This is a genomic window from Luxibacter massiliensis (assembly GCF_900604355.1).
Classification (GTDB): domain Bacteria; phylum Bacillota; class Clostridia; order Lachnospirales; family Lachnospiraceae; genus Luxibacter; species Luxibacter massiliensis.
Genome location: NZ_UWOE01000001.1, coordinates 169,074 through 226,744, shown reverse-complemented (window position 1 = coordinate 226,744; position 57,671 = coordinate 169,074). Strand labels below are relative to the sequence as shown.

Below are 57,671 nucleotides of genomic sequence, written 5' to 3'. Positions count from 1 at the left end.
AAGCTCAAGTCCTGCTTTACGCACTTCATCCTTAAATAAATCCCTCAAAGGTTCAATTATTTCTTTAAAGTCAACATAATCCGGTAAACCACCCACATTATGATGAGATTTAATCACTGCTGATTCTCCTCCCAGGCCGCTCTCCACTACATCCGGATATATAGTTCCCTGTACCAGAAAATCAACGGTCCCTATTTTCCGTGCCTCTTCTTCAAATACCCTGATAAACTCCTCACCAATGATTTTGCGCTTTTCTTCGGGTTCTGCTATACCCGCTAACTTCTGATAAAATCTATCCTGCGCATTGACCCGGATAAAATTTAAATCGTACAATCCATCTGACCCAAATACTGCTTCCACCTCATCGCCTTCATTTTTTCTCAGCAATCCATGATCAACAAATACACAAGTAAGCTGTGCCCCTACTGCCTTTGACAACAGCACTGCTGCCACTGATGAGTCCACCCCACCGGAGAGTGCACAAAGAACCTTCCCTTTCCCCACTTTTTTTCGAATGCTCTGTATCGTTTCCTCAACAAATGCATCCATCTTCCAGTCTCCCGCACAGCCACATATATCTTTCACGAAATTATTAATCATTTTCGTTCCTTCCACTGTGTGGAGCACTTCAGGATGGAACTGTACAGCATATAGGCTGTTGTCTTTATTCTCAGCCGCAGCCACAGGGCAATCAGCAGTAAAAGCCGTAACCTCAAACCCAGGGGCAACCTGCGAAATATAATCAAAATGGCTCATCCAGCAAACTGTAGGAGTATTTACACCTGTGAAAATTTCTGAATCCGCTTTACTAATAGACACTTCGGTTTTTCCATATTCCCGAACCTTTGCCCGCTCCACTTTACCTCCCAGCACATGCATCATAAGCTGTGCACCATAGCACAATCCAAGAACCGGGATTCCCAGCTCAAACAACTCACGGGAATATGTTGGTGAGTCCGTCTCATAACAACTATTAGGCCCTCCCGTCAAAATAATACCCTTGGGGTTTAACTCCTTAATTTTCTCAATATCCATATTATATGAATAGATTTCACAATATACATTACACTCTCTCACACGCCTGGCAACTAACTGATTATACTGCCCTCCAAAATCCAGGACAATCACTAATTCATTTCTCAAAATCTGCCTCCTATCCACGCCCTAATGTCCAACTCAGTTTAAGATTTACTAACATATTATAATGTAGCGCCTGCAGATTTACAAGGTTTTTTCCAATTAGGTACACCACTAAATTAAATTAGGGACGTAGCCTTTGTCCAAAAGGTTACGTCCTCAACTTAACGTATTTTAAATCGTTTTTTTCAATTTCCACTTTCCTCTATGGTACCGCGTCATCATACAAACTGCCCGGAAACACCAATCTATTACCATAGCCACCCATACTCCGAACACTCCCATACCCATATACCGTCCTAGAATATAACTGAATATGATTCGGAATATCCACATTGATGCTATGGAGATAACCATAGTAACCTGGGCATCCCCTGCGGCGCGCAGAGTAGATGGCACGGAGAATGACAATGGCCACACAAGCATACAGCTTATGCTATGGAAATATAGGATTTGCCTGGTCGTCTCTGCTGTCAGATCTGACAGATTGTAAACCCTTAAAATAATCGGAAGAAGTAAAAATATCACTGCATTTGTAAACCAAATCAGTGCGTATGCAACTCCTATCAGCTTCTTTGTATAGTAATGAACCTGCTCATAATCTCCTGCCCCCACGCATTGTGCAATAACAGACGTGATAGCCAGATTCAAAGCCATCCCGGGAAGTATTTGGAACAGGGCAACTGCATTACTTACAGCATTAGCCGCAATCGCATAGGTACCAAATGTTGATACAAGGCTAAGTACTAATATTTTCCCCAATTGAAACATGCTGTTCTCTAGTCCATTCGGCACCCCTATAGCTAGTATCCTGCGGATCATGCGCCAATCCGGACGATAATGAATACTTTTAGCTATATGCAGCTTCCACTTTTGATTGCTGAGCAGAGCTGTAATCAAGACTGCGGCTATAATCCTTGATAAAAGAGTTGGGATCGCCACACCTTCAGTCCCCCAATGTAAACCGTATATAAGCAATGCATTCCCGCCTATATTAATCATATTCATAATAATGGACACCTGCATAGAAATCTTAGAATTCCCCATAGCACGGAATATTGCCGCCCCCGCATTATATAAGGCCATAAAAGGGATAGAAGCAGTAACAATTATCAGATATGTATTTGCATGGGCCATGACATCTGCCTCTATGGCTCCAAAGACCACATGTAAAATGAACCATTTCCCTATATAGATTAAGGCCATAATCCCCACGGCTACTATCGTGATAAACCACACAATCTGATTGGCCGCCTTACAGGCAAAATCATCATTCTTCTGCCCCAGGTACTGCCCCGCAACGACTGCCCCTCCAGTAGCCAGGGCCGCAAAAACGTTAATGAATAATACCATAATGTTGTCTACCAATGAAACGCCGGATACGGCTGCTTCCCCCACACTGGCTATCATAATGGAATCTGCCATACCTACCATTACCGCAAGCAGCTGTTCAATGAGCAGCGGTATAATCAAAGCTCTTAATGCCTTATTATCAAATAAATAAGCACTTTTTCCCTCCATTTTCGCTTTTTGCATAAATCCTTCCTCCAAAATAAAGGGACTGCCGCAAATAAATTATCATCTCAAATAATGTCCGCCCAAGGATTTGAGAATCCATCTATTCTGCACCAGTCTCTTCACCTCCCCTCTCTTGAAATCCCGGTTCCATTTCAAAATCTATTATTGAGCCACACATTCTGAAGGAAAACCTACTTATATTAAGATATGCTCATCCCTCCAAAATATAAAAAGCTCCTCAACGTTATTATACGCTGAGGAGATTAAGGAAACAAGTAATTAACTGCAACTGATTAAAACAATAGCTTCTGCCATTCATGATAGAAATATGCAGATATACTATTTTGGCTATGCCGCCCTATATTTGGAGATCTCTTTTTTGAGATCCTCGCAATCTTCTTCGTAGATTTTTAACTCGATTGGATGGTTAAATCCCAGATTCATTATGCCTAAAATAGATTTTGCATCTACTACAAACCTGCCTCTCTTCATATCCATATCAAAGGGATATTTTGCTACTCTGTTTACAAAATCAAGAACTTCTTCAGGATTGCTGAATGTAATCATTAACTGACTCATTATTACCTCTCCTTCTCAAAATTTCTTTACCTGTCTCCCATTGATATCTGGTTTCTGTCCCCATAGGCTCTCCTGCTGTATTTGATTCTCCCCAACAGGTCCCTATATTTCCAGTCAAACCCTGCACCAAATATCCCAGAATAATCCTTTTTTTGGATTAACGACATCATAGCACAAAATTTTCCATTGACAAGGTAGAAATTTTTGAAAAAGGTAGAATATTTTAATGAGTCTCCTTCCTAAACTCATTCGGGAGCATTCCAACTTCTTCTTTAAATACCTTACTCATATATTTAGGATCTGAATATCCTGCAAGCTCTGCTATCTGATTTAACTTCAAATGAGTATCCAGCAACAGCTCCTTCACCTTCTCTATCCTATATTTACGTATAGTCTCTGAAAATGTAACTCCTGTCTCCTTTTTAAAAAGAGTACTTAGATATTCCTCAGAAACAAAAAGTTTATTTGCAATCTCCTCCAGGGTAATCCCCTGGTCATAATACCGCTTAATCATCTGCTGGGTTTTCTGCACCAGTACATTCATGGGAACTTCCTCTTGCTTTGCCACATTCACATTTAATATTTCAAAGAATTCTTCAAGGCTTCTCCTGATTTGCTCCCAGCTCACAGCCTCTACTATGCTTTGCAGTATATTCTGTATCCGCAGGTCCGCCCCCACCTTTTTTGTCTCATTATAAGCATTCACCACTGCCCAGCTAAAATGTATAACAGATTGTTTTATGTCCGAAGGCAGATGAGGTGCTTCATGATAATAGGCAAATAACATCTTATAGCATTCTCCAATCCCTTCCCGGTCCCCTTTTCTGGCTGCCCGGCATGCTTTGTCCTCCAGTTCAGCAGGATGCTTAAGAGGAACTGTCTTTACTTTCCCCGCATCTTCACTGCAAATCAAAGTTCCTTTTTCAAAAAGGAGATTCCATTCCCTGTCCCCACGTATTTTACGGACTGCCTCTGGCAAGTCCAATATCTTATCCATACTACTCCAGATACATACCACAGGCTCCTTCAGGTTGCTGCATAGCATAGGCACCACTGAATTCTGAAAGTAACTATAATGGGATTCCCCCGGGGATATTCTGTACAATACCATAATCAGCATTTGCCAGCTGTCCGATTCTATAATACAGGAAGCAAATTTCAATGAATGTGCATCTACTTCCTCCAATAACTGCCTGGCATCTGCCTTCTGCTTTTCATAACCATTTCCCAGCCATAGAACAAATACCTCACCTGGGTCCTCCAGTGAAAACCCGTATTTTTCTCTGGTCATCATTTCTAATGTCTTGTTCGGCTTCAGCTGACCATAAAGGCATCCCAGTATAATGCTATCAGCTGTAAATACATATTCTCTACCCTCCTCCTTCTCAAGGACTTCCTCAACTTGCTGGAGAGCACGTTTTAACTCGTGTATTTTTACGGGTTTCAGGAGATAGTTGTCAATATGGAGCTCTATGGCCTGTCTGGCATAATTAAAATCAGAATAAGCGGATAAGATTAAAACTTTGCATTGGTTATTCTCTGCCCTTAATTTCTCCAGCATTGTAAGGCCGTCCATCTTAGGCATACGTATATCCATAATAACAAGGTCAGGCTCTATATTCTTAATCAGTTGGTATCCTTCTTCCCCATCCGCGGCTTTTCCTGCCAGCTCATATTCAGGATTGATTTTATGCAGAATTTTGGCAATCCCCTCTCTGATTGGCGCCTCATCTTCTACAATTACAATTCGCATTTAATATCTCCTTTCTCCGGAATGAACAAATGTACTTTCGTATAACTTCCCAGGGAGCTCTCAAAATAAACTGTCGCCTCATCCCCATAATAAAGTTTAAGCCGTCTCCTTACGTTTATAATCCCCACGTGGCCATCTGGTTGGAAATTCTCATCATTGAGCCTAAGCAGCATCTCTCTCGGGATTCCTTTTCCATTATCTTCTATAATAAAGTGCATCTGCCCACAGCTTAAACGTACAGTAATGTAAATTTTATATTTTCCTATTTTCCCTGGGAAACCATGTTTCATGGCATTTTCCAGAAATGGCTGCAGCAAAAGTTTATGGATTTTATATCCCATGATTTCTTCGGATACGTTTTTTTCAACTATCAAAGGCATCCCCAGCTTCGCACTTTGAAGCAGAATGTAATGGTCAAGCCATCCCATCTCCTGCCTTAGGGTGGTCATACCTCCAGCATTTTTCACAGTATAGCGCAGAATATCTGCCAGGGCCCCCACCAGTTCACTGATATCGTACTGTTCATTCTCAATTGCTTTCCAGTTAATTGTATCTAGTGTATTATACAGGAAGTGCGGATCAATCTGTGCCTCCAGGACTGACAGTTCAGCTGCCCTCTGCTCAGCGGACGCTGTTTTCACCTGCCCCAGCAGACTATCAATATGAAGGACCATTTCATTAAAACCAACCCCTATTTTCCGTATTTCCCTGGGCATACTCTCCGGAACCTCCACACTGGCTGTAAAGTCGCCCTCCTCAACTTTATTCATAGCATCCACCAAACTATCTACTGCAGACAGATATGGTTTAGTAAGCTGAAAAATCAGAAACATCATAACTACACATGACATAACGGCAATAGCAAAGAGAAAAGCCACCTGCCCCCACATGGTATGCCTATATTCCTCCAAAGGCTGCTCATGACATATAGTGAACCCACTCTCCTCATTTATGACAGACGCATAATGATTGGCGTCTGTATTTTTAACCGAATCGAATTTCTTCCCTATGTCATCTGTATCCGGTGAACTTATCACCGTGCCTTGGTCCAAAAGATATACAGAGCCGTCCCCGCCTGGGGTGATTGCATTCTCCACCTGCTCCTGCTCAATACTGATTACTACAGTCCCCAGCTCTTTATGGCCATTTCTGTAATCCGTAATCCGCATCCCTATTTGAAACAAATAAACGCTCCTATTATTTGCAGTCACTGGAACTGTATTTCCCTGGTACAGTTTCTCCCCTTCAAACTCTGGAACCCTGACTTGACTGGCCCATGTACTCCTGGAGGATGAGGAATTTAACCTGTCATAAAAAAGTATTTCTCCGTTGTCCAGAAGCAGTGTGATTCCCGCAGTCCCAGATGTGCGGCTGCATACACGGCTCAGTTTATAAGAAAGGCTGCTCTTAACGCCCAAATCATCCTGTCCGTCTAATATGGCTTTTATATCAGCGGCAAGTATATCGTCTGTGCACATATCATATAGCACTGTACCATATTTATCCAGCACCATATCCAGGCTTCTCCCGGAACTGCGGAGATTACTGTAAACTTGACTATACATATTATCATCCAGGCTGCTCTTCAGACGGAATTGCGAAACAAAAGCAAAAATACATACAGGAACAAGGGCCGCCATTAGAACCCCTAAAGTCAGCCTTCTTCTTAAAGTTCTCACTCTTCTCATAAAGGCGCCCCCTGGATCTGTCCGTACTTTTCAGAATTACACCTTGAAGTTTCTAAAAGACAGCAGTCTTGCACTATATCCGCTCTCTGCCTGTCCAATGCATCTGTTTTTTGATATGTTATTTTCATCTCTTTCCTCTGTATATCCCGATTCCGTAAACTGCTGTAGGCAAAATGCAGTCCGTACAGCATAATAAGGTATACCCAGTTTGTATAATGATTGATATGTCTGGCTGATTGTCCCAATTAGTGGTATGTTTCGGCTAAATTTACAGAACGTAATAGTACTACGTCGATCAAATTTAACCGAAACACACCACCAAGCGGGACTCTCAGGCAGAAACAGTAAATTATTAAACATATGATAATATTATATCACATGTCTAATGCTGATGCAGATATTTTTCCCGGGTAGCCAACCCTCCACGAATATGCCGTTCGGATTTGTTCATGTCCAAAACCTTTCGTGCCGCACCAGCCAGTGCAGGATTAATCTGAAGGAGACGCTCAGTTACATCCTTATGTACAGTACTTTTACTTATCCCAAACTGCTTTGCCGTCTGCCGCACCGTGGCATTATTTTCTATAATATAATCAGCGATCTCCACGGCTCTTTCTTCAATATAATCTTTCAAAAAAATCCCCCTGCGAACATTGTTTTTACAATGTATGCAAAGACTCTACTGCTTATTCCGTTTTCCTATGGCTGCAAATTTTTCTATCTTGAAATGTTTATTTACAATTCCAAAAATAAATACAAACAGAAAAGGCAGATTACATGGATTCTACTTCATAGTAATCTGCCTAATCTTCGTCAAGTTATTCTTAAGTCTAATACCCCGATGCAAGCATACGGGGCATCAAACCTGCAGCGATGCAAGCATCGGGGTATTAGACACTTGCGGCAGTCGCCAAATAGACATGTAAACAAGTCCCCTTGGCTCGTTGCCCGCGGAAATAAACATCAAGCTATCCAAAGCATATCTTGTTGCCCTGAGTCCTCCTCCCTTTAAGGCATGAGTGAAATGGGGCCTTTTAAGTATATATGGATTTAGCTCAAGCGACCACAATCTGATATTGCTTCTTAAAAGTCCCATGTCCGTCCACCCGGTTCATTCCAGGTTTCTCTGAAATATCCCCTTCAAATCCATGGTTATCACACCGGCCGGCCCATGGCTCCAGACAGATAAAGGGGGCGCCTTCCACTGACCATATGCCAAAATTAGGGAATCCCTCACAGCGAAGTCCTACATAAGGCCTTCCGTCTTTATGGCAAATCCAGGCCTCCCCGATCTGTCCATTATCAAAAATCAATGCATCCTTAGAAAACATTTCTTCGCTCAATGGATACATGCCTTTATTCAATTCCAGTTCATATATCCTCTCCACACAGGCAGTCCCAGACTCCGGATTAATTAGTATATACTGAAGTTTCTCTTTCTTCGGAAAAAACAGGCAATAATCCTCTTTCCTTTCCTCTTTTCCTGAAAAACGAAAAGCCGGATGCCCGCCTATTGTAAAATAAACCGGCTCTGCAGTAGGGTTTTTAACCTCCCATTGGATACTAAGTGTTTTTCCTTCTAATATATAAGATATATATAATTCAAAGTCGAACGGATATACTTTCTTTGTCTCCTCGTTTGAACACAGCAAAAAAATCCCCTGGCTTTCATCAGATTTCACACATGTAAATACATGATCTCTGGCAAAACCATGCTGGGAAGATGGATACTCTTTCCCCTGGATATGGATGGTATTTTTATAGTTTTTCCCTACATTTGGAAATAAAATAGGGGAATGTCTTTTCCAAAAAGCCGGATTTCCCTCCCAGAGCACATCAACCGCCTTCTGCTTATCATAAATCTTCACGACCTCTGCACCTTTATCCGCAATTTCCACCAACAGATACTCATTTTCCAGATTCATATCTTTCCTCCTTAATCCCGCCTGCTACTCAACCATAATTTTAATAATTTCCTCGTTTGTCATACGCATGCCCTCTTTTCCAAGGCGGCCTACATTTTGAATTGTATTTTCCACACCTTTTGTAATGATTCCATCCCCACCATAAAACTGCTGCCCCCGGACATACATATTATAACCCAATATTCCTGCATCTACTGAGGAAGCTATCTTCGCTGCACAGGATGCCTTTGCCCCATCGCAGACCATGCCGGACACGATAGCCAGGGCATTGACTACCGTATGGGCAATCTCATTGTAACCCCCGCCGCACAAATAGGCAATGCCGGCCCCTGCCGCTGCTCCTGCGCTGACAGCACCGCAGTAAGCCGACAGACGTCCGATTCCAGTTTTCTGATGAATAGCAACCAAATTCGATAGGGCCAGCGCACGGTACATTTTCTCTTTATCCGCCCCAAGTTCTTTGACATACTCCAGGACAGGCAAAGAGCAAGTCATACCCTGATTTCCACTCCCCGAATTAATGATAACCGGAAGTTCACATCCATTCATCCTGGCATCTGACCCAGCGGCAGCCATAGCCTTTGCCCTGCTCCTCACATCTTTCCCATAAGTATCCAGGATGACCTGCCCTATATTGGCGCCATAATTTCCCTTTAACCCTTCTTCCGCAATGGCTGTGTTATAATCTGCCTGCCTCTGCAGTATTTCTCTAATATCTTCAATATCCACAGTCTGAACAAAGTCCCATATATCCTCCACATTTAGAATGTTTCTGTCAGTCAGGCCTTCCTCGGACTCTCCCTTGACGGGAATATCAAGAAGGATTTCCCCATCCTTATCAATATACACAATATTTGTGTGGTAATTTGCGATTCTTACCTGGACATAAGATTCGCCGGCCGAAACTGTGACAATAATATCGAATGTTATCCCATTATCTATATGTTCAACCCGAATTTCCTTCTCCTCTAGAAACTCCCGCATCTCTTCCACTTCTTCCCGGGTCACTTCTGAAATTACTTCCAGCTCTTTCTCCGGCCTGCCTGCAATAATGCCCGCTACAGCAGCGGCTGGAATCCCTTTTAAATGATCTGTATTAGGCACAATCACACTCTTTACATTTTTAATAATGCTCCCGCTTGCCCCAATATGCACACGTTCCGGCAGACATCCAAGTATTTCCCTTGCCTTGGCCGCCGCATAGGCAAGAGCGATGGGTTCCGTACACCCCATTGCAGGAACCAACTCCTCCTTTAAAATCTGTACATATGCCTGGTATTTCTCATCTGACTTTTTCATCTGGTCTTCTCCTTCCAAAACATACCGGAAATTCTCCGTCTTCCTAATTACAAATGTACACTATTATTACATAAACTTCAAGAACCATACATTTTCCATAATTCCATATCTAATTTTCCATGTCTAAAGGGCACCCCCATAAAGCAGGCTCCAAAGGGGGGGCGGACTGTGTCCGATAAGGTTACACTTATTGAACTGTTAATGTTCAATAAGGTATACCCAAAGGGCACCCCTTAAAGCAGGCCCCAAGGGGGCGGGCGGACTATGTCCGATAAGGTATACCCAAAGGGCACCCCTTAAAGCAGGCCCCAAGGGGGCGGGCGGACTATGTCCGATAAGGTATAAGAATTTTATATATTTCGCTCCTAAAAGAGGGCAGGGACTGCAGCACAACGCACTGCAGTCCCTGCCCCATTAAAGGAAGGTATTTATCTTTAACATTTTGTGAAGTACATAGATATTCCCTGGCCTCCGCCAATACACATGCTAATCATCGCATCTTTCTTATCTGTACGCATCAATTCATATAGTACCTTGACTGCCAGGATTGTCCCAGTAGCCCCAATCGGATGTCCAATAGAGATTCCGCCTCCATATATATTTACTTTTTCAGGATCCAGGCCTAAATCCCTGCTCACCGCATAAGCCTGGCTTGCAAATGCTTCGTTAATCTCAAACATATCAATTTGTGTTAAATCCAAGCCTAACTTGGCAGCCAGCTTTTCACTTGAAAACTTAGGTGAATATCCCATCAGTTCTGCATCAAATCCCGATACTGCATAGCCTTCTATTTTTAGCTTCGGAACAACACCTAATTCCTCAGCTTTCTCCTTTGCCATAACAACAACCGCTGCTGCACCATCATTTAAACTGGAAGAGTTTCCCGCTGTAACTGTTCCATCTTTAACAAAACATGGACGGAGCTTAGCAAGCCTTTCCATGGTCTGCCCATCTCTTGGCCCCTCATCTGTATCAAATACAGTTACATTTCCTTTTCTATCCTTTAATTCCACTGGAAGTATCTCGTCCTTAAATTTTCCATCTTTAATTGCGGCACATGCCCTCTGATGGCTCCGCAGGGCAAACTGATCCTGTTCTTCTCTTGAAACATTATATTTAGTTGCCACATTTTCAGCAGTTACACCATTATGGTTTCCGTCCAACGGCCATGTCAAAATGTCAATCACGCCATCCTCGAATGTTTTATGCCCCATTCTGGCTCCCCAGCGGGCATCCTTCACATAATATGGAAGCTGAGAAATATTCTCTGAGCCTCCTGCCACAACCACATCTGCCTGGCCCGTCTGAATTTCCATCACAGCCTCTGCTATAGACTGGAGGCTGGAACCACATTGGCGGTTTACTGAATACGCAGTAGTCTCCTTTGGCATACCAGCTTTCAAGCTTATTGCCCTGGCAACAAACCCATTTTCGGCTATCTCCCCTACCTGGCCAATAATAACCTCATCCACATCAGACGGCTGGATACCTGCACGGCTTACTGCTTCTTTTACCACCATAGCACCCATATCAATGGCAGAAATATCCTTTAAACTGCCGCCAAAATTTCCTACAGGAAGCCTCACACCACTAACTACAACTACATCTCTCATTTTAATATCTCCTTTCATGTTCAAAGGGGTCTGTCCCTTTTGCAAAAGGGACTGTCCCCTTTGCCCTCCGTTTTCAGAATCTTCTGATTATTTGTCGTACCTATAAAATCCCTGGCCTGTTTTTCTCCCCAGGTGCCCTGCTTTTACCATTGTCTCAAGCAAGGGGCATGGCCTATACTTACTATCATGGAATCCATTGTACAATCCCGTCATAGTGGCCAGCATGACATCAATTCCCACAAAATCTGTCAGCTCCAGCGGTCCCATGGGATGGTTTGCCCCCAGCTTCATAGCTGTATCTACGTCCTCTGGTTTGCATCCTTCCATCACCATAAAGGCCGCCTCATTCTGCATTGGCACCAAAATACGGTTTACAATGAATCCAGGATATTCAGGTGCGTCTACTACTGTTTTTTTTATGCTGACCGCAAAATCTCTTACTTTGTTATATGTATCATCATCTGTAGCGATTCCCCGCACAAGTTCCGCCAGTTTCATAACCGGCGCCGGGTAGAAGAAATGGACGCCCATCACCTTATGAGGCCTCATCGTCACTGCCGCCATTTCCGAAATACTTAAACCCGATGTGTTTGAGACAATCACTGTCTCTTCATCTGCAACTTTATCCAGCTGTTCAAAGACAGATTTTTTCAGCTCAATCTTCTCCGGTACTGCCTCTATTATAATCTCTGCCCCTTTTACATCCTCCATATTGCTGCTGTATGTCATCCTGGAAAAGATTTCATTCTTCTGCTCTTCAGTCATGCTGCCCTTAGCAATTTTTTTTGCAAACAGTTTTTCAATCCCAGCTTTCGCTTTTTCTATAGCTGGCTCAAATACATCAATATTCTTCACCTCATACCCGGCCTGTGCACAAGTCTGGGCGATGCCGCTTCCCATCAGGCCGGCTCCAATAACTGCAACCTTCACTGTATTACCTCCTCTAAACAATCATGCCGCCGCCTACATTGATGACTTCCGACGTAATATATGACGCGTCATCTGACGCCAAAAAAGCTACCATATTTCCTACATCTGCTGGTTTTCCAGCGTATCCCGCAGGAATTCTCTGCATCATGCTTTCCCATGCCGCCCCGTCATTCACTTCTTTTAACTTTAATGTCATGTCTGTCTCTATAAATCCAGGGCAAATTGCATTACATGTAATCCCCTTACGGGCATTTTCCCTGGCTGCGGTTTTTGTCAGGCCTACAACTCCAGCTTTTGCGGCTGCATAATTGGCCTGGCCGATATTGCCCAGCCAGCTTCCTGAAGAAATGTTTATAATACGCCCATACCCCTTACCCCGCATATATTTGACTGCTTCCTGGGTTCCATAAAATGTGCCTGTAAGATCAACGTCTATGACAATATTCCAATTTTCAACCGGCATTTTATGCAGCATACCATCACGGTTGATCCCTGCATTATTCACCATAATATCCAATGTCCCATATGTATCTACTGCAAATTTAACAAGAGCCTGCACCTCTTCTTGTTTTGCCACATTTACAGTAAAGCTGCTGGCAGTGCCTCCGGCTTGTTTAATGGCCGCCACCGTCTCATCCGCCGGGGCCATGTCAGCTACAACGACCTTCGCCCCCTCCTGCGCCAGTTTTTCCGCGATCCCTCTGCCGAGTCCCCTGCCCGCTCCAGTTACAATAGCTACCTTATTCTCCAATCTCATTTTTCTGCCTCCTAATTAATTTTTTATTTTGCAAGTATCATATCTCTCATTCCAACAGCATCTTTATTAAATAATGCCCCATCCATCACCTTTAAATTTTCACTGACAATTGGCTGAAAATCCATCATATCCAGTACCTGTTTCTGAAGATCCACTCCCGGCGCAATCTCTATCAGCACGACGCCCTCTGGGGCCAGCTTAAATACTGCCCGCTCTGTCACAATGTAAACATCCTGATTATTGCTCCTTGAAAGCTTTCCATTAAATGAATACTGTGCAACTCTGGATACCATCTTTCGGATTTTTCCTTCTTTTACAATCGTGAGTTTATTGTTTTCAAATGAAAATTCACAGCCACTTGCAGTAAAGGTTCCGCAGAATACTACTTTTTTTGCATTCTGCGTGATATCAATAAAACCTCCGCATCCCGTGCATCTCGGCCCCATTTTTGTAGCATTTACATTCCCCTCCCCATCCAGTTCTCCAAACCCCATAAAGGTAACGTCTACGCCTGCTCCATTATAATAATCCATCTGTTCATGGTGCCCGATCATGGCATACAAATTCTGGCCAATGCCGAAGTCAATCCCCCCAGCCTGAACGCCGCCATATATTCCAGATTCTACAGTAATCATAATATCATCGTTTATACCCTCCTCATTGCTGATATTTCCTATCACATCATTTGGTATCCCTGTTCCCAAATTCACTACACAGCCTGGATAAACCTCCTCGATGGCCCTCCTCCCGATTAGCTTGCGCACACTCATAGGCAATGGGTCAATGGCATTCTGGGGCACCCTTGCCTGCCCGCAGTACGAAGGGTCAAACACCCAGGATGAAGTCTGCCGGTGGTCCACCTCAGGATTCTCACATACAACAACTGCGTCTATAAAGACGCCTGGAACCGTAACACTCTTAGGGTTGAGGGTACCTGTCTGTACAACTCTCTTCACCTGCGCGATGACCTTGCCCCCATATCTTTTAGCTGCCATAACCCCGGCAAGGACTTCCAGCTTCATGGCCTCCTCTTCTGTGGTCAGGTTGCCCATCTCGTCACACTCAGTCCCACGGATAATACACACATCTATAGGCACTTGCTTATAGAACATATAATCTTCCCCGTGGTAGTCCATAATCTCTACAATATCTTCCAGAGGCTTTGTACGGTCATTCATTTTTCCGCCCTCTATCCTAGGATCCACAAAGGTGCCAAGTCCGACCTTGGACATCTTACCCGGCAGGCCGCAGGCCATACTTCTGTACAGCTGGGCAATCTGTCCCTGGGGGAGGCAGTAGGCTTCCACCTGGTTATTGGCTATCATTTCCATCCACCTGGGCTGCAGTCCCCAGTGCGACCCTATAATTCTCCTAACCAACCCCTCATGGGCAAAATGCTGGATGCCGTCCTTGCGGTCACTCTGTCCGCAGGAATGCAGCAATGTAATGCCTGCAGGATGCCCTGTTTCCAAAAATAAGGCTTCAATCTCTTTCAGCACTGCCTCACTGGCACTGACAAGAGTCATGCCTATAGGGCAGACTGTCATATTGTCCTTCACATACCCTGCAGCCTCCCTTGCTGTTACAAAATTTGCTTTTATCATTTATTCTTCCTCCATCAAAATTTTTTTGATTGCTATTTTATCTGTTTTTCCATTAGGAGTCTGGGGTACGCAGTCCACCCGTTTGATTTGCACCGGTACTTTATATTTTGCCATCCTGGTTCTCAGATACTCCTGAATTTCTGCAGAAGTCAGGGCAGAGCCTTTTTCCAGCTGCACCACTGCGGCGGCCACCTCGCCATAAAGATCATCTGGAATCCCCACCACTGCAGTATCCTGAACTCCTTCTATACTGGCAATTTCATTTTCAACATCATAACACCAGATTTTTTCTCCACCCCGATTAATCATATTTTTCTTGCGGTCAACCACATATAAATAATTTTCTTCATTAAAATATCCCAAATCCCCTGTATAAAGCCATCCATCAGTCAGACTGTCTGCTTCCTGTTTGTAATAATTGTCCAGCACTACTGCACCCCTTACAGCTATCTCACCAACTTCACCCCAGGGCAATTCGTTCCTGTCATCGTCCACGATTTTAAACTTAGTTCCTGGAATAGGAATCCCCGATGACCCAATAAACCGGCTGCACGCTGCATCTCCTGGGAATACCGTGGCCGGTGAGGTTGTCTCAGTCAGGCCATACACTGTGTGGAATTTAGATTTCGGCAGCCATTTATGGAGGCGCAGCAGCTTATCTTTCATCATATTGCTGCTTCCACATGCAAACGAAACAAGGCTGTCAATTGGAGGCGTATGTTCTCCTTCCTGTATAATCAGGTTAAATACAGTGGGGGATGCGTGGATAAAGGTAAACCCGAACCTCCGGGCATCAGCTATCACCCTCTGGGCATCAAAAAATTTATGTATATAAAGCGTCCCTCCTGCATACAGGAACAATCCTAACAGAGCTACCAGACCCGTTATATGGTAAATTGGAGTGGCTATTACAGAAATATCCCTTTCGTTTATATGGAGAGTCCTGCGATATGCCTCCACGGCATGCATAATATTATAATTTTTCAGCAAAACACCCTTACTTTTAGAAGTGGTACCAGAAGTGAACATAATAATCGCCGTATCCTCGGGCCGCCCTTTAGGTATTTTTTTTAAGTTTTCCATATCGCCTAATTTATCCTGCCAGCCACAAAGCGCCCGGTTAAAGCCATACTGTAACCCCACACCACAAACTTCAATGACTGCTTCTCGGTCGTATGCGCCGCAAAACCACTCTGCATAGTCCTCATCACAGATCACGGCTTCCACCTGTGCACGCTCTGCCAGAGGAAGCACTTCCGCCTTCTTAAATTTACTGGGAAGCGGCACTGCAACTGCCCCCAGCCTGGACAATGCAAGAAAAGCAATACAAAATTCCGCGCAATTGTACATCAATATCCCCACGTGGCTGCCCGGTCGTATATTCTTTTCTCCATTTAAATACGCGGCAAATTCCTCACTGTACGCCAGAAATTGCTGGTATGTATACTCTTTTCCATAATTGTCTACAATTGCCGTCTTATCCGGCCAACGTGCCGCCGAATTTTCCAAAGCCTCATATAAATTATCCGGAAGTCCTGGAAAAGTATCTATTGCCTTAAAACCAGCAATCACTTTCTGAATCATACCCGCCTGGGTGTCTGCGCCCCATACGGAATTTCCATCTATTATCATTTTCATCCTCCCTCGTATGACCCGCACGCTTTTCATTTACGCAATCGATTTCTCTTCGACTATCATAACAAAAGCATTGCTATTCGTCAATGTACATTTTTCATATAATCCCATTCCTTTTTTTATCTATTTTCCCCAACCTCCCCCACGTATCCCATTTGATATTTTCCAATTGTTTTTTATTAATATTATACAATTTTATTCTATATTTTTTATAACTACTGAATAATTTGTATATTATTTTCACTTTTCTTATTGTATAAAAAATATTTTTATGCTATTATTCATTTCAGAAAACACAGAAATCGTTTTCGTATACATTTTATGCGATTTCAGTTATCGTTTTCTCGTTTTATTCAGATATACATACCTTATCGGATAGCGTCCGCCCGACCCCTTGGGGCCTGCTTTATGGGGTGCCCTTTGGGTATACCTTATCGGACACAGTCCGCCCGCCCTTTGGGGCCTGCTTTATGGGGTACCCTTTAGGTGCTCCTTATCGGACGGAGCCTACCCGTCAGAAGGATATGTATTGCGGTGTACCCTTTGGGTATAATATTTTAGAAAGGAGTATCGATATGAAAAAGAGTGTAAAAATTGCATTTGTAATCTTTAATATCGTCTATTTTTTTATTGATTACATTTTAGTAACGGTTCTTCCAAACCCGGTTCTTTTTGGTTGGCTGCCGCTGCAACTTTGCATCCTTCTCTTTCTGCCTGTGCTTGCAGCGATTGTTTGGGGACTTTATTTCAACGTCTTTTTCAACACCCAGGAACATGTAAAATAGGCAATGTAAACGAATGAGATTAAAGGAGGATTGTTTTCATGAAACCAGCAGTTTTTATCAGCTTAGGAATTTTAATTTATGCCGTCTTTATTGTATGGCATGGCTTTCGTTCTTTTAAGTCTACCAGTGAATCATCTGAAAAATTCTTCACTGCGGACAGGGGATTAAATCCATTTGTCCTGTTATGTACTACCTCTATATCTGTATTCAGTGCCCTTGCTTTCTACGGCGCCCCCGCAGGTATTTATAAAGATGGTATCGGCTTTTATTCAAACACAGGCGGTATGGTAGCCGGTTTAATGTTTGTAGTTTTAGGTTACCGTCTTTGGCTTTTAGGTAAGGAATACGGGTTCACTACACCTGTAGATTACCTCCGCTCCAGATATTATTCCGAGGGATATGGTTTACTAGTTTCCATCGTACTTGTACTTTTTATTATCCCTTATGTTGCCATGCAGCTTATCGCTATTGGTGACGCCGTTGTTGTTACTACAGAGGGTTTAGTTCCATATGTCATAGCTGTTGCTATAGGAACAATGGTGGTTTCCTTACATATTGTAGGAGGCGGTATGGGTTCTGTTGCCTGGATGGATACCTTCCATATGTGTCTTGGGTTCGGTACACTGATTACTTTGATTGTATATCTGACAATGCATTACTTCCCCAATGGAGGTTTTGCTGAGGCCGTTGATATTATGAGGCAAAACGGCACCTTTGATATCCTTTCTACGCCCGGCCCTAACGGTGCATTTGACTGGAAAGGTATCGTAGGGAATGCCCTGACCGGAGCCATCGCTACTGTTGTCTGGCCTCACATTTTTATGAGGACTTTTGTGGCATCCAGCAAAGAAAACTTCCGTCAGATGTCATGGGCAATGCCAATTTCCTATGTTTTAGTATACACACCTATCGTTCTTATTGGAGCGATTATCGCACCTGCAATATTAGGTCCTGGATTTGAGCAGCCTGACAATATCGTAGCCGTACTCTCCACTGAGTATGCACCTCCGTTTATTGCGTTTGTCTCTCTGCTTTGCCTGTTTGCATTTGGAGTATCCACAGCAGATTCCCTTTTGCTCTCTGCCAGTGCCATGGCTTCCAGAGATATTTACCTGCACCACGTCTATGAATTAAAAGGCAGGACTTCAGATCCGAAGCAGGTTGTAAAATTCGGCCGTATTGTATTGCTCGTACTTATGGTAATAACATTGGTAATTGTGGCTATAAAACCTGCCTCCATTACCGATTATGCATATAAACTGTCCTCGCCGTTCTTCGCCCAGATACTTCCCGCTACAATGGCTGGATTATTCTGGAAAAAAGCTACAAAAGAGGGGGCAATTGCGGGAACTGTAGCTGGATTGGTAGTTGCAATTATTTTCACATTCTTTGCAGCGCCGCCTCTGGGATTTTCAGCGCTGATCTGGGCACTTGTGGCAAACACTGTCCTGCTCGTAATTGTCAGCATGTTTACAAAAGTTCCAGAAGAAATCATCACGAAATACCACACAAGGATTGACTCTATCATCTACTCAGGAGCAGAGCTCTCTTCTCTGACGGATGCAACAATTGCTGCTGTAAATAACAAATAAAATATTTGGAAAGGATGTTGAATATGTTCAAGTTTAACAAATCAAATCTAGCCGAGAAAGAACAGCCAAAGGAAACACTCTTACATGAGGTTATCCCTGAGTCCCATAACCTGATCCCTTTTCAGGTATATGGCGTCAGCATTATGCACCCGGACTCCTGGCATGTATTTATTAATCCAAGTAAATCCTTTGCCTTTCACGATGGCTTTGCAAAGATAGACCGCTCCTCTGACAAAAATTGTCCTGACCAGGCCTCCCTTTCTCTAAGATGGGCCAAATTAAAAAAAGAAACAACTATTGATGAATATATGGAAGAAATTCAAGTGCAGTATTCTAAAAAACAGAAAAAAAATAAAAAGGATAATTTTGAGATCGTATCTATTGAGCCTATAGAAGGACTGCCCCACAGGGCGTACATTATGCGCTCTTCTATCCGCGCCAACCATTCTGTTTACCGCGCTTTAGGGAAAGAGGAGACTGTGGTTTCCATGCAGCTCACCACTTACTGCGATGTCACAAAAAGACTGGTTATTGCAAGCATTGCCTCTACACCCGATGATTTTGAGAAAAAGGCAGATATGTACAAGAAGATGCTCCTTTCCCTGACCTGCCATTAAACTGGCCCATACAACATCCTTTTAGAGATCTGGCACAAGAAATCAACCTGGCAAATATAGACGTTAAAATATATTTTGCCTGGCAGTCATCCTGTGCCAGGTCTCTTTTTCCCCCTTCTGTCGCACATCTGTAAAAAGCACACTCATCCATGTATTAGATTCCTGGCTATAAGTCTCTCTATAGACAGACTGTTACAACAGATTTCTTTTTTATATGCTCAAACATTTCTTTTTCTCTGTAAACGATGTATAATAAACTAAATACTTAAGTTAGTGTCCCGCCGTAAATTATGGGGCATTTGACTCCTGGGGCAGCTGCCCGATACCGATTCTGGCACATTCCTTTGGAGCGGCCCTGGAGAAATAGTCTAAAGATTATCAATACTATATACAGGAACAGGTGAACCATATGAGTAAACAGTCTTACACCATATCTGAAGTTGCCAAGATGCTGGGCGTATCCCCGTCAACCGTATCCCGTGCAATGAACAATGCCCCCGGCGTCAGCGAATCAGTGCGCAAGAAAATATTGGATTTTGTGGAAGAGATCGGGTACCACCCAAACACAATCGCCCAAAGCCTGAGCCGTGGCAAAAGTAATATGGTAGCTTTAATACTGGGAGACATACGCAATCCCTTTTATGCTGATCTCGCCTTTGGCATTCAGAAAAACTTGGACAGCCATGGTTACGTTGTAACTACTTTTAACAGCGAATATGATTTCAAAAAAGAACTTCAGTTTATTCAGTTCGCACAGCAATATCACTACTGTGGAATTATACTTGTCACGGTAAACAGCGAGGAGGCAGATAAGTATTTAAAAAGCCTTAATCTTCCCGTACTGCTGGTAAACCGTATTACAGAACACTATGAGGGTTCTCTTGTTGTCACGGATAACTTTCAGGCCGGGTATATTGCGGCAAGGCACTTGATTAATCTGGGCCACACACGGATCGGTTTCCTGTCAGGCCACCACAAAAGCTCAACTGCATCCTTCCAACGTTTCCAGGGTTACAAACAAGCTCTTTCCAACTACCAGCTTCTGTACAAGGAGGAATACTGCATGTTTGGATTGGACTGGCGGATGGATACCGGATATGAGGCTGCAGAAGAACTTTTTTGTAAAAGTATTATACAAAAGGAACGCCCTTCTGCATTTTTGCTTGCCAATGACCTTTTGGCCCTGGGTTTTATGAACTACTGTGGAGAACATGAAATACGGATACCTGAGGATATCTCCATTGTCAGCTTTGATAATATTGCCTATGCCGGACTTCACCGTATACAGCTTACAACAGTCAGCCAGCATGTAGAAACCATGAGCAGTGAGGCTGCGTCTCTTATGCTTCAGCTCCTGACTGACCCTCCGGCAGAACCACGCAGGGTTATACTGGAACCCACTCTGATAATCCGCAATACTACCAGTCCCTATAAGGTTCCCGGTATTTAGTTTCCAGATATTGGGATGGCAGAATCATATCCAAAGGGTACCCCATAAAGCAGGCCCAAAGGGGGCGGGCGGACTGTGTCCGATAAGGTATATTTATCAGAGCCACCGGCTGAGCCGGTGGCTTGCTCTAACCCTATAAGGGAGTACTACCAATAAGGCTTACTGTCTAACCCAAACAATTTCTACTTTTGTCAGATTTACTTTGCTGCCCTTTATACTAATAGGTGTACTGTACTTATTTATTTTTCTTTAGTTTATTAGTATCATGCTATTTTGCCTAAGTGCACATGAACCCAACCGTTTTTACCCGCTATTTGACTAGAGGACTAGTGTATTTGAATTGTTAAATCTTTTGATTAAATCACTGTTGACATCTCTGCATAGTAAGTAGATTTTTAAAATTCCATCCAATAAAAATTGGACTTTGATGGACTATATTTCCAATCAAAATCCAATTTCCTCAAAGTCATTCTAAAACATTTATCTTAGATACGCCTAAAAAGCTCTGTGCTCTGAATTGATATTAAGTTATGCTATCTTTTGTCCCGCAAAATATCTCTGTATTTTCCCTATTAATTCCTCTAAATCCTCTCCGTACACAACCAATTCTATTTTCTCCGCTCTGCTAATTGCAATAACTCCCAGCAAGGATTTTGCATCTACCATATTTTTCCCGCTTATAAGGTCAGCCTCATACTCACACTGATCCATTATATCCACAAATTCCGATATTTCTTCTGGGCGGCGAAAACAAATTTGAAACTTCTGCATATTCTGTTTTCCTCCTTTATTTTGTGTATATAATTAGTTTATCCCAAATATTGGTATTTATTCCCATACTCTATATGCCATACTTACTGTAGGCAGTCTCAAAAGAATTTCTTCCGGCGGGGATGGAAAGCAGTTAAATATAAAAAGACAGCAGTATTTTTAGAAACTCCATCCCCAAAACTGCTGTCTTATTTTACTGCCTTCTATTCTGTTTCATCAGACTGCTCTACTTGTATGCACTTCTCCGCCAGATACTCCGCTACTTTCTGCTGGCGGATCGTTGACTTAAGCACGTCCTCACCTACCATCTCCTTAAAGGCGTCTATATCCTCATAGCCTGAGCTCTCTGCATACTCCTTAATCTGCTTCTCATATTCCTCCTCCGAGGGTTCCAGATTCTTCTTCTCAGCCAGCAGCTTACAGGCAAGCTCTTTTTTCACTGCTGCCTCGGCTGAATTTTGGGCCTCCGTGTCAAACTCCTCCTCAGACAATCCCATATACTGTTCTGCAAAGTCTTTAAATTCCAGTCCATAAGCATCGGCCATGCTCTGGTAATACTCTTCGATTGTCTTAAGCTGTTTCTCCACTTCACCATCTGGATATTTTTTTACATCCACATTCTGGACCAATGCATCCAGGGCGCTGCCCTGTAACTCACTGTCCTGGCTCTTTTTGTAACTCTCCTCCAGCTGATTTTTAACTTCCTTTTTATACTCCTCCACAGTCTTGGATGTCTCACTGTTCTCCTGCACCCATTCATCCGTCAAATCTGGAACATGCACAACAGAAATCCCATTAATTGTTATATTAAATACTGCCACTTTTTCCGACATTTCTGCATTCGTATATCCAGATGGGAATTTCACTGTTATATCAAAATTTTCACCTGTCTTATGCCCTACGATCTGTTCCTCAAACCCTTTATATTCACCGTTGGCGCCTATAAAACTTCCAGACCCGAGCTCCAGGCTGGCTCCCTGTGCGCTTCCTCCCTCAAATTCAACACCATCCACACTGCCTTTATAATCAATATTAACTGTATCTCCATCCTGGGCCGCACGGTCTGTAATCTCCTCTGTAGTTGCCGATGCTGAAAGACTGTTGTTAATTGTATTATCGACGACAGTATCTGTCACCTCTGTTTCCTCTACCTTGGGAACTTCAAGGCCCTCATACTGCTTTATTGTAATATAATCATCCGAAAGGCCTTTGCTGCACCCGGCAAGGGATACCGCCATAAAGATACTCAGTACAGCCGCCAGTATTTTCTTTTTCATTTTTCCACCTCATATTATAATCTTCCTTCGTAACCTCACAGTAGTCACAGCCACTGCCATACGATATATGGTCTTTCCGCTTACGAAACTGTGGTTTCCAGAACATATTTATCCACATACTTCTAAGTTATACCACACTTCTGTGCCATTGAAAAGGATTTTTCCTTATTTCATAGATGTTTCACACTTTTAACTATAAAAGAGGGGAAAGCAGCCTGGAAAACTGCTCTTTCACCCGGATAACGAGGTTCCTCTGGTCATATACTTTGCGGGTAACATGCGTGCACTTTGTCATGTCATTTTCAAATGCCCTCTCCAATCTTTGCACAGTCCTCTCACTGTATACAACCGCATTGACCTCAAAATTGAGGCCAAAGCTTCGTATATCCATGTTTGCAGTACCCACGCATGCCACCATGCCATCTACGCTCAATGTTTTAGCATGGAGAAAACCATTGTCATACACGTAACATTTTGCCCCGGCCGCCACCATCTCTCCCAGATAAGAATACGTTGCCCAGTACACAAACGGATGATCCGGTTTACACGGAATCATAATCCTCACATCCACACCAGACCGGCTCACAATCTTCAGTGCATCCAAAATAGAATCGTCAGGGATGAAATATGGTGTCTGGAGATATACATGGTCTTTAGCACTATGAATTAACCTCAAATAATTATCATGTATTGTCTTTGTCTGTGAATCGGGCCCACTAGAAATAATCTGCACCGGGTCATGCCCATTCCTTACATACGCAGGTATTTCAAATAAATGATCTTCTAAAAACAGATTTTCCCTGGCAGCATAATTCCAGTCCAGGACAAAACGTACGGCTAGTGACGTGACTGCCGCCCCCTCTATACAAAGATGCGTGTCCCGCCAGTAGCCAAACTTTTTATCTAATCCTAGATATTCCCGGCCCACATTAAATCCACCTACAAATCCTACTCGGCCGTCAATTACAACTATTTTTCTGTGGTTCCTATAATTTACACGCAGCTGAAGCTGTCCCAAAAGCGCTGGAAAAAACTCAGCCACCATGACCCCAGCCTTTTCCAGACGTTCCCAGTCCTTATTATGCATGGTCCGGCACCCCATACTGTCAAATAGTACTCTGACCTCTACTCCCTGTTTGGCTTTCTGGGTCAGCACCGGCTCTATCTCTTTCCACAGCTCATCGTTACGTATAATATAATACTGCATATGGATATACCGCTTTGCCTGTTTCATTTCGTCGATAAGCGCCCTGAATTTTTCCTTGCCGTCTGTATAAATCCTGACATCATTATTATCTGTCAGCACTGCCTCCCCGGCTTCCAAATTATATAATATCAAATCCTTGAATCTCCCCATCTCAGGATTTGCAAGACGCAGCTTCTTTCTATATATTGTCTCCTCCTGCCGCCGGACAGCATATTTTAGTTCCCCTTCAATCTCCTTTGCCTTAAACATCCTGTTTTTATGGAAATCCTGCCCGATTACCAGATAAAGAACAAACCCTAAGATTGGTATAAAATAGAGCAACAGTAGCCAAGTCCAAACTGTTTGGGGGGATCTGCGCTGAAAAAAGATGATAACAAGGGAGAGGAGGATATTAATAATCACCAGGTTGTCCATCACAAAGTTGTATGCTGTTACCAGTCCGTCCCATATTGTTTCTGCCATAAAATAAAAACTCCTTTTTCATCTGTATATCTATACTTATTAAACTGCTAATGTTCAATAAGATATGGTTTTAAAGCTCTTACAGTAAACCTACTTATCAGGTATAACTTATTTGATTATACTATTTTCTGACGTGAAAAGTAACCCTAAAATGTCAAATTGCTTGCACTTCCATCCAAAGAATGATACAATACTACTTGCATAATCGCGGAAAAAGAGTATTTTTAGGAGGGTTCGTCGTGAATTTAGGATTGACAATAATGCTTATTGTATTAATTGTTCTAATTATTTTGCTGGCCGTACTCTATTTCTTTGGTAAGAAAGCCGAGAAAAAGCAGGCTGCCCAGCGCGAACAGTTGGATGCTGTAGCGCAGACCGTACATATGCTTGTTATTGATAAAGGAAAGATGAAATTAAGGGATGCCGGATTCCCTTCTGTCGTAGTCGAGAATACACCAAAGTATTTAAGACGCACCAAGGTTCCGGTAGTAAAAGCAAAGGTCGGCCCCAGAGTGATGACACTGATGTGTGATGCACAGGTCTTCCCACTGATTCCTGTTAAGAAAGAAGTGAAAGCAGTGATCAGCGGTATATATATCACCAGTGTAAAGGGTGTCCGTGGTTCACTTGAAACGCCGCAAAAGAAGAAGGGATTCTTCTCTAGGTTTAAAAAAGAAGGAAAGTAAACATAATAACCGCAGTATTCTGATGTTTTCCAGAAACTGCGGTTATTTTCTGATAATGGGTTGCAAAAGGGACAGACCCTTTTGCAAAGGGGACAGACCCCTATGAAAAAGGATACGCCCCCTTCGCATGAATCTTCATCCTAAGGGTACAGTCTGCCATTGGTTCATGATTAATATCAAGCTCATAGGCAATACTGACGCCAATATTATCATCTGCGACATTGACCTTCATATCTCTTGTATTCACACCGACCAGCATCTGGCCATACGGGGTCTCATAATATGTGAGATTCTTCTTATTTTTTTCAAATACCATGCGGGTATTAGTTAATCCTGTCTTTACAATCTCCAGACTATCAGATCCTGTAATTTTAATCCTATTTTTGATTGTCCCAGCCATCCCCTCCACTACTTCATCATAAACCACATAATGCTTTCCATTCTTGCAGTAATAATTGGCTGGGGTGACAACTTCTATGGCTTCCCTCTCATCTTCTGTATAACTGGGCGCCATTTCCGCATGCAGTCCGGATATACTGATTAATACATCCTTTGTCATTATTTTCACCTAATATTCTTCAATATTCACCACATTTGTCTGTGATATGTCAAACGGCATAACCGTATTAGCAAATCTTCGGAACTTTTCTGCAGCGTCACTGACGTAAAACTCATAATGGCTAAAGGGATATGTCCCCCCGTCATTTTCCATATTATGACTGGCAAGCAGCTTTTTCAGATCCATAGCCGTCTCATAGGCAGGATTGACAATTTGGATTCTCTCCCCCATATAGGCCCTGATCTTAGAACGCAGCAGAGGATAGTGGGTACACCCCAGTATCATTGCATCAATCTCCGAGTTCTTCATAGATTCCAGATAGTAATCTATAATTTCCTGTGTTACATTATGCTCTTTAAATCCCTCTTCCACAAGAGGCACAAATAAAGGACAGGCTTTCTCTATCACCTCAATATCAGGATTCATCCCTTTAATGATCTTGGTATATACGCCACTTTGTACTGTGGCGTCTGTACCTACCACACCTACCTTTAAATTTTGTGTCGCCTCCACGGCTGCCCTTGCGCCGGGAATGACAACGCCTAAAATAGGAATGCCAAATTCATCCCTGACTGTTTCTAAAGCAAGGGCGCTTGCAGTATTACAGGCAATCACGATAGCCTTCACCTGTTTCGTTTTCAGAAATCGGATAATCTGCTCTGAAAAACGGATAATCGTATGCTGGGACTTACTCCCGTATGGAACGCGGGCAGTATCCCCAAAATATACAATATTCTCTTCTGGAAGCTGTCTGGCCATCTCACGTACCACTGTCAGTCCGCCCACTCCAGAATCGAATACACCTATGGGAGCCTTCTTTTTACTTTCCATACTCAATCTGCCTGTCTCCTAAATTGCTAATATCTTTGCTATATCATATTGATGGGAAGGAATCTCCTTCTTCATAGAAAGCGCTTCTTCGATACTATAGTCAACAAAACATCCATTCTTATAGCCTACCACACGGTTTGATTTCCCTGAACAAAGAATTTCAACAGCCATGGCCCCCATAGTAGACGCATATACCCTGTCCTTACATGTAGGACTTCCGCCTCTCTGCATGTGTCCCAAGATAGTAGCCCGGGTCTCAATCCCGGTAGCTTCCTCGATTCTTTTGGCCATATTAATAGAATCTCCCACACCTTCTGCATTAATAATAATATAATTTTTCTTTCCGCGCTTTTTGTTAGCCATAATGTCTGCAATCAGAGCCGCCTCGTCATAATCATGTTCTTCCGGCATTAATATACGCTCCGCACCATTAGCAATACCACACCAAAGGGCCAAATACCCCGCATCGCGGCCCATAACTTCGATGATACTGCATCTCTCATGGGACGTAGACGTATCACGCACTTTGTCAATGGCCTCCATTGCTGTATTCACAGCCGTGTCAAAACCTATGGTATAATCCGTACAGGCAATATCCAAGTCGATCGTGCCTGGCAGGCCTACTGTATTCACGCCCAGGTGTGACAGCTTCTGCGCCCCGGCAAAGGAACCGTCACCCCCAATCACTACAAGGCCGTCGATTCCATATTTCTTACAGATAGCTGCGGCTTTTTGCTGTCCATCCTCTGTCCTCATGGCCTGGCAGCGCGCTGTCTGAAGAATCGTCCCTCCCCGCTGAATTGTATCAGATACATCACGGGCAGATAAGTCAATGATTTCCTCTTTCAGCAATCCATGGTAGCCTCTCCTGATGCCACGGACTTTCAACCCTTTAGAAAGTGCAGTCCTTGTCACGGCACGGATTGCTGCGTTCATTCCCGGGGCATCCCCGCCGCTGGTAAGTACTCCGATTGTACGTATGCTATCTTCAATCTCATCCAAAATCATTTCTTTTTCGCTTAATTTCTTCTCTGCCATTTTTATATCCACCTTTCCATACTTATTGAACTGCTATTGTTCAATAAGGAATGATTAACTACTGTACCAAAAAATTGCTTATTTTTTAACACTTTGGATATTATTCTAAACTATTTATATATGGTTTTCAATAGATTTTTCTACCACTTTTACGCGCTTTTCACCAAAATGATTCATCAATCTGCTCAATATCTGGGGTGTGACACTGACATTTCTATTCCGGGGCAGCCTTTTAACCGCCCTCTCCTCCTGGCAATAGATTACCACCTGATCCTCCCCCTCTGAATCAGCCAGGTATCCATAGACAATCTGCTCATTCTCCAAAAATGCAGCTTTGTCAGGAAACTGAATCCACAGTTCTTTCTTCATCTGTTCAAAGGGTATTATTTTTTCACAAATAAGTTTGCTTGCCCTCTCATCCTCCTCAGATACCCTGCCTTTAATAAATACTTTATTGTCTGTCTCCAATAAGGCACGGTTATTTTCGAAGTCTCTTGGAAATACAACAACCTCCACTGTCCCCAGCAAATCCTCCACTGTCAGAAAAGCCATCATTTGATTTGTCCTGGTATGTTTAACGGTCTTGTCCACGATCATGCCCCCAATAATTTCTCTGGCCCCGTCATGCACCTTAGTCCTGCCAGTCTCTTCATCAGGCTGGAAGTCTGCTGTAGTCACAGAGATAGATTTTCTCCATTTCTCTTCATACTCATCCAGGGGATGCCCGCTAATATAAATCCCCAGCACTTCCTTCTCAAAAGCAAGAAGGTTTTCTTTCGTATATTCTCCCACATCAGGCAGTTTAATCTCAAATTCCTTCTTCTGCTCCTCGTCCACCATATCAAACAATGTCATCTGGCCAGTCATGGCATACTTCTTTTCCTGGTTCACATGATCCATTATCTGAATATAAATACTCATAAACTGCTTTCTCGTCCCATCCAGCCCGTCCAGTGCGCCTGACTTGATAAAGCTCTCTATGACTCTTTTATTGAGGACTTCCTTCAGCAAGAGCCTGCTTATGAAATCCTCCAGGTTTTTAAAGGGACCAAATTCTTCCCTGTCAGCCACAATCGCCTCAATGACCGGTCTGCCAACACTTTTGATAGCTGCCAACCCATATCTGATGTTGCCTCCGTCCACTGAAAAGTCCGCTTCCCCACAATTGATGTCGGGAGGCAGTATTTTAATATCCATCTGTCGGCAGCTGTAAATATATTCTGCCACCTTAGGCGGATTTTCAATCACCGATGTCATCAAGGCAGCCATAAATTCTACAGGATAGTAATATTTCAGATAGGCAGTCTGATAAGCCACCACTGCATAGGCGGCAGCGTGGGATTTATTAAACGCATACTTTGCAAAATCTATCATCTCATCATAGATTTTATTGGCCAGCTCCTCGCTTATGCCATTTGCTATACACCCAGGTACGCCATTCTCCTCATCGCCGTACACAAAGACCTGCCGCTCTTTTTGCATCACATCCCCCTTTTTCTTGGACATGGCACGGCGCAAAAGATCACTTCTCCCCAAAGTATACCCTGCCAGGTCACGCACAATCTGCATAACCTGCTCCTGGTAAACGATACAGCCATAGGTTGGCGACAATATAGGTTCCAGCTGAGGGCAGTCATAGGACACTGCACCTGCTTCGTTCTTACCTTTAATGTATTGTGGTATAAAATCCATGGGGCCCGGACGATATAAAGAGATCCCGGCAATAATATCCTCCAGACTATGGGGTTTCAGCTCCTTCATAAAACTTTTCATGCCCGCACTCTCTACCTGAAAAATGCCGTCTGTCCTGCCAGTCCCCACATAGTCCAGTACATTTTTGTCATCATAATCCACTTTATCTATATCCAGGTCAGGGGTTTTCTTTTTGGCCATCTCCACAGCATTATGAATGACAGTCAATGTACGCAGTCCCAAAAAGTCCATCTTTAAAAGTCCCAGTTCTTCCAAGGTAGTCATTGTAAACTGTGTCGTCACTGAGCCGTCTGACGCACGGGAAAGGGGAACATACTCGTCCACAGATTTTTGGCTGATCACCACACCTGCAGCGTGCATAGAGCTGTGGCGCGGAAGTCCCTCAAGTCTCTTTGACATATCGATCAGATATTTAACCTGCTCGTCGCTTTCATAAGTCCTGCGCAGCTCTGGGTTCATCTTCAAAGCTTTATCTATTGTGATATTTAACTCAGTAGGGATCATTTTGGCTATTGTATCCACAAAAGCATAGGGCAGATCCATTACCCGGCCCACATCACGGATTACACCTCTGGCTGCCAGTGTACCAAACGTGACGATCTGTACAACCCGGTCCTTCCCATACTTTCGGACCACATAGTCAATGACTTCCTGTCGTCTTTCATAGCAGAAATCTATATCAATATCCGGCATTGACACACGCTCAGGGTTTAGAAAACGCTCGAACAGAAGCTGATACCTGATGGGATCTATATTGGTGATTTCCAGACAATAGGACACGATACTCCCCGCCGCAGAACCCCTGCCAGGCCCTACCGGTATGCCGTGATCTCTTGCATATTTAATAAAATCCCAAACAATCAGGAAGTAATCCACATATCCCATACTGTGGATTATTTCCAGCTCATATTTCAGCCGTTCTCTCAGCTCCTCTGATGGATTTTCATAACGTCTGTCTAACCCTTCAAAGCAGAGCTTATTCAAATACTCCCAGGAATCCATATTTCCCGGCACATCATACTTTGGCAGCTTCGTGACACCAAACTCAATCTCCACATCACACCGGTCGGCAATCTTCTGTGTATTCTCAAGGGCCTGCAGGGCATAGGGAAAAAGCTCCGCCATCTCTTCCGGGGATTTCACATAATATTGGCCGCCCTCGTAACGCATACGGTTCTCATCCTCAAGCTTTTTCCCGGTCTGTATACAGAGCAGGATGTCGTGAGGCTTCTCATCCTCTGCATATGTGTAGTGCACATCATTGGTGACTACTAAATCGATATCCAGCTCCGTTGACATACCCAGCAGTTTCTGATTAACAAGAGACTGTTCAGGTATGCCATGATCCTGAAGTTCAAGGAAAAAATTCCCTTTTCCAAATATTTCCTGGTATTCAAGGGCAGATTTCTTCGCCTCCTCGTAGAGTCCTTTCGATAAATACCTCTGTACTTCTCCTGCAAGGCATGCACTCAGCGCAATAATCCCTTCATGATATTCCTGCAGTACAGCCTTATCAACACGGGGTTTATAATAGTATCCCTCCACAAATCCTTTGGAAACAATCTTCATAAGATTCGCATACCCCTTATTATTCTCTGCCAGCAGGACGAGATGATAATAACGATCCTCCCCTCCGCTTACTTCTCTGTCAAACCGGGAATTAGGAGCCACATAAACTTCGCACCCCAGTATTGGCTTAATGCCCTGCCGCTTTGCCTCCCGGTAAAAATCAATCACGCCATACATCACCCCGTGATCTGTAATAGCTGCGCTGTCCATCCCTAGTTCCTTTACCCTGGCCACATATTCTTTTATCTTATTAGATCCATCCAGAAGGCTATATTCTGTATGGACATGTAAATGTGCAAATCCCATCTTCCACTCCTGCTGTTCTATTAAAAAAGGGCGGTCCCCGCCGGGGAACTACCCTTATGCCTGCTTCTTATGTTAAATTGCCTGGCAGCACCTTGCCTCTGCCTATTGGCCGCCGTTAATCATAAAATGAATCAGCTTATCTGTATCTTCTTTTTCATAGGCAATGATCTCCAGCTCAGGAATCTCACCATTAGAAAAAATATTTGCCATGGAAACATACTGAGAAAGCTTAGACTTCAAATTCAGCCTGTCACCCTCGCCTGTCACTAGTTCTACTCTTCCTACACAGGAATCTACTACTTTAAAAAATGCTTCTATGTCTGTTATATTCTGTACTTTCATCTCTCTTTAACTCTCCTTTCAATCGTCTACTGCTTTCTCCCTCATTATACCGCATTTTAACTGGATTGCAAGATTTTTCAACGAATTCGGATGCTTTTTTCTAAAATCTGAATCTTGCCTCCCTTAAGCAGGCGTCCCACCCCTCGCTTAAAGGCTGCTTTGCTCATACCAAATTCGTCCTTGATCTTCTCTGGCTCAGTTTTATCCGTAAATGGCATCTCACCGCCATACTCTTCAAGCACTTCCCATATGTGCCGGGCATCCTTCTCCATTTGGTCAGGTATCTTATCCTTTATGCTTAAGTCCAGTTTTCCATCCTCTTTCACAGCAGTAACTCTCGCCTCTATCTCACATCCGGGACGGAGAGTCCCGACCACATCCTTTTTGGGGATTAAGGCTGAATACTGTTCATCCACTGCCACAAAAATACCAAACTCCTGGCTGGTATCATATACAATCCCAGTGACCCTGTCATCTTTCTTGTACGGCGAGTCTGTCCTCAGCAGATGGTACACCTTCATCGTGGCACAGAGACGGCTGCTCTTGTCAATATAAAGAGAAACAAGACATTTATCACCCTTCTTTACCTTTACCGTCTGTTCTTTAAACGGAAGAAACAGATCCTTTTCCAGTCCCCAATCCAGAAAAGCGCCCACCTTACCTATATCTGCCACTTCTAAGACTGCCAGCTGCCCCATGACGATCTTAGGTTCATTAGTAGTGGCAATCAGCCGGTCAGAAGAATCTCTATAAAGGAACACTTCCAGAGGGTCACCGATTTCTATATCCGGGGGCACTTGTTTCTTTGGAAGCAGTACACGCTCTTTATCACTTCCCAGATAAACGCCAAAATCTACTTTTTTTACGACTGTCAAAGACTGCTTTTCCCCTAATTTCATACCATATTTCTCCTTTTCTGATCTCAGATACTTGTAAGTATACCCCGAATGTCAAGATTTGGCAAACAGAAGCCGAAGTCCCCGGTGCAGGCATACGGGGCATCCAACTGGCAACAATGCAGGCATCGGGGTATTTCCTCACGGCAGCCGCCAACTGGACATGTAAACATGCCCGCTTGGCTCGTTACCCACAGGAATAAATGTTGGGCAGTCCTGCCAGCTCTCTATTGTCTGCTGCCCAAATATTTATTCAAAATTTGTTCCAGGCGGCCAAAATCTATTGGTTTTGAGATATGTGCATTCATGCCGGCATTCATCGCCTGGTTGACGTCCTCCACAAAAGCGTCTGCTGTCATTGCCACTATCGGCATATCTTTGACATCTGTACGGCTCAGTCCCCGGATAGCCGCAGCAGCCTCATATCCGTTGAGCACCGGCATCTGTATGTCCATAAATATAAGGTCATAATATCCTTCCACGGAACCGCCTACTTTATCAACGGCCTCCCTCCCATTTACAGCCCATTCCACCTGGACTCCGCTTATCTTTAATATTTCTCCCGCTATCTCGGCATTCACCTCATTATCTTCCACAAGCAGCACACGTTTGCCAGTAAAATCCGCCCCGCCCCCAAAAACAGAATCAACTTCCTCTTGCTCTTCTTCTATATGCAAAAATTCTTTGAAACTCCTGATCAGGCGGCTTTTAAACAGTGGTTTTGCAATAAATTTATCTACTCCTGCATCGCGGGCCTCCTCCTCTATATCTGACCAGTCATATGCTGAAATAATAATAATCGGCACATCTGCGCCAACAGTCCTCCTGATTTCTCTGGCAGCCTGCAGTCCATTCATTTCGGGCATCTGCCAGTCCAGAATCACAGCAAAGTAATCCTCGCCTCTGTGGTGCCGCCTGCTTACCTTTTCCACAGCTTCCCGCCCCGACAGGCACCACTCTCCTTTCATGCCAATATCCTCAAGAATAATGCAGGCGCTCTCGCAGGTAATCTCATCGTCATCCACAACAAGTACAGGCAGATCTATCAGTTCCTCTATTTTTTCCCGGCGCTGTTCCTGAAGTTTTAAATGAATTGTCACTGTAAACCTGGACCCTTCATTGATTCTGGATACAACCTGGATATCCCCGCCCATCATCCGTATGATATTCCGGGTAATCGTCATTCCCAAGCCGGTTCCTGTCACCTGCCCTATCCGGCTGTCCTGGGCCCTTGTGAAAGGTTCAAACAAAACTGCCTGAAATTCCTCCGTCATTCCAATGCCATTGTCCTCAAAAATAAATTCATATTCCCCATACCCTGAACGGCCCATTGCTTTCTCAGTAATATGGACATTGATATTTCCTCCATCCGGCGTATATTTTACCGCATTCGTGATCAAGTTCACAAATACCTGCTGTATGCGCAAGCTGTCCCCAATCACCCATTCATGGGAAAGCTCGCCTAAGCTGACCTGTAGATTGTGTCCGTGCTGGTTCATCTGGGGGAGCACCATGGTAATCATGTTATCAATTAAATCTGCAATATTAAATTCTTCCTCCTGCAGCTCCACCTTCCCTGACTCAATTTTACTCATATCCAGGACTTCATTAATCAGGGAAAGTAAGTGTTTAGATGCCACTGTGATCTTATTTAAACACTCCCTGACCCTCTCGTGGTTATCTATATATGTCCCGGCAATGGCCGTCATACCTATAATGGCATTCATAGGGGTCCTGATATCATGGCTCATTCTGGACAGAAATTCCGTCTTTGCTGTATTTGCCGACTCAGCATAATTATATGCCTCTCTCATAGCTTCCTGCTGTTTCAGCTTTTCGGTCTGGAATTGATCGATATCAAGATGATACATAATCACTTTAGACGGGATTCCCTTGTTATATTCCACTGCCTGATAGATATTTTTACGCCATTTATATGTACCGCTCTTTATCATGTACTCCAGTTCAATCCTGCGTTCTTTTGACAGGGTTTCGCGGAGATTATGGATGCTGCCTGCGTTCTGGAAAAAGTCCTGATAATCCGGCGCCGCAATCTCCCTGGCCAGCCAATCATTCATCCTGCTGTAGCATCCCCTCTCTGGAAACTCTGCGCCAAATAACTCTCTATTCAGGGTAAGCACTGTATAAGTATCCTGCTCTATGTCTAACTCAATAATTCCAAGATATTCGTCTTTCAGGCTATTGAGCACACGTTCCAGCTTGCGCTGTGCCACTTCTCTCTCTTTTAACTCAGTAATGTCCGTGATGGAACCTTTGACAGCACAAGGGCGGCCCTCATTTTTCAATACGATTCCACTCAGGCCGTACCAGCGGAGCTCTTCTGTCTCCCAATTATATAATCGGACCTGTATTGGCTGCTCCGCCCCTCTTTCCAAAAAATCCCTCATAATCGGAATATCGCTCTCAGGACATAACCCTTTTTCATTGAGCATCTTTCTATAGCCGGCATAGCTATATGTATTTTTACCGCCATCCTCACTGCTGCCTATAATATTAAGAATATCATGGTCGATATCATATTCAAAATCAAATCTGTCCGACTGATACAGCATCTTCTGATAACGTTCCTGCTCCATATCCTTTATATACCGCTCTGTTATATTTCGGTACACTCCCACGGCAGTCCCTGTTGCCTTTCCACTTTTATCAAAAATGGAACGCAGATTCAGCTCAAAAACGGTCTCTGTACCCCCAACCGGAATCAGTTTTACAATCCCTTTTGCCTCCTTTGCCCCTTTCATCACGGCTTCATGGATCCGTATATACTCACTCTTCGTATCCTCAGATACAATTCCCAGCTTTACCATCTCATAGGGGACTCCTGTCTGCACAGTATCTACCTTGAATGACTGGGCCGTCCTCTCATCCACAAAAATCGTCTGTTTTTTTATGTCATAAGTAAAAACCAGGCTTCCGCTTTCTTCGGCTGCAATCTGAAACGCTTTCATAGTACTATACAATTTCTCATTGGTTTCCTGAAGCAATGCATATGCTTTTTGGAGTTCTTTTAGGTTCTGCTCTCCCATCTCTGCCATGCCACCTCCCAGCATTATCTTATCTTATTCTTGTATTCCCGAGGACAGCCTATTCACTTTAATTCTATTACTGCATATGGTTTCTGTTCTTTGTCACACAGCTCTATGACAGTCCTATCCTTCTCCAAAGCCGCTCTGGGATAGATCATGTCCCCATAGACCGCCGATTTTTTATACTCTACCCGGAGTTGATGCACAAAGGTATCACCCGGAAGGAGCTCCAGCGCCATCTGCACATACTGGCAGTTATTAACATGCTCATTTGTATCAATATGGCTCTTCTGTACTGGAAATGGTGAAAGTCCCTCCCCATGGCCGGAAATTTTTATCTTCCTGCCTTCATAGTCCATTTCCAGAGGAGGCTCCAGTCCATATGGCAGAATATCTTCCTCACTTGGCCTGACAGGCCTCCCCTTTTGTATATCCATAAATACCCAGATTGAATTAGCGCAGGCCACCTGCAGGCCAGTCCCATCTTTCATTAGGAAATTACGTTCTCCATACAGTCCCTTAAATCCGGTGGCAAATGTGCCTACTGTAATTTTCTCGCCCAGAGCCGGGAATCTGTCCACCACCACCTGCCAATAAGATAAAAGCCACGCTCTTCTTCTCTCCTTCAGCACATGCAGTCCTAGGCCAATATCCTCGGACTGAAATGTGCTGCAGTCCTGAAAATAATTAATCAATCCAGGAAGTGTCAAAGTCCCTCGATGGTCAACTTCACTGTACCTTACTCTGCTGTCAAATGAATACATATTTTTTCCTTCTTTCTCTGTACCCGTATTCTGGATGCATATCAAATGGCATCTGAACTATTGTTTTTTCCTGATATGTAACTGTGCTCCACAGTGATAATGCACTGATACCTGGAGTCCACATTCTTTAGCCGGGTTTCCAGCTCCTTCCTCAGGTCCTCTTTATGTGCCTCTTCATACTCAATCGGCACTACCATATCAAATATTAAATTTATCTTTTCTTCCCCCTCCACAATTCTCAAATCATGTATACTGCAGTTCTCATCTGTCTTTTGCATTTCTCTAATCACAAGCTCATGTACCCTCAAAATCTCTTCATTCTCCATCTCAATGGGATCCATATGGACAACCAAGAAAATCCCAAGCTGCTCCACTGCATCTCTTTCAATCCGGTCAACTATTTCGTGAGAAATTTCTATACTGACATCATTCGGCACCTCAGCATGGATCGATGCCATGCTCCTGTTAGGGCCATAATTATGGACAAGCAGATCATGAGTCCCCTCAATCCCCTCGTATTTTTCCACGAACTGCTTGATCCTTATATAAAGGTCTGGATCTATGGCCTCACCCAGCAAGGGTTCCAGAGTATCCTTTGCGATTTCCACCCCTGTCCACATGACCGCGAGGGCTACTCCTACCCCTATAATCCCGTCAATGTTAATGCCTGTCACAAGATAAAAGATAAGAGAAAGAATTGTTGCGCCTGTAGTGATGACATCCCCCATAGAATCAGTAAAAACAGCCATCATAACTTTTGAGTCAATCCTCCTGCCCAATTTCCTGTTAAACAGGCCCAGCCACAGCTTAAGTCCAATGGATAGAGCCAAAATAATAACAGAAACAAGCTGAAAGTTCAATTCTTCCGGCGTCCTGATTTTAGCCAGTGAATCTTTCAAAAAGGTAAATCCCACCTCAAGGACAAGAAAAGAAACTATCAGGGCCGCTATGTACTCCATCCTGCCATGGCCGAAAGGGTGCTCCTCATCTGCCGGCTTCCCTGCCAGTTTCACGCCAACAAAACTGATGACAGAAGAGCCTGCGTCTGAAAGGTTATTAAATGCATCTGCGGTGACGGATACACTGTGTATAATCAATCCCACAGCAAATTTTACAGCAAATAAAAAAACATTGCAAAAGATGCCTACTACACTGGCCAATACTCCGTAGGCCGTACGTACAGACACCTTTTCCACATCCTGATAATTTTTTACAAAAGATTTCACCAAAAATTCAGTCATTTTTCCTCCGTTCGTAAACCGGCTTTGGGAATGCCCCTCTCTTTATCCATTGATCTTAGTTATTTAAATTGTTCCAAAAAGTACCATTTTATTTTAAAGTCAGACTCCGCGGTTATTTGGGAATACTCTTCTTCTGTCAGCACACTTTTTAGTTCTTCCTTTCCCTCTTCGGGTACTACTGCATTTACTGTATCCAGGAAACACAGGTTTGGATATAAAACGCACCACCAGTTATGGCCTTTTGCCGCACCAATCTCGATTCTCAGCGCTTCATAATTTCCTGCTGGGAAAGTCACGTCCCCATATGTCTTTTCTGGAAAGTAGCAGGTGGTCACAGCAGCGCTGACCGGATAATCCATTCCAGACCCGGCAATCACTTGGCTGGCCATCCTCTCCAATTCATCGGTGTGCAGGCGCATCCACTCCTTGGTGCCGTCAGCATCTAACCCATCTGGCAGGTTAGCCTCCAAATATTCTAGCACCTGCTCTTTTACTTCCATCTTAAGGGACTGATCCTCCTCGCTGTCACTGTTAGCCAGTATATGGAACCTTAAGACCTCCTGGGCCAGATGCTCCTGTGTTTTTGCCTCTGCACTTACATCTACACGCCATGTAATAAAAGCAGTTAAAATTGCGGCAATTATTAGAGCAAGAATAACAATAATCTGATTTGCATACCTTATCGGACGGAGTCCGCCCGCCCCTTGGGGGCATGTACTAAGGGACGCCCCCCGGGAAAGCTTTGCCGGACATATCAGTGGCCGCCTTCCCTCAGATGCATATGTTTCGGCATATTTCTGTGTATGTTTTTTTCTATATATTCTGTTCATATGTAACTCCTTCCATTTAGTTGATATAAGGAGTATGGACAGAATTTTCAGAATTATACAACAATGGCTGACAAAGGGGACAGTCCCTTTTGCAAAAGGGACTGTCCCCTTTGTCCTCACCTATTCTTCCTTCTGGCGCAATATATCAATAACCGCCGCCACCTGATTATCTATGTGCTGGCTTGTAATGCTGGCAGCCTTATCCCTTTCCCCGTTCTCAATTGCGCGTATAATATCCTGATGTTCTGCTAACAGCTTAGGATGGCACTCTTTCTGTTTAAGATATTCCACACGGTAACGGTACATTTGTTCCCGTAGGTTATTGAGCAGTTGTATCAGGCGGCCATTATCTGTTGCAAAATAAATTATATCATGAAACGCCACATCAGCTTCCGCAATTTTTGTAATATCATCACTATTCAGAACTATCTGAAATTCTTTCGCAGCTTTCTTTAAGTTCTGTATCCCTTCTTTATTAATACGGTCACAGGCCAGCCGGACTGCAAGCTCTTCTAATGCGCTTCTGACCTCCAAAACATCACGGAGGTTTTTTTCTGTAATTTCTGCGACCTCCGCCCCTTTCCTTGGAATCATTAACACAAGGCCTTCCAGCTCCAATTTACGGATTGCCTCTCGGATAGGGGTACGGCTTACTCCCAGCTTATTGGCAAGCTGTATCTCCATCAGCCTCTCCCCCGGCTTAAGCTCGCCTCTTAATATAGCTTGTCTTAGAGTATTAAAGACAACATCCCTCAGGGGAAGATATTCATTCATCGTAACTTCGAATTTAGGCTCCATTCTCGTTCCTCCTCACACTGTGTACATTAGTCACATACACTTGCTTTGCCAGTGCTTTCTCCCTTATCTTGTCCTGTGCTGCCCTGGCCTCTGCCTTCCCCTCGAACAAGCCAAATACCGTGGGGCCACTGCCGCTCATTATAGCATTAACTGCCCCGGCTGCCTTCATCTCCTTCTTGATTTCCTCTATCACCGGATGCATAGGGATAGTTACAGACTCCAGGACATTCCCCATAGCGGCTGCCACCTCCCTCAGGCTTCCTCTTTTCAACCCCTCCACCAGTCTGCCAATGTCCGGGTGCTCTAAAATCTCCCTGGCATCTAAGGCCTCGTACACAATTTTTGTGGAAACACTGACAGGAGGTTTCGCCACCAACACTGTACATTTAGGCATTGGAGGAAGTACTGTCAATTCCTCGCCAATTCCCTCCGCCAGCACGGTTCCACGCATAATACAGTAGGGGACATCTGCCCCTAGTTTAACCCCTCTCTCCATCAAAGATTTTTGTGAAAGTCCCAACCCAAACATACGGTTCATCCCGAACAGGACGGCCGCCGCGTCTGAGCTGCCGCCTGCCAGGCCTGCCGCCACCGGGATATGCTTATCCAGAGTAATCCTGACCCCCTCTGTTAACCCAAATTCTTCGATCAGCATATTAGCCGCTTTATATGCAATATTATTTTTATCTACAGGAAGAAAATACAGATTTGTCTGCAGCTCAATCCCTGGCTTCTCTATCCGTTCGATCCTCACATCATCATGCAGATAAATGGACTGCATGACCATTCTTACATCATGATACCCGTTTTCTCTTTGGCCAAGCACATCAAGTCCCAGATTGATTTTGGCCAGTGCCTTTAGCTCTATCTGTTTCATCCGGTGTCCTCCAATTGTATCTTGTATACATTATTCTTATAGTATACTCATGTTTTCTTTGAAAATCAACAACTTATCCCCAGGTTTTATCGTATCTGACTCCATAGCATTTACTTCTTTAATCCCTTCCACCGTTGTCATATAATTCTTTGCCAGATTCCAGATCTCGTCTCCTTCTTTTACAATATATCCTACGATACCAGGCCTGTTTTCCATCTCTTCCATGGAGATCGGTGAAAGTTCCACATCTGTTATGACCTGCATATTTACTGGCCTGCGCATAAATGTATCAAATGCCAGAACCGCCTTTACTTCTACCGCCTCGCTTCCCGCCAGGCTGACAGAGAGCTGCTCGACATGGTAGGAAGTATTATACCTTACATCCTCCGATATGCCCGGGCATTCCAAAAGATAGGAAAAGGGTACCATCCCCTGCCAGCTTCCAAAAGGCATGGCGTCATCTGCTTTTAAATACAGGAAGGAGATATGCAGGATACCTTCGATCTGAATCCCCCCCTCAGCTATCTCCATATGTTCTATTTGAATACTCCCATCACTGTGGCATATCTGAAGGACATCATCCTTTAATTCAGGGAGGGACAATCGTTCAGATACCTTACATTTAGAATAGTTCTGTATTAACAGCTCTTCATACACCGCTTCCCTTGTCTCAAACCCACAGTTTTGCTCCAGAGAGTACATATCCTCCAGCAGTTCGATCTCTTCCTCCTCATAAATATTCATTCTTAAGTTCAGCGTCCCCTCTATTCCGAGAACCCGCATCTCCCCGTCCTCATCCATACGGATATCCACCAGGGTGTCCTCCAGGTTATTATGCACATAGTAATACATGCCCTCGTCCACGCCGCCACACTCGATCCTGCCCTCGTACGGAACACTCTGCTCTAACCAGTCAGTTTTTCCGTCTTCTGATAAATACATACAAAATACAAGCAGCTCCCCTTTCAGCTGCATCTCGTCCTGTCCCAGCCGGATTTCCATCTTCCTGCTGCTGACATCTGTGAGAAGCAGCTGGCCGATACTTTCTTTAGTTCCAGGTAGGGTTATTTCTTCTTTAATACGGTAGGTATCCTTTTTTGTGGTATGCAGTTCAAGCAGATTTACATTCTTCATTTTTTTATAAATCTGTACCGGGCCGTCCACATCCACCGTCGTCTCTTCATCCTCCAGTTTTTCCCTTCCTATTTCCATTTCAACCATAACGCGGATACTTAATTTTCTGGAATGTACGAGGGTAGAAGAAAACTCAACTCGGATATTTTGTATAAAATAGGTTTCCATTTCCCCGCCATCAGTATACACCATTTCCTCAAATGGGATTTTCCCCTCCAGCACTGCTGGCTGCGGTTCTCCTGACGCTGTAACATATAATATCTGAAAATATAATTTTCCGGAAATACGTATGTAATTTTCTACCAATTTAATATCTTCAATTTTTACATGTCCGCTCCCCTGAATTATTTGCTGTACGTCATCTTTGGCGTCTGGTACATTATAATCCTCATCCAAATAAAACTGATCAAATGTCCGTTTTCCCTCCTGCGTATAATGCACCTGCTTTTTAATTAATTCCATATACATCCTCCTCTAATCAAACACAACATTTTTATCAATATATTCCAGCTTCACTACCACATACGGATAGGTGATTGTATCTTTTGTTTGTTCCCCTTTTTCGGGCCCCAGTAGATTCGTATGTATATAAACAGCATTTTCTGTTTCATAAAGTCCAGCTACCTCCACACTGTACCCACTTTTTGGCTGAGGGCCATAGCCTTCTGCGATGTACATATACCCCTGGTCACAAAAAGTCAGTTTAAAAGGCATCTCCCTGTTCTCTGTGATCGCGGCCTTTAGTTCATCCGGCACTTTTTCTTTATCCATGACCGTAAATTCCAAGTCCCGTATTTTCTCAGTTTTCTGGGGACGCGAGACACATCCTGTCAGCATCAGTACGATTAAAAGGCCTGCCAGATATAATATTTTTTTCCCCATGTCCTGTACCCGCGGTATATTCTCTCTATTATTTTATTATGCCGGCTGTGGGAATATGCCCCACATCCCCTGTTTTATAGTGCGTGGACGGCCTGATGGAAATCCCCCCTGTCTTTAGTATGTCATATACCGTCAAATATAAGAATAAAAGACACAAGACATAGTAGATTAACAAAATGGGAATTATAGATAAATATAGTCTTTAACAGATTTGTTTTTTGTTGATAACCTCTTAATTGGCCAACTTATTCAACTGTACACGATAGCGCTCATATAAAAATGTTTTGATTTCAAAATACTATTTTATATGGCGATTCCTGTCTTGTCTTTTTTATATTGCTTTAGTATAATTAAAAACAGTCATTTCTAAACTATAATACTGTCCAGAATATACATTGTGACATTACAAAAATGCCCTGTATGCCTGCCACAATGCATATGCCGACATACTTTCTGCTTTAAAAATATTAATAGAAAAGAGGATTCCGTCTGATGGCCAGATTTATCTGTATTGTAATTTTTCTCGTTTTATTTTTAATACTTTCTATCCCTGTCTTTTTTATTGAATGGATAATTGGTAAATTTAACAGAGAAAAAAGGGATTATAGCTCCCTTCGGATAGTGCAGTGGGGATTTCGGATGATTTTGAAAGTAACAAGAGTTGAGGTTACTGTGATCGGTGAAGAGAACATACCCGATGAGGCTGTACTTTTTATCGGCAACCACCGAAGTTTCTTTGATATATTGCTGACATATACACGCTGTAAAAGACTGACTGGGTATGTGGCCAAAAAAGAAATGGAGCATATTCCCCTTTTATCCACCTGGATGCGTTATCTGTACTGTCTTTTCCTGGACAGAGAAAATCCTAAAGAAGGATTGAAAACAATCCTGCAGGCTATTGAATATATTAAAAAAGGAATTTCTATCTGTATTTTCCCTGAAGGAACCAGAAATACAGGGGAAGAATTAAGTATGCTTCCTTTTAAGGACGGCGCATTTAAGATTGCCACAAAGACAAACTGCGCAATTATCCCTATATCAATGAATAATACCTGCGCGATCTTTGAACGCCAGTTTCCTAAAATCAGAAAAGTACATGTGGTCATTGAATATGGCAGCCCCATTTATCCCAATGAACTGGGAAAAGAAGAAAAAAAACATATCGGAAACTATGTACAGGGCATTATTCAAGAAACAATTCAAAAAAATGCACCACTTGTTTAATTTTGATATATACAGCACAGCAAACCTGTGAAGAAATAAGGATTATTCAGAATATTCTGACTTTGGAGTTCAAAGGGGACAGTCCCTTTTGCAAAAGGGACTGTCCCCTTTTAAACTATATTATAAATTCCCCGTCTTTCATTACAAGTATATCGTCTAAATAAAGTGTGGGTTTCAGGATAATTCCATCCATATGGCACTCAGCCTTATTAGTTCCTCCAAAGGAAGTATTCGTCCCAAACGCAATGTGTACTGTTCCGTAGACCTTTTCATCCTCCAGGATAATCCCATTTAAGATGGCAGCTTCATTTGTACCTATACCCAGCTCGCATAGAGTTCCATTTGCCTTATTTTTAAGGAGAATGTCCAGATTCTCACTTTTTTCTCCGGTCACCGAACACAGTCTGCCCTTCGAGATTACCATGTGCAGGGGAGATTTAAGTTTCCCTATACCTACCATGGATCCATCGATTATCATTTCACCGTCAGAACCATCTTCCAGCGGGGCAATATATGCCTCTCCAGAAGGCAGATTCCCACATTTTCCCGGCTCTTTATATACCCCCGGACTGGGAACACCATTCCTGCCTTTTAATGAGATATTCAGCAACTTTCCATTTTTTTCTATCCGTGCCCTATCTGCGGCTGTGAGCATGTCAGTCATCTTATCTGTCAGCTCCTCCACTTTTGCATAATCAGCAGTCATGGCCCCCTGGCTGAACATTTCCCTTGTAATTCCAGGCATTGTAGCTACTCTTGTCCCAGCGGCGGCAGCCTGGATCCTGGCATTTGTATGTGTCAGCGACTTGGCTGTAGGTGCGATCACAATGTCCGCACCCTTCATTGCTTCTGCCACAGCTCTAGGAGGTTCTTCACCACTTAGCTCCCTCTCCTTCATAGTCAGAAGCATCCCCTCACATCCCAGATTTTTAGCCGCCTCGTATAGAGCCTTCCCTATTTCCACCCTAGTATCATCTGTTACAATCAAGACAGACTCATTTTCTTTTGCATCCAGACATGCCGTCAAGACCCCTTCAGCTATTTTAACTAATCTAACCATATATTTATCCCTTCTTCCCGATATCCGTCATCTCAGAAACAACTCTCGCCAGCAATGTCCTGGGCAGAACCACCAGCTTACCTGTTTTTCTTATAAATAATTCCTTCATTTTCTGTGTATATCCAATACAGTCGAGTACGATCAAGTCAGCGCCCAGCTTTTTAGCCTCCTCTGCGGCCTGCTCCAGAGCCTCCCAATCCCCGTAAGGAGATGCCGCAATTGCCTTGACGTTTCTCACATGTTCCTTCCATTTCTTTTCTGACTGTTCTATCTGAAGGGGTGACGGTGTCATACAAATGATATCCGACGCCTTGCTCATTAAAGGAACCAGCCTGTCCAAAATCTCGCAAGGATAAATCAGTGGAATATTATGGGCAGTAAGAGTCTTGGGGAAACTGCCGGTACAGAACATCATAATAAGCCTGCACCCCTCTGCCTCCATCCTGTCTACAGCTTCTTGAAGCCTAGGCAGAATATATTTCTCAGCAAATGTAACAGAACTGCCATCGTTTAATCTTGAGACAAGTACATAATCCCCCTCTTGGGGCGCAAATTTCTCAATCTCTTCTCTCGTCAGACCATCCAATCCCCCGGCCTGGATAAGCTCTGCATTTCCATTAAATATATCCATAATATCTGCTGTCACGTCCACTCTTGGAGATTGGCCGATTGTAATTGCACCTATTTTCATACGAAATACCTCCTGTATTTACGGGACAAGTGTACCCTGCTTTACTCCTGCCCCAGAGTCTGAAGATGCTTCATGGGGCCGTACAGCTTCTGTATTCTCTCATATTCATCTTCATCATAAAACTGACACTTCCCACGTCCAAATGCCTTTGCCACCTCCAGCATAAACCGGGCGGCCTCCTCCACATCCGCTGCATGGCTTCCCCCAGTTGCACACCCGGGCACCATCGTTTCTGCCGTGATCGCAACCCCCACCACCGGCGCGTTTGTGGCAGTGCATGGCTGCAGTACACTGTTCAGATGATGCAGGTCATTTCCATAGGGAGTGATGTCCTGTGTTGCCAGCGGGAATACAAAAGGAAGCTTCCCCGTAGTAATCTGCATCAGATCGAGCAAATCCTCGGATGTCCTGAGAATATAGCCTTCCTTGACAGTAGGTGAAATAGCAAATCCCCTTGTGTTAATCACCCTGTTTCCTTTGGTTGTGTCTACAGAAAGGATTGCATCCAATTCATCTGACACCTCTTCTTTATTTACCTGGGACATTTCCACCGGAGAACCCATAAATGGGACTGGATCATGGGGGGCGGTAGGTGCATCCGGACAAATATGCGTAGAGATAAATACATCCCCATCTAAAACATCCCCCTTATTCTGCATATCCAGAAGCTTTGCCGCAAGGGCTACTGCTGCAAGGGCGCCATCTCCATCAGACACAAAGCCAATGCGCTCCGGCCGTGCGCCTATCCCCCCCAGGCGCCCCAAAAGTCCGATAGTAGGCGCGCTGCCCCCTTTCGTCTTCCCATTGCTGCCGGGAATGCGTACCTTGAGCATATCTGTTGACCCTTTAGGCCCTTGCAGCTCATAAACCGTAATATCTGCATCCGGCTGGATTGTGCGGAGGTACTCCTCCACCGTTTCCCCCGTCACATAACTGCTGTCCAATACATCGTACGCCTCGATAATCTGCTTCATTAACATAGTTTTACTTCTCCTCTCTTTTCCAATACCTTATTTTATTCAAAGCTGCTTTCCCCATATAGTACAGCGACTTTCTCAGCAGTCCCTTAGGCGGCTTTTAAAAGCCATGTCTCATACCGGCAGACGCATACTTTAAACTCTCACTATCTGAAACTGCCCTACAAATATTCGTCTCAGCAAATAGGTTTTCAATGGCACATACCTAATATATCGCTGGGCAGGACCCATCTGTGCGGCTCCGCCCAAAGGATTTTATCATATACCTGAACCCTTATATCATAAGCCAAAGACCCCGATGCAAGCATACGGGGCATCAAACTAGCGGCGATGCAAGCATCGGGGTATTAGACCCTCGCGGCGGCCAAATAGACATGCAAACATGTCCCTTAGCTCGTTGCCTGGGGGAGTAAAATCAATGCAAGCTCAAACAAACAGCTCGCATTGGCTTTGTTGTCAGTATAGCATATCAAAAAAGTAAAGTCCTCATTCACTACTGCCGAATTGACAAGGTCTATTTTATGCACCATGCACAATTGCGTCTTTTACAATCCTCCCATACCTGGCCAAATCCGGGAACATACCTAAGGGGTATACCCAAAGGGCACCCCATAAAGTATGCCCCAAAGGGGCGGGCGGACTCCGTCCGATAAGGTATCTCAGAACTCACACCCCACCGCTTGCCAATGGCTTGAAGGTGCAGTAAACCAGAAACCCAGCTGCAAGCATACGGGGCCGAAACTGGGACGCCAGAGCGTGCACAATAAGTGGGACTGCCAGTAATTGAAATACTGCAAACAAAAATACTGACCGGTATTTCCACACTCCCTTCTCTCTTTCAAACTCAATTTATTACATTTGTGCTTTATATCGAATGAGAAGCACAGTGAGGTATGGATGGATAACACCGCCGTTTTTTCCTTTCTGCCTTTGTATCACGAAATTCATCCTGTTTTCTTTTACTTTTTTTTTACATGTGCTATACTACCTTCAATGGATTAGGAAACCTTTTAGCAGAAGAACAACTGGCTGTAAGCTAAGTTTTAATAAGGAGAATATTATGAGTGTGCAGAATCTTACATTACTGACTGACCTGTACGAGCTTACAATGATGCAGGGATACTTTGAAACTCAGGAAAATGAAACCGTTGTCTTTGATGTATTCTTCCGTGAGAATCCAAATAAAGGAGGCTATTCCATCATGGCCGGCCTTGAACAGGTGATCGAATACATTAAGAACCTTAACTTTTCATATGAGGATGTGGACTATTTAAGAGGCCTGGGTATATTCAGTGAAGATTTTCTCCACTATCTGAGCGGCTTCCACTTCAGCGGAAGCATTTATGCCATTCCAGAGGGGACTGTTATATTCCCAAAAGAACCTCTTGTGAAGGTCATTGCCCCCATCATGGAGGCTCAGCTTATTGAGACTGCAATTTTAAATATTATAAACCATCAGTCCCTCATTGCCACTAAGACATCCCGCATTGTATTTGCAGCACAGGGCGATGGAATTATGGAGTTCGGCCTGCGCCGGGCCCAGGGTCCGGATGCAGGGCTTTATGGGGCCAGGGCTGCCATGATTGGCGGATGCGTAGGTACATCTAACGTGCTGGCCGGTAAACTCTTTAATGTCCCGGTTATGGGAACGCATGCACATAGCTGGATTATGAGTTTTAAGGATGAATATACAGCATTCCGGGAATATGCACGGCTTTACCCCGATTCCTGTACCCTCCTGGTGGACACCTACGATACCCTGAAATCCGGTGTGCCTAATGCAATCCGGGTATTCAGTGAAATGCGCAGTGAGGGCAAACACCCCAAATCCTACGGTATACGCCTGGACAGCGGAGACCTTTCTTATCTCTCCAAAAAAGCCCGTAAAATGCTGGATGATGCTGGTTTTACAGATGCTGTGATTGCCGCCTCAAATGATTTGGACGAGCTTTTGATACATGACCTTAAAATGCAGGGCGCTGCCATCGGCTCCTGGGGCGTGGGCACGAACCTAATCACCTCCAAAGACTGCCCGTCTTTTGGCGGCGTCTATAAACTGGCAGCCATACAAAATAGTGCAGGTGAATTCGTCCCCAAAATTAAAATTTCAGAAAACACAGAAAAAATTACGAATCCCGGCAACAAGACAATCTACCGTGTATATGATAAAGAAACTGGAAAGATACGTGCAGATTTAATCTGTTTTGCCAATGAGTCTTATGACACCTGCGAGGAGCTTCTGCTCTTTGACCCAAATGCGACCTGGAAAAAGACAAGGCTCCCGGGTGGGACTTATACAATGCGTGAGATTTTGAAGCCTGTATTTATTCATGGAGAATGCGTATATGATTCCCCTTCTGTAATGGAGATTGCCGAATATTGTAAACAGGAAAAAGAGACTCTCTGGGATGAGACAAAGCGTCTGTTTTACCCTCACCCCATATATGTAGATTTATCGCAAAAGCTTTACGATACAAAAGCTGCCCTGCTGGATGAATTAAGCCGATAGCTTCCCTGCCAAAGAATAGGCCCGGCACAGGGGCCGGGGAATTCCAATCTATGCCCTCACACGCAGAAGGGCGCTAACATATCCAACAAGATTTATGAATGAAAAGGAGATTTTAGAAAATGAGAATCATAGTTTTAGCTGGAGGACTCAGCACTGAACGCGACGTATCTTTATCCTCCAGCGCAGGCATATGCCAGACATTACTGGAAAAGGGTCATGACGCATTTCTGCTGGATGTCTTTTACGGATACCCATATGATCCAGATAGACTTGAAGAAATCTTTACCCTGCCCGGCCATGGCCTGGAGATTGCAGGAAATATTACTACCGCCGAACCTGATATTGATGCCGTAAAGGCATCCCGGCCCGACCAGTCTGACTGCTTCCTTGGGCCCAATGTCATTGAGCTCTGCCGTATGGCTGATATTACGTTCCTGGGACTTCACGGAGGAGAGGGAGAAAACGGGAAATTACAGGCTACCTTCGACCTGCTTGGCATCAGATACACAGGGCCTGATTCTTTAGGCTGCGCCGTTGCCATGGACAAAGGCTTCACGAAACAAATATTCCAGCAGTCCAAGGTGGACACCCCGGCAGGAACCAGCCTCCATAAGTCTGCCCCAGATAAAAACCTGGAGACTCTGGGCCTGAAACTCCCACTGGTGGTCAAACCATGCTCTGGCGGCTCCAGCATTGGCGTCTTTATTGTTAAAACCGAAGAAGAATATGATACGGCACTGGAGCGTTCTTTTAAATACGAAGATGAAGTCGTCATAGAGTCCTATATCCAGGGGCGCGAGTTTGCATGCGGCATTATAGGTGGAAAGGCCCTGCCCCCCATCGAAATCATCCCTAAAACAGGATTTTTTGACTATGCCAACAAATATCAGGACGGTGCAACTGCAGAAGTATGCCCGGCCGATATCAGCGAAGAGATTTCCGAGCGTATGAAAGAACTGACTGTTAAAGCATACCATGCCTTAAAGCTAAACGTATACGGCCGTGCAGACTTTATTCTGGACAGTCACGAAAATCTTTATTGCCTGGAGATCAACACTCTTCCAGGCATGACTGCTGCCAGCCTTCTCCCTAAAGAGGCTAAAGCAGCTGGAATAGAATACGGCGACCTGTGTGAACTTATTATAAAGGAATCACTGGAAGCGAGATATCAATAAAGGACGGTTAGATACCATGAAAAATATGACATTAAAAGAAATCGCCGTGGCATGCGGAGGTGTTTATTATGGGGATGAGGACAGCTATTATAAAGAAGTGAGCAGCGTCACCATTGACAGCCGGAAAATCCAAAGGGACTGCCTTTTTATTGCAATCCGTGGCAACCGTGTGGATGGACATATGTTTATCCCCCAGTCCATCCGGGAGGGAGCACTTTGCGCAGTCTCTGAGAAGAGAATTGAAACCCCATCATATCCCTACATTTTAGTGAATTCCTGCACCCAGGCGCTCAAAGATATCGCAGAACATTACCGCCGCTCCCTTCACCTGAAGGTGGTGGGAATATCCGGCAGCGTGGGGAAAACAAGCACTAAAGAGATGATTGCCTCTGTACTCTCCCGCAAGTTTAATGTTTTGAAAACCGAAGGGAATTTTAACAACGAGATTGGCCTGCCCCTGACTATTTTCAATGTACGGGAAGAGCATGAAATTGCCGTACTGGAAATGGGAATTAGTGATTTCGGCGAAATGGAGCGTTTAGCAAAAATAGCAAGGCCAGATATCTGTGTGATTACTAACATTGGCTGTGCCCATCTTGAGCAGCTGAAAAGCCGGGAAGGCATACTTAAAGCTAAGACTGAAATGTTCCTATATATGGATCCCCAGGGGAGTATCATTTTAAACGGTGATGATGATATGCTATCTACCGTCACTCCTGCCAACAGGATCATCCCTGTATTCTTCGGCCTCAACAGAGAGCACAGTTATCATGCTGAAAATATAGAAACCCAGGGACTTAAGGGGACTTCAGCTGACTTCTGCACGCCAGACTCTAAATTCCACGCACATATCTCTATACCCGGCGAGCATATGGTCTATAATGCTCTGGCTGGAGTCGCGGTGGCACGTGCACTCGGGATGAATGATGAGGAAATAAAAGAAGGGATCGAGGCTCTTGCCCCCCTTGCGGGACGGGGCAATCTAATCGACACTGGATATTACACTCTGATAGATGACTGCTATAATGCCAATCCTGCTTCCGTGACGGCCTCCCTCGACATACTTTCCCAGGCAGAGGGAAGAACGGCCGCAGTCCTCGGTGATATGTTCGAACTGGGGCCCGCAGAACGTAAGATGCATTATGATGTGGGCAGACATGCGGCCAAGTCCGGAATCACTACCCTCATCTGCATTGGAGAATTATCTGAGGAAACTGCCAGAGGCGCTGCTTTTGAAAATCCTGTTATGGAGATTTATTACTTTGAGACAAAAGAGGAATTTCTGGAGCAGGCAGATGAACTGTTAAAGAAGGGGGACACAGTTCTCATAAAAGCTTCCCACGGCATGAAATTTCCAGAAATTATAGAAGAACTAAAGAAAAGGCAGGGGTAAATATGGAATATGAAATGCTGGTATTAGATCTGGACGGCACACTGACCAATTCCAAAAAAGAGCTTACTGAACCCACAAGAAAGGCTCTGCTCACCATTCAAGAAGAAGGCAAAAAAGTAGTCCTGGCCAGCGGACGCCCTATAAACGGGGTGCTCCCTCTGGCCAGGAAGCTTAAACTGCAGAAATACGGGAGCTATATCCTCTCTTTCAATGGAGCGCGGATAACAAGGTGCCTTGATGGGACGGATATATACAACCGGACGCTCCCTAAAAATGTTATCCCAGTTATTTATGAGCTTATTTCTTCTATTTCAGGCTTGGATCTGTTGACCTATGAAGGAGATAACATTTTATCCGGCATTTCTGTAAACGAATATACACAAAAGGAAGCATTTATCAACAAAATGGCAGTAAGGCAGCTGGCTGACTTTACCAGCTATATACAATTCCCAATCAACAAGCTTCTGGTCACAGGAGCGCCCCCTATACTTGAGAAAGTGATGCCCATTCTTAAAGGCCATTTTCATTCACTGTTAAATATTTATCGTTCTGAACCCTATTTTCTGGAGATTATGCCCCAGAATATAGACAAAGCCTATTCCCTGCAGAAGCTTCTCAGCAGCATTGGGATGTCCTCTGAACAGATGATCTGCTGCGGAGATGGCTATAATGATATTTCTATGATTGAATATGCCGGCCTGGGGGTGGCCATGGAAAATGCCCAAAAAATAGTGCGGGAGACTGCTGATTTTATCACCCGCTCCAATGATGACGACGGTATCCTGCATGTAGTTAATACGTTTATGAGACAGAAGCCTTCTCTGGCAGCTGCGCCAGAATAATCGCCCCAAAAACAAGGGCACATCCCAATATTTCTCTGGCTGTAAGCGTCTCATGCAGGACAAGCCATCCTGTCAGGACTGCAAATACGGATTCCAGGCTCAGTATAAGTGAGGCTACTGTGGGATTCGTATTTTTTTGCGCAATAATCTGCAGTGTATATGCTACTCCGCAGGACAATATCCCTGCATATAGTAGCGGCAGGTATGCTCCTAAGATGGCATCTGCCGATGGTTTCTCTACTATGCACATAGGCACTGCACAGAGAATGCCGGAGACGAAAAACTGAATGCAGGACATTTTTACTCCATCTACTTTGGGTGAAAAATAATCAATCATTAAAATATGGAGAGAAAATATAACTGCACACAGTACCACCAGAAAATCCCCCTTTGATATAGAAAAACCTTCTTTGATACAGAGAAAATACATCCCCGCTGTGGCTAAACCTACGCCTATCCATATTCTTATACCTGCCCTGTTGCCCAGAAAAACACCTAAGACAGGGACAATCAAAATGTACAATGCCGTTATAAACCCTGCCTTTCCAGCACTGGTATATAGAATCCCCACTTGCTGCAGGGAGCTGGCAATCCCTAATGCTATTCCACAGCTAACCCCTCCTGCCCAGAGTAATTTTTTATTTTCCGCTGGCCTATCCCCAATATCCTCTCCTCTTTTTTTCTCCATTGACCATATAAGAGGAAGAAGTACAAGTCCTCCCAGGAGGCACCGGACAGAATTAAAGGTAAATGGCCCAATATAATCCATCCCCACACTCTGTGCCACAAAAGCGCTTCCCCAGATCAGCGCTGTCAACATTAACATCCCATTATTTTTCAGCTTTGCATTCATAAGTCTTTTATCCTTCGTTTTATAAATCTCTTATTTCTGCTTACAGGAACCTGCTGGCATCCCAGGTACAACTTACTCTCAGCGTAAAAGCAGCCTTTCCAGTCTTCCGATATATTCCCGGACATTTTCCTGGGACAGACAATAATACACCTTTCCGTCCCGTTTCTCTACAGCCACAAATCCACATTCCAATAATACATTCATATGATGAGATGTGGTGGATGGGGATAATTCCAAAGCTTCTGCAAGCTCTAAATTATATTTGCTCGAACTTTTCAGCATACATAAAATGTCCATCTTACTCTTATCGCTGAAAGCTTTTGACTGCCTTACAGCTATCTCCCTCATAGTTGAGCTTTCTGTCTCCTGCTCTTCTAAAAACCGGAATAAAACGCCCCTGTAAGTACTTGTGTAAAACACCACTTGTAAAAGTGGATAAGCCAATGTAACATGTATTTCCTCCTGGCCTCCCAGAAGGCCGGCTATCTGTGCAAACCTGTTGCCTCCCCCTGTATTAGGCAAAAGCTTGTCCAGAGACTTTTTCACATCATCTTTTGCCTTTTCAAAAGCCGGAATATTCTTTCGGATCATTTCCATCAGTTGTACAAACCATTGTCCAGTCCCCCTTAGAAGTTCCAATACATACCATTTTTCTTCGTTTTTAACATCTGTCCGGTTCAAAAACTCTATCATCGTCCTCTCATCTGGAAGCTGCGGCATATCTGATATATCTGGCAGTTCAGCATGTTCCACTGTGTCTGCTATATAAAATGCAAGAAAACTCCTCAGGTACATCGGGTCAATTTCTTCAGGCTTCTCCAGATACTCCCGGTTTTCCGTTGCCACAGCCAGCAGAAGAAGCAATAGATTATTATCAGCTTCACCAAAACTTGAATTGCCAAAAAAGAGAGATTCCTGAGGTAAGGTAACTTTATACTTCTGGAATGTTTCCACATACTTTTCTACCACAGAATAATGTTTTCTAAAAAAGGTCTCCCCATCTATTCCATATTCATCAAGCTGACCGATAGTTTCCTTTCTCCAGTCATCCATATGGCTTATAGAGAGAAGTCCTAACACTTCAAATATAGGGTCAAGCTCATAATTTATTCTAAAATCCATAAATACCCTCCTACTACTGATACATATTTGATATCCGTCTGGAAGCCTAAAGCTGATCTGCCGGGCCTCCCTTTCTACAGAATAAACTTATGTTATTACGCAGACAGCAATAAATCAATACTATATTTTAAAATCGCGGCAGATTCAGTATCTCTGCTATAAACACATGGAGCATGTGTCATGGAATATCCCTGGCCGCATGGGCATAAAAACCCTCCCCAAATTCTATATTAATAAAATATATTTGACTTTTATAGAATATTATATTATTTTATATTTATAAAATATATTTTACATATTTCAAATACTTTAACAGAAAGGAAAATAATGTATGAAAATCTTTATTTCTAAAGACAAACTTTTATTGGCTGCTGCCATGTTTATGGGCGGTATAAGCGCTATGCTTTCTGCTTTTATCTCCGTCCTGCTGCAGCAGATTATTGATGTGGCCGCAAAAAAAGATATGCATTCATTCTCAGATTTATTTATTGTCATGCTGCTATATCTAATATCACTTGGTGTTATTGGATTTTTAGAAGCTTATCTTGGGAAACTGTTAATAAAAAATGTCACCTCCCGTTTGAGAAAAGATATATTTCATGGAATTATCACCAAAAATCCAGAGGACTTTACTTCCAGGAATACTGCTGATTATCTCTCAGTTCTGCTCAATGATGTCAAATTAGTGGAGGAGAACTACCTAACCCCCCTTATGCTTTGTACACAGATGGCTGTACTTTTTTTGTCCACACTCGGCCTGCTGCTTTATTTGAGCTGGGCCTCGGCCGTCATTCTCGTACTTTCTCTCCTGCTTATGTTCCTGCTCCCCAGCCTGCTTGGCGGGCAGATGAAAAAAAGGCAGGATATATACTCTGAAAAGCTGGCCGCCTTCACGTCCTGCTCCAAAGAACTTTTAAGTGGATATGAGGTAATCCGGGGATACAGTATGTACAGCTCCATTTTCAGGAAATTCCAGGCCTCCAATCTGATGGCTGCAAAGAAAAAATTTTCTGCTGATACCCTCCTGGCTGTCAATGAATGCGCCTCTGATATCTTATCTGCCATGAGTGTGATTGTCATCGTATTTGTCTCTGCCTGGCAGCTTCTTAAAGGGCAGATAACTATGGGAACTCTGCTTGCACTGATCCAGCTTGGTACAATGTTCATGACGCCGGTGGTAATCCTGATGCAGAATATACCCAAAATTCGTGGAATAGCTCCTGTCCTGAATCGTCTTAAAGAGTTTACAGATTCCGCCCCCTCCACTCTGGATCCTGCCCTTGCAGCCGCTTCTCCCAAAACGGGTGCTGCCCCTTGGCCCTTTACCCAGGAACTTTTATGCCAAGGCCTGAGTTTTAAGTATACCGACGGCCGGCCTATACTAGATAACCTGTCACTTTCTATTAAGCCTGGCGGGAAATACGCCCTCCTGGGAGAGAGCGGCTGCGGAAAATCGACTCTTATCAGGCTCCTCACTGGTTATTCGATGAACTTCAGCGGGACAATAAGCTATGACGGGAAATCCGTAAAGGATTTTTCACCGGATGAGATGAACCGCCTGACGGCAGTGATCCACCAGAATGTTTTTCTGTTTGACGCAGATATTTATTATAATATCTGCTTAGGTGAAACCTTTACCCAGGAAGCACTTCAGGCAGTGCTGGAGGACAGCGGGGTAACCCAATTCCTGCCTTCCCTGGAAAAGGGCCTTTCTTCCAAGACAGGTGAAAACGGCTGCCGGCTTTCCGGCGGGCAGCGCCAAAGGATTGCTGTTGCAAGGGCGCTGATACGCAGGACCCCCATATTAATTATCGACGAGGGAACCTCTGCCGTAGACCAAGAGACGGCTTTTGAAATTGAAAGCAGGCTCTTAAAAAAGCGGGGACTTACAGTCATCACAATTACACACCATATGAACGAAACACTACGGCCTGGCTATGACCAGATTCTTACACTTCACCAGGGTCATTTTTAAGTGTTAAGTGCTATTATTAATCCTCTAATCTATATCATATTAAACCGGGGTTATTTTATAATGGAGTTAAAATGAACAGGAGGAGGTTTTATATGCAGCAGACAAAGAAAGAGTATATCCATCCGGGTTATTTTTCAGAAAGTGCAGCCGCTGACGCGAGGAGAAAAGAATTTGACATAAAAAACCATTCCCTCATACATACGCAGCAAAAGCCAGATTTTATTTTTGCCGGAGATTCTATTACACAGTTTTGGGAGTTAAATGCCTACTTTAACAGGCCCGGCCAATTAATTATAAACCGGGGGATAGCTGGCGATACAACTACCTGGCTTTGCAAAAGATTTTATGCGGACGTACTTCAGCTCAATCCCCGATATTGTATTTTGGGTATAGGAATCAATGATTCCCTGGATTTAGATGGAGACTATTGGAAGAGAATACCTCCAAGTCCCTATGGAGAGGTCATAGAGAAGGCCAAAAACAATATACTGGATATAATCAGGCAGGCAGCCTCCACTGATACTCCCCTTATCCTTACATCCCTGTTGCCCTTTGATATCCCCGTATCCCTGTACGAGCCTGTCCGCGAAGAATTTGTCAGAGACATGAACTGCTGGCTTATGCAGACTGCACAACAAGAAAGCCTAATATACGTGGACTACTATAGTGCAATTGTAAATCCAGATACAGGCAAAATTCTTGCTGGTACGACTTACGATGGCCTTCATCCTGATGCTGTTGGCTATGGAATCATGTCTGAAGTGTTAAAAAGCACATTAATTCAGAATAATATATACATTTAGAACACTTTCCATTTTACAAAAAGCACATTCCTTTAAACCAGAAGTATTCACATACTAATTATTGTTACAGCAAAAATATGATATCAGGAGGATATTAACATGATTTATGATTCTATCAAGAACAAAGAAAACTACAGAAAGAATGTGACTCTTTATAAGATTCTGTGCTGCCTGGATGAACTAGATCCTTCCGCCCCCTCACTGGATCACACATGCTTCGGAGATAGCTCTGTCCATGGCAATCTCGTCTCCCTGACTACAAAACCAGCTAAGGACTGCATTTTTGAGGCACATAAAAATTTCATCGACCTACACTACATCCTAAAAGGGACAGAAAAAATCGCCACTGCTGATATAACTGCACTGGCTGTCCAAACTCCCTATGATGCTGACAAAGATATTGGCTTTTATACAGGCGAAAAGGCAGGAGAATATTCTTTAACCCAGGGAGACTTTATGGTCTGTTTTCCCAGCGATGCACATATGGTGGCTATCATGAATAAAGAGCCTGAATTTGTCGAAAAAATAGTTGTTAAAATTAAAGTTCAGGAGATTTAATTAAAAGGGGACAGTCCCTTTTGCAAAAGGGACTGTCCCAAATGAACGCCATTTTCAGAATATTCAGATAATACCTTTCTTTACCCATTGTCAGGATGTCTTTGTATAAAATTATAATAGGCTCCCAGCATCCCCGCACGATTTTGGTTTTCTGCAAAAGCCAGCCTAGTATAGTCCAAAACAGAGGGGATTAAATATTTTTTTAGGCTAGTTTGAATTTTTTCTTTGAGGAACTCCTTCTGTGCCATGATTCCGCCCCCCAAAACAACCACTTCTGGGTTGAGGACATAGCAAATATTTGCTATTCCCATCCCCAGAATATCCACCATCTCGTGAATTGCCTGGATGCAGGCAGCATCCCCTCTCTTTGCGTC

Annotated in this window: 49 protein-coding genes (2 of these 49 cut by a window edge); 13 read left to right on the top strand and 36 right to left on the bottom strand. The window is 43.8% G+C overall.

From position 1 onward, the window contains the following. From guaA to EFA47_RS01090, 13 genes are all read right to left on the bottom strand, one after another. Nucleotides 1-1,143: the 5' portion of a glutamine-hydrolyzing GMP synthase gene (guaA, locus tag EFA47_RS01155; protein WP_122641643.1), read on the bottom strand. It extends 405 nt beyond the left edge of the window; 1,143 of the gene's 1,548 nt are visible here — the first part of the coding sequence; its start codon is at nt 1,141-1,143; its stop codon lies off the left edge, out of view. A gap of 168 nt (nt 1,144-1,311) precedes the next feature. Continuing rightward, entirely contained in the window at nt 1,312-2,673 is a 1,362-nt protein-coding gene (locus EFA47_RS01150) for an MATE family efflux transporter (RefSeq protein WP_122641642.1), read from the bottom strand. Nucleotides 2,674-3,003: 330 nt separating this feature from the next. Then, nucleotides 3,004-3,234: an HPr family phosphocarrier protein gene (locus EFA47_RS01145; RefSeq protein ID WP_122641641.1), complete on the bottom strand. Its 231-nt coding sequence runs from the start codon at nt 3,232-3,234 to the stop codon at nt 3,004-3,006. A 223-nt stretch (nt 3,235-3,457) separates the two neighbouring features. After that, entirely contained in the window at nt 3,458-4,987 is a 1,530-nt protein-coding gene (locus EFA47_RS01140) for a response regulator transcription factor (RefSeq protein WP_122641640.1), read from the bottom strand. Beyond that, nucleotides 4,975-6,675: a sensor histidine kinase gene (locus EFA47_RS01135; protein ID WP_122641639.1), complete on the bottom strand. Its 1,701-nt coding sequence runs from the start codon at nt 6,673-6,675 to the stop codon at nt 4,975-4,977. Before EFA47_RS01135 ends, EFA47_RS01140 begins: the two co-directional genes overlap by 13 nt. A 382-nt stretch (nt 6,676-7,057) precedes the next feature. Continuing rightward, nucleotides 7,058-7,309, bottom strand: coding sequence for a sporulation transcriptional regulator SpoIIID (gene spoIIID, locus EFA47_RS01125; protein ID WP_122641637.1), 252 nt, complete (start codon nt 7,307-7,309; stop codon nt 7,058-7,060). Nucleotides 7,310-7,730: 421 nt separating this feature from the next. Next, entirely contained in the window at nt 7,731-8,600 is an 870-nt protein-coding gene (locus EFA47_RS01120) for an aldose 1-epimerase family protein (protein ID WP_122641636.1), read from the bottom strand. A gap of 24 nt (nt 8,601-8,624) precedes the next feature. After that, the gene (locus EFA47_RS01115) at nt 8,625-9,899 is read right to left on the bottom strand and encodes an L-cysteine desulfidase family protein (protein WP_122641635.1); all 1,275 of its coding nucleotides are present in this window, start codon (nt 9,897-9,899) and stop codon (nt 8,625-8,627) included. Nucleotides 9,900-10,333: 434 nt separating this feature from the next. After that, complete coding sequence (locus tag EFA47_RS01110) at nt 10,334-11,512, bottom strand: thiolase family protein (RefSeq protein WP_122641634.1); 1,179 nt, start codon at nt 11,510-11,512, stop codon at nt 10,334-10,336. 87 nt (nt 11,513-11,599) lie between these two features. Next, the gene (locus EFA47_RS01105; protein WP_122641633.1) at nt 11,600-12,442 is read right to left on the bottom strand and encodes a 3-hydroxyacyl-CoA dehydrogenase family protein; all 843 of its coding nucleotides are present in this window, start codon (nt 12,440-12,442) and stop codon (nt 11,600-11,602) included. Nucleotides 12,443-12,455: 13 nt separating this feature from the next. Continuing rightward, on the bottom strand, nt 12,456-13,199 hold the full coding sequence (gene fabG / locus EFA47_RS01100) for a 3-oxoacyl-ACP reductase FabG (RefSeq protein ID WP_122641632.1): 744 nt from the start codon (nt 13,197-13,199) through the stop codon (nt 12,456-12,458). A gap of 23 nt (nt 13,200-13,222) precedes the next feature. Next, nucleotides 13,223-14,803 (bottom strand): acyl CoA:acetate/3-ketoacid CoA transferase, encoded by a 1,581-nt coding sequence (locus EFA47_RS01095; RefSeq protein WP_122641631.1) that lies wholly within the window; start codon nt 14,801-14,803, stop codon nt 13,223-13,225. Next, the gene (locus EFA47_RS01090) at nt 14,804-16,435 is read right to left on the bottom strand and encodes a class I adenylate-forming enzyme family protein (protein WP_235853188.1); all 1,632 of its coding nucleotides are present in this window, start codon (nt 16,433-16,435) and stop codon (nt 14,804-14,806) included. It abuts the gene before it with no gap. A 578-nt stretch (nt 16,436-17,013) separates the two neighbouring features. Between EFA47_RS01090 and EFA47_RS01085 the strand changes: the two genes are divergently transcribed. From EFA47_RS01085 to EFA47_RS01070, 4 genes are all read left to right on the top strand, one after another. After that, nucleotides 17,014-17,223, top strand: a complete 210-nt coding sequence (locus tag EFA47_RS01085) for a hypothetical protein (protein ID WP_122641630.1) — start codon at nt 17,014-17,016, stop codon at nt 17,221-17,223. 38 nt (nt 17,224-17,261) lie between these two features. Further along, a complete protein-coding gene (locus EFA47_RS01080) occupies nt 17,262-18,815 on the top strand; it encodes a sodium:solute symporter family protein (RefSeq protein WP_122641629.1) in 1,554 nt (517 codons plus the stop codon). 23 nt (nt 18,816-18,838) lie between these two features. Further along, on the top strand, nt 18,839-19,432 hold the full coding sequence (locus tag EFA47_RS01075) for a hypothetical protein (protein ID WP_122641628.1): 594 nt from the start codon (nt 18,839-18,841) through the stop codon (nt 19,430-19,432). A 409-nt stretch (nt 19,433-19,841) separates the two neighbouring features. Continuing rightward, a complete protein-coding gene (locus EFA47_RS01070; RefSeq protein ID WP_122641627.1) occupies nt 19,842-20,882 on the top strand; it encodes a LacI family DNA-binding transcriptional regulator in 1,041 nt (346 codons plus the stop codon). A gap of 528 nt (nt 20,883-21,410) precedes the next feature. On the opposite strand, the gene EFA47_RS01065 is transcribed toward EFA47_RS01070, so the two are convergent. The 3 genes from EFA47_RS01065 to cls all read right to left on the bottom strand — a co-directional run bounded on the left by EFA47_RS01065 (nt 21,411) and on the right by cls (nt 24,599). Next, nucleotides 21,411-21,653: an HPr family phosphocarrier protein gene (locus EFA47_RS01065; protein WP_122641626.1), complete on the bottom strand. Its 243-nt coding sequence runs from the start codon at nt 21,651-21,653 to the stop codon at nt 21,411-21,413. Nucleotides 21,654-21,856: 203 nt separating this feature from the next. Next, on the bottom strand, nt 21,857-22,930 hold the full coding sequence (gene tig, locus EFA47_RS01060) for a trigger factor (protein WP_122641625.1): 1,074 nt from the start codon (nt 22,928-22,930) through the stop codon (nt 21,857-21,859). 193 nt (nt 22,931-23,123) lie between these two features. Continuing rightward, a complete protein-coding gene (cls, locus tag EFA47_RS01055) occupies nt 23,124-24,599 on the bottom strand; it encodes a cardiolipin synthase (RefSeq protein WP_122641624.1) in 1,476 nt (491 codons plus the stop codon). Between the two features lie 260 nt (nt 24,600-24,859). Here cls and EFA47_RS01050 point away from each other — a divergent pair, with 260 nt between their 5' ends. Further along, on the top strand, nt 24,860-25,285 hold the full coding sequence (locus EFA47_RS01050; protein ID WP_408631202.1) for a hypothetical protein: 426 nt from the start codon (nt 24,860-24,862) through the stop codon (nt 25,283-25,285). A gap of 100 nt (nt 25,286-25,385) precedes the next feature. On the opposite strand, the gene EFA47_RS01045 is transcribed toward EFA47_RS01050, so the two are convergent. From EFA47_RS01045 to EFA47_RS00980, 14 genes are all read right to left on the bottom strand, one after another. After that, nucleotides 25,386-25,844 (bottom strand): DUF1934 domain-containing protein, encoded by a 459-nt coding sequence (locus EFA47_RS01045; protein WP_122641622.1) that lies wholly within the window; start codon nt 25,842-25,844, stop codon nt 25,386-25,388. Nucleotides 25,845-25,853: 9 nt separating this feature from the next. Beyond that, nucleotides 25,854-26,675, bottom strand: a complete 822-nt coding sequence (gene murI / locus EFA47_RS01040; protein WP_206215503.1) for a glutamate racemase — start codon at nt 26,673-26,675, stop codon at nt 25,854-25,856. A gap of 18 nt (nt 26,676-26,693) precedes the next feature. Further along, nucleotides 26,694-27,713, bottom strand: a complete 1,020-nt coding sequence (gene pfkA / locus EFA47_RS01035; protein WP_122641620.1) for a 6-phosphofructokinase — start codon at nt 27,711-27,713, stop codon at nt 26,694-26,696. A 114-nt stretch (nt 27,714-27,827) separates the two neighbouring features. Further along, the gene (locus EFA47_RS01030) at nt 27,828-31,301 is read right to left on the bottom strand and encodes a DNA polymerase III subunit alpha (RefSeq protein WP_122641619.1); all 3,474 of its coding nucleotides are present in this window, start codon (nt 31,299-31,301) and stop codon (nt 27,828-27,830) included. A gap of 102 nt (nt 31,302-31,403) precedes the next feature. After that, entirely contained in the window at nt 31,404-31,643 is a 240-nt protein-coding gene (locus EFA47_RS01025) for a polya polymerase (protein WP_122641618.1), read from the bottom strand. 77 nt (nt 31,644-31,720) lie between these two features. Then, the gene (locus tag EFA47_RS01020; protein ID WP_122641617.1) at nt 31,721-32,542 is read right to left on the bottom strand and encodes a CvfB family protein; all 822 of its coding nucleotides are present in this window, start codon (nt 32,540-32,542) and stop codon (nt 31,721-31,723) included. 224 nt (nt 32,543-32,766) lie between these two features. Then, complete coding sequence (locus EFA47_RS01015; RefSeq protein WP_164689898.1) at nt 32,767-35,595, bottom strand: PAS domain-containing hybrid sensor histidine kinase/response regulator; 2,829 nt, start codon at nt 35,593-35,595, stop codon at nt 32,767-32,769. A 53-nt stretch (nt 35,596-35,648) separates the two neighbouring features. After that, entirely contained in the window at nt 35,649-36,350 is a 702-nt protein-coding gene (locus tag EFA47_RS01010) for an acyl-[acyl-carrier-protein] thioesterase (protein ID WP_122644351.1), read from the bottom strand. Between the two features lie 41 nt (nt 36,351-36,391). Further along, entirely contained in the window at nt 36,392-37,591 is a 1,200-nt protein-coding gene (locus EFA47_RS01005; RefSeq protein ID WP_122641615.1) for a cation diffusion facilitator family transporter, read from the bottom strand. Nucleotides 37,592-37,650: 59 nt separating this feature from the next. Further along, nucleotides 37,651-38,421 (bottom strand): stage II sporulation protein R, encoded by a 771-nt coding sequence (spoIIR, locus tag EFA47_RS01000; RefSeq protein WP_122644350.1) that lies wholly within the window; start codon nt 38,419-38,421, stop codon nt 37,651-37,653. Nucleotides 38,422-38,541: 120 nt separating this feature from the next. After that, nucleotides 38,542-39,219, bottom strand: a complete 678-nt coding sequence (locus tag EFA47_RS00995; RefSeq protein WP_122641614.1) for a GntR family transcriptional regulator — start codon at nt 39,217-39,219, stop codon at nt 38,542-38,544. Then, nucleotides 39,209-40,096 (bottom strand): 4-(cytidine 5'-diphospho)-2-C-methyl-D-erythritol kinase, encoded by an 888-nt coding sequence (gene ispE, locus EFA47_RS00990; protein WP_122641613.1) that lies wholly within the window; start codon nt 40,094-40,096, stop codon nt 39,209-39,211. Before ispE ends, EFA47_RS00995 begins: the two co-directional genes overlap by 11 nt. A 36-nt stretch (nt 40,097-40,132) precedes the next feature. Continuing rightward, nucleotides 40,133-41,692: a DUF3794 and LysM peptidoglycan-binding domain-containing protein gene (locus tag EFA47_RS00985; RefSeq protein WP_122641612.1), complete on the bottom strand. Its 1,560-nt coding sequence runs from the start codon at nt 41,690-41,692 to the stop codon at nt 40,133-40,135. A gap of 12 nt (nt 41,693-41,704) precedes the next feature. After that, entirely contained in the window at nt 41,705-42,112 is a 408-nt protein-coding gene (locus EFA47_RS00980; protein ID WP_122641611.1) for a protease complex subunit PrcB family protein, read from the bottom strand. 492 nt (nt 42,113-42,604) lie between these two features. On the opposite strand from EFA47_RS00980, the gene EFA47_RS00975 reads away from it, so the two are divergent. Next, nucleotides 42,605-43,339: a lysophospholipid acyltransferase family protein gene (locus EFA47_RS00975; protein ID WP_122641610.1), complete on the top strand. Its 735-nt coding sequence runs from the start codon at nt 42,605-42,607 to the stop codon at nt 43,337-43,339. Between the two features lie 115 nt (nt 43,340-43,454). Here the strand turns inward: EFA47_RS00975 and EFA47_RS00970 are convergent, their stop codons facing one another. Genes EFA47_RS00970 through EFA47_RS00960 form a run of 3 tightly spaced genes read right to left on the bottom strand, consistent with a single transcriptional unit; the run spans nt 43,455 to nt 46,070 of the window. Next, complete coding sequence (locus EFA47_RS00970) at nt 43,455-44,399, bottom strand: aminopeptidase (RefSeq protein ID WP_122641609.1); 945 nt, start codon at nt 44,397-44,399, stop codon at nt 43,455-43,457. Nucleotides 44,400-44,403: 4 nt separating this feature from the next. Continuing rightward, on the bottom strand, nt 44,404-45,090 hold the full coding sequence (locus EFA47_RS00965) for an AroM family protein (RefSeq protein WP_122641608.1): 687 nt from the start codon (nt 45,088-45,090) through the stop codon (nt 44,404-44,406). A gap of 41 nt (nt 45,091-45,131) precedes the next feature. Continuing rightward, the gene (locus tag EFA47_RS00960; protein WP_122641607.1) at nt 45,132-46,070 is read right to left on the bottom strand and encodes a DUF1177 domain-containing protein; all 939 of its coding nucleotides are present in this window, start codon (nt 46,068-46,070) and stop codon (nt 45,132-45,134) included. Between the two features lie 1,057 nt (nt 46,071-47,127). On the opposite strand from EFA47_RS00960, the gene EFA47_RS00955 reads away from it, so the two are divergent. From EFA47_RS00955 to EFA47_RS00940, 4 genes are all read left to right on the top strand, one after another. After that, nucleotides 47,128-48,576: a nicotinate phosphoribosyltransferase gene (locus EFA47_RS00955; RefSeq protein WP_122641606.1), complete on the top strand. Its 1,449-nt coding sequence runs from the start codon at nt 47,128-47,130 to the stop codon at nt 48,574-48,576. Nucleotides 48,577-48,695: 119 nt separating this feature from the next. Next, nucleotides 48,696-49,751, top strand: coding sequence for a D-alanine--D-alanine ligase family protein (locus EFA47_RS00950; protein WP_122641605.1), 1,056 nt, complete (start codon nt 48,696-48,698; stop codon nt 49,749-49,751). A 16-nt stretch (nt 49,752-49,767) separates the two neighbouring features. Continuing rightward, nucleotides 49,768-51,144, top strand: a complete 1,377-nt coding sequence (locus EFA47_RS00945; protein ID WP_122641604.1) for a UDP-N-acetylmuramoyl-tripeptide--D-alanyl-D-alanine ligase — start codon at nt 49,768-49,770, stop codon at nt 51,142-51,144. A 2-nt stretch (nt 51,145-51,146) separates the two neighbouring features. Next, a complete protein-coding gene (locus EFA47_RS00940; RefSeq protein WP_122641603.1) occupies nt 51,147-51,986 on the top strand; it encodes a Cof-type HAD-IIB family hydrolase in 840 nt (279 codons plus the stop codon). Here EFA47_RS00940 and EFA47_RS00935 read toward each other — a convergent pair. Together EFA47_RS00935 and EFA47_RS00930 are read right to left on the bottom strand one after the other, a co-directional pair. Next, entirely contained in the window at nt 51,946-52,839 is an 894-nt protein-coding gene (locus EFA47_RS00935; protein WP_122641602.1) for a DMT family transporter, read from the bottom strand. The genes EFA47_RS00940 and EFA47_RS00935 overlap by 41 nt on opposite strands. 78 nt (nt 52,840-52,917) lie before the next feature. Next, nucleotides 52,918-53,961: an ArsR/SmtB family transcription factor gene (locus EFA47_RS00930; protein WP_122641601.1), complete on the bottom strand. Its 1,044-nt coding sequence runs from the start codon at nt 53,959-53,961 to the stop codon at nt 52,918-52,920. Nucleotides 53,962-54,292: 331 nt separating this feature from the next. Here EFA47_RS00930 and EFA47_RS00925 point away from each other — a divergent pair, with 331 nt between their 5' ends. The 3 genes from EFA47_RS00925 to EFA47_RS00915 all read left to right on the top strand — a co-directional run bounded on the left by EFA47_RS00925 (nt 54,293) and on the right by EFA47_RS00915 (nt 57,297). After that, on the top strand, nt 54,293-55,936 hold the full coding sequence (locus tag EFA47_RS00925; RefSeq protein WP_122641600.1) for an ABC transporter ATP-binding protein: 1,644 nt from the start codon (nt 54,293-54,295) through the stop codon (nt 55,934-55,936). 92 nt (nt 55,937-56,028) lie between these two features. Continuing rightward, nucleotides 56,029-56,739 (top strand): GDSL-type esterase/lipase family protein, encoded by a 711-nt coding sequence (locus EFA47_RS00920; RefSeq protein ID WP_122641599.1) that lies wholly within the window; start codon nt 56,029-56,031, stop codon nt 56,737-56,739. Between the two features lie 99 nt (nt 56,740-56,838). Beyond that, the gene (locus tag EFA47_RS00915; RefSeq protein ID WP_122641598.1) at nt 56,839-57,297 is read left to right on the top strand and encodes a YhcH/YjgK/YiaL family protein; all 459 of its coding nucleotides are present in this window, start codon (nt 56,839-56,841) and stop codon (nt 57,295-57,297) included. 80 nt (nt 57,298-57,377) lie between these two features. Here EFA47_RS00915 and EFA47_RS00910 read toward each other — a convergent pair whose 3' ends face one another. Continuing rightward, on the bottom strand, nt 57,378-57,671 hold the 3' portion of the coding sequence (locus EFA47_RS00910; protein ID WP_122641597.1) for an ROK family protein. The gene runs 603 nt beyond the window's last position; the window shows 294 of its 897 coding nt (coding positions 604-897); the start codon falls outside the window, past its right edge; the stop codon is at nt 57,378-57,380.

Bases quoted from the DNA above. Each gene is read 5' to 3' on its own strand.
- EFA47_RS01025 (WP_122641618.1), bottom strand. From the start codon at position 31,643: ATGAAAGTACAGAATATAACAGACATAGAAGCATTTTTTAAAGTAGTA.
- EFA47_RS00980 (WP_122641611.1), bottom strand. From the start codon at position 42,112: ATGGGGAAAAAAATATTATATCTGGCAGGCCTTTTAATCGTACTGATG.
- pfkA (WP_122641620.1), bottom strand. From the start codon at position 27,713: ATGGCAGAGAAGAAATTAAGCGAAAAAGAAATGATTTTGGATGAGATT.
- EFA47_RS01080 (WP_122641629.1), top strand. From the start codon at position 17,262: ATGAAACCAGCAGTTTTTATCAGCTTAGGAATTTTAATTTATGCCGTC.
- EFA47_RS01045 (WP_122641622.1), bottom strand. From the start codon at position 25,844: ATGACAAAGGATGTATTAATCAGTATATCCGGACTGCATGCGGAAATG.
- EFA47_RS01030 (WP_122641619.1), bottom strand. From the start codon at position 31,301: ATGGGATTTGCACATTTACATGTCCATACAGAATATAGCCTTCTGGAT.
- cls (WP_122641624.1), bottom strand. From the start codon at position 24,599: ATGGCAGAAACAATATGGGACGGACTGGTAACAGCATACAACTTTGTG.
- EFA47_RS00985 (WP_122641612.1), bottom strand. From the start codon at position 41,692: ATGGAATTAATTAAAAAGCAGGTGCATTATACGCAGGAGGGAAAACGG.
- EFA47_RS00995 (WP_122641614.1), bottom strand. From the start codon at position 39,219: ATGGAGCCTAAATTCGAAGTTACGATGAATGAATATCTTCCCCTGAGG.
- EFA47_RS01120 (WP_122641636.1), bottom strand. From the start codon at position 8,600: ATGAATCTGGAAAATGAGTATCTGTTGGTGGAAATTGCGGATAAAGGT.
- EFA47_RS01065 (WP_122641626.1), bottom strand. From the start codon at position 21,653: ATGCAGAAGTTTCAAATTTGTTTTCGCCGCCCAGAAGAAATATCGGAA.
- EFA47_RS01090 (WP_235853188.1), bottom strand. From the start codon at position 16,435: ATGATAATAGATGGAAATTCCGTATGGGGCGCAGACACCCAGGCGGGT.
- EFA47_RS00965 (WP_122641608.1), bottom strand. From the start codon at position 45,090: ATGAAAATAGGTGCAATTACAATCGGCCAATCTCCAAGAGTGGACGTG.
- EFA47_RS00930 (WP_122641601.1), bottom strand. From the start codon at position 53,961: ATGGATTTTAGAATAAATTATGAGCTTGACCCTATATTTGAAGTGTTA.
- EFA47_RS01020 (WP_122641617.1), bottom strand. From the start codon at position 32,542: ATGAAATTAGGGGAAAAGCAGTCTTTGACAGTCGTAAAAAAAGTAGAT.
- EFA47_RS01095 (WP_122641631.1), bottom strand. From the start codon at position 14,803: ATGATAAAAGCAAATTTTGTAACAGCAAGGGAGGCTGCAGGGTATGTG.
- EFA47_RS00945 (WP_122641604.1), top strand. From the start codon at position 49,768: ATGAAAAATATGACATTAAAAGAAATCGCCGTGGCATGCGGAGGTGTT.
- EFA47_RS01115 (WP_122641635.1), bottom strand. From the start codon at position 9,899: ATGAAAAAGTCAGATGAGAAATACCAGGCATATGTACAGATTTTAAAG.
- murI (WP_206215503.1), bottom strand. From the start codon at position 26,675: ATGGAAAGTAAAAAGAAGGCTCCCATAGGTGTATTCGATTCTGGAGTG.
- spoIIR (WP_122644350.1), bottom strand. From the start codon at position 38,421: ATGAACAGAATATATAGAAAAAAACATACACAGAAATATGCCGAAACA.
- EFA47_RS01015 (WP_164689898.1), bottom strand. From the start codon at position 35,595: ATGGCAGAGATGGGAGAGCAGAACCTAAAAGAACTCCAAAAAGCATAT.
- EFA47_RS00915 (WP_122641598.1), top strand. From the start codon at position 56,839: ATGATTTATGATTCTATCAAGAACAAAGAAAACTACAGAAAGAATGTG.
- EFA47_RS01110 (WP_122641634.1), bottom strand. From the start codon at position 11,512: ATGAGAGATGTAGTTGTAGTTAGTGGTGTGAGGCTTCCTGTAGGAAAT.
- EFA47_RS01150 (WP_122641642.1), bottom strand. From the start codon at position 2,673: ATGCAAAAAGCGAAAATGGAGGGAAAAAGTGCTTATTTATTTGATAAT.
- EFA47_RS00925 (WP_122641600.1), top strand. From the start codon at position 54,293: ATGAAAATCTTTATTTCTAAAGACAAACTTTTATTGGCTGCTGCCATG.
- EFA47_RS00920 (WP_122641599.1), top strand. From the start codon at position 56,029: ATGCAGCAGACAAAGAAAGAGTATATCCATCCGGGTTATTTTTCAGAA.
- EFA47_RS01050 (WP_408631202.1), top strand. From the start codon at position 24,860: ATGCTTATTGTATTAATTGTTCTAATTATTTTGCTGGCCGTACTCTAT.
- EFA47_RS01135 (WP_122641639.1), bottom strand. From the start codon at position 6,675: ATGAGAAGAGTGAGAACTTTAAGAAGAAGGCTGACTTTAGGGGTTCTA.
- ispE (WP_122641613.1), bottom strand. From the start codon at position 40,096: ATGAAACAGATAGAGCTAAAGGCACTGGCCAAAATCAATCTGGGACTT.
- EFA47_RS01075 (WP_122641628.1), top strand. From the start codon at position 18,839: ATGTTCAAGTTTAACAAATCAAATCTAGCCGAGAAAGAACAGCCAAAG.
- EFA47_RS00975 (WP_122641610.1), top strand. From the start codon at position 42,605: ATGGCCAGATTTATCTGTATTGTAATTTTTCTCGTTTTATTTTTAATA.
- fabG (WP_122641632.1), bottom strand. From the start codon at position 13,199: ATGAGATTGGAGAATAAGGTAGCTATTGTAACTGGAGCGGGCAGGGGA.
- EFA47_RS01145 (WP_122641641.1), bottom strand. From the start codon at position 3,234: ATGAGTCAGTTAATGATTACATTCAGCAATCCTGAAGAAGTTCTTGAT.
- tig (WP_122641625.1), bottom strand. From the start codon at position 22,930: ATGAAAAAGAAAATACTGGCGGCTGTACTGAGTATCTTTATGGCGGTA.
- EFA47_RS01140 (WP_122641640.1), bottom strand. From the start codon at position 4,987: ATGCGAATTGTAATTGTAGAAGATGAGGCGCCAATCAGAGAGGGGATT.
- EFA47_RS01085 (WP_122641630.1), top strand. From the start codon at position 17,014: ATGAAAAAGAGTGTAAAAATTGCATTTGTAATCTTTAATATCGTCTAT.
- EFA47_RS00960 (WP_122641607.1), bottom strand. From the start codon at position 46,070: ATGTTAATGAAGCAGATTATCGAGGCGTACGATGTATTGGACAGCAGT.
- EFA47_RS00935 (WP_122641602.1), bottom strand. From the start codon at position 52,839: ATGAATGCAAAGCTGAAAAATAATGGGATGTTAATGTTGACAGCGCTG.
- EFA47_RS00950 (WP_122641605.1), top strand. From the start codon at position 48,696: ATGAGAATCATAGTTTTAGCTGGAGGACTCAGCACTGAACGCGACGTA.
- EFA47_RS01070 (WP_122641627.1), top strand. From the start codon at position 19,842: ATGAGTAAACAGTCTTACACCATATCTGAAGTTGCCAAGATGCTGGGC.
- EFA47_RS01005 (WP_122641615.1), bottom strand. From the start codon at position 37,591: ATGACTGAATTTTTGGTGAAATCTTTTGTAAAAAATTATCAGGATGTG.
- EFA47_RS00955 (WP_122641606.1), top strand. From the start codon at position 47,128: ATGAGTGTGCAGAATCTTACATTACTGACTGACCTGTACGAGCTTACA.
- EFA47_RS00940 (WP_122641603.1), top strand. From the start codon at position 51,147: ATGGAATATGAAATGCTGGTATTAGATCTGGACGGCACACTGACCAAT.
- EFA47_RS00970 (WP_122641609.1), bottom strand. From the start codon at position 44,399: ATGGTTAGATTAGTTAAAATAGCTGAAGGGGTCTTGACGGCATGTCTG.
- EFA47_RS01010 (WP_122644351.1), bottom strand. From the start codon at position 36,350: ATGTATTCATTTGACAGCAGAGTAAGGTACAGTGAAGTTGACCATCGA.